At 63.9% G+C, this 53,185-nt stretch carries 61 protein-coding genes, 1 tRNA gene, 1 other RNA gene and 2 pseudogenes (1 of these 65 cut by a window edge); 31 read left to right on the forward strand and 34 right to left on the reverse strand.

Annotation, left to right across the window (positions count from 1 at the left end; genetic code table 11):
* The 10 genes and pseudogenes from OC446_RS07060 to OC446_RS07105 form a co-directional block, all read right to left on the reverse strand.
* Positions 1-175: pseudogene (locus OC446_RS07060) on the reverse strand (hypothetical protein); the annotation flags it as partial.
* A 259-nt stretch (positions 176-434) separates the two neighbouring features.
* Positions 435-1,655: a phosphopentomutase gene (locus tag OC446_RS07065; protein WP_262028346.1), complete on the reverse strand. Its 1,221-nt coding sequence runs from the start codon at positions 1,653-1,655 to the stop codon at positions 435-437.
* 153 nt (positions 1,656-1,808) lie between these two features.
* Positions 1,809-3,614: a hypothetical protein gene (locus OC446_RS07070; protein ID WP_262028347.1), complete on the reverse strand. Its 1,806-nt coding sequence runs from the start codon at positions 3,612-3,614 to the stop codon at positions 1,809-1,811.
* A gap of 516 nt (positions 3,615-4,130) precedes the next feature.
* Complete coding sequence (locus OC446_RS07075) at positions 4,131-5,759, reverse strand: ABC transporter ATP-binding protein (RefSeq protein ID WP_262028348.1); 1,629 nt, start codon at positions 5,757-5,759, stop codon at positions 4,131-4,133.
* On the reverse strand, positions 5,756-6,919 hold the full coding sequence (locus OC446_RS07080; protein WP_262028349.1) for an ABC transporter permease: 1,164 nt from the start codon (positions 6,917-6,919) through the stop codon (positions 5,756-5,758). Before OC446_RS07080 ends, OC446_RS07075 begins: the two co-directional genes overlap by 4 nt.
* A 1-nt stretch (position 6,920) precedes the next feature.
* On the reverse strand, positions 6,921-8,030 hold the full coding sequence (locus OC446_RS07085) for a microcin C ABC transporter permease YejB (RefSeq protein ID WP_262028350.1): 1,110 nt from the start codon (positions 8,028-8,030) through the stop codon (positions 6,921-6,923).
* Positions 8,030-8,434, reverse strand: coding sequence for a DUF4260 domain-containing protein (locus OC446_RS07090; protein ID WP_410055024.1), 405 nt, complete (start codon positions 8,432-8,434; stop codon positions 8,030-8,032). The genes OC446_RS07085 and OC446_RS07090 overlap by 1 nt, the downstream gene beginning before the upstream one ends.
* Positions 8,435-8,437: 3 nt before the next feature.
* Positions 8,438-10,300 (reverse strand): extracellular solute-binding protein, encoded by a 1,863-nt coding sequence (locus OC446_RS07095; protein ID WP_262028351.1) that lies wholly within the window; start codon positions 10,298-10,300, stop codon positions 8,438-8,440.
* On the reverse strand, positions 10,297-12,141 hold the full coding sequence (locus tag OC446_RS07100; protein ID WP_410055025.1) for an extracellular solute-binding protein: 1,845 nt from the start codon (positions 12,139-12,141) through the stop codon (positions 10,297-10,299). The genes OC446_RS07095 and OC446_RS07100 overlap by 4 nt, the downstream gene beginning before the upstream one ends.
* Before the next feature lie 154 nt (positions 12,142-12,295).
* The gene (locus OC446_RS07105) at positions 12,296-12,838 is read right to left on the reverse strand and encodes a c-type cytochrome (RefSeq protein ID WP_262028352.1); all 543 of its coding nucleotides are present in this window, start codon (positions 12,836-12,838) and stop codon (positions 12,296-12,298) included.
* A 257-nt stretch (positions 12,839-13,095) separates the two neighbouring features.
* Here OC446_RS07105 and OC446_RS07110 point away from each other — a divergent pair, with 257 nt between their 5' ends.
* Genes OC446_RS07110 through OC446_RS07120 form a run of 3 tightly spaced genes read left to right on the forward strand, consistent with a single transcriptional unit; the run spans position 13,096 to position 15,226 of the window.
* Positions 13,096-13,839 carry a 3-deoxy-manno-octulosonate cytidylyltransferase gene (locus tag OC446_RS07110; protein ID WP_262028353.1) on the forward strand — a complete coding sequence of 248 codons (744 nt, stop codon included), beginning with the start codon at positions 13,096-13,098 and terminating at the stop codon, positions 13,837-13,839.
* Positions 13,836-14,690 (forward strand): prephenate dehydratase, encoded by an 855-nt coding sequence (locus OC446_RS07115; RefSeq protein ID WP_262028354.1) that lies wholly within the window; start codon positions 13,836-13,838, stop codon positions 14,688-14,690. Before OC446_RS07110 ends, OC446_RS07115 begins: the two co-directional genes overlap by 4 nt.
* Positions 14,687-15,226, forward strand: coding sequence for a GNAT family N-acetyltransferase (locus OC446_RS07120; RefSeq protein ID WP_262028355.1), 540 nt, complete (start codon positions 14,687-14,689; stop codon positions 15,224-15,226). The genes OC446_RS07115 and OC446_RS07120 overlap by 4 nt, the downstream gene beginning before the upstream one ends.
* Here the strand turns inward: OC446_RS07120 and nudC are convergent.
* Both nudC and OC446_RS07130 read right to left on the reverse strand, forming a co-directional pair.
* Positions 15,223-16,125: an NAD(+) diphosphatase gene (nudC, locus tag OC446_RS07125; RefSeq protein WP_262028356.1), complete on the reverse strand. Its 903-nt coding sequence runs from the start codon at positions 16,123-16,125 to the stop codon at positions 15,223-15,225. The two genes, OC446_RS07120 and nudC, sit on opposite strands and share 4 nt — an antisense overlap.
* Before the next feature lie 4 nt (positions 16,126-16,129).
* The gene (locus OC446_RS07130; RefSeq protein ID WP_262028357.1) at positions 16,130-16,540 is read right to left on the reverse strand and encodes an HIT domain-containing protein; all 411 of its coding nucleotides are present in this window, start codon (positions 16,538-16,540) and stop codon (positions 16,130-16,132) included.
* A 142-nt stretch (positions 16,541-16,682) separates the two neighbouring features.
* Here OC446_RS07130 and ffs point away from each other — a divergent pair.
* From ffs to OC446_RS07170, 8 genes are all read left to right on the forward strand, one after another.
* Positions 16,683-16,781, forward strand: an RNA gene (ffs, locus tag OC446_RS07135) — signal recognition particle sRNA small type.
* Positions 16,782-16,809: 28 nt separating this feature from the next.
* Entirely contained in the window at positions 16,810-18,642 is a 1,833-nt protein-coding gene (locus tag OC446_RS07140; protein ID WP_262028358.1) for a DNA polymerase III subunit gamma/tau, read from the forward strand.
* Positions 18,643-18,670: 28 nt separating this feature from the next.
* Positions 18,671-18,991, forward strand: a complete 321-nt coding sequence (locus OC446_RS07145; protein WP_262028359.1) for a YbaB/EbfC family nucleoid-associated protein — start codon at positions 18,671-18,673, stop codon at positions 18,989-18,991.
* Positions 18,992-19,065: 74 nt separating this feature from the next.
* Positions 19,066-19,671, forward strand: coding sequence for a recombination mediator RecR (recR, locus tag OC446_RS07150; RefSeq protein WP_262028360.1), 606 nt, complete (start codon positions 19,066-19,068; stop codon positions 19,669-19,671).
* Positions 19,672-19,872: 201 nt separating this feature from the next.
* A complete protein-coding gene (gene dapD, locus OC446_RS07155) occupies positions 19,873-20,715 on the forward strand; it encodes a 2,3,4,5-tetrahydropyridine-2,6-dicarboxylate N-succinyltransferase (protein WP_262028361.1) in 843 nt (280 codons plus the stop codon).
* A gap of 56 nt (positions 20,716-20,771) precedes the next feature.
* Positions 20,772-21,236: a DUF805 domain-containing protein gene (locus OC446_RS07160; RefSeq protein ID WP_262028362.1), complete on the forward strand. Its 465-nt coding sequence runs from the start codon at positions 20,772-20,774 to the stop codon at positions 21,234-21,236.
* A gap of 70 nt (positions 21,237-21,306) precedes the next feature.
* Positions 21,307-22,476: a succinyl-diaminopimelate desuccinylase gene (dapE, locus tag OC446_RS07165; RefSeq protein ID WP_262028363.1), complete on the forward strand. Its 1,170-nt coding sequence runs from the start codon at positions 21,307-21,309 to the stop codon at positions 22,474-22,476.
* Between the two features lie 101 nt (positions 22,477-22,577).
* The gene (locus OC446_RS07170) at positions 22,578-23,168 is read left to right on the forward strand and encodes a hypothetical protein (RefSeq protein WP_262028364.1); all 591 of its coding nucleotides are present in this window, start codon (positions 22,578-22,580) and stop codon (positions 23,166-23,168) included.
* A gap of 58 nt (positions 23,169-23,226) precedes the next feature.
* Here OC446_RS07170 and truA read toward each other — a convergent pair whose 3' ends face one another.
* From truA to def, 4 genes are read right to left on the reverse strand one after another with little or no spacing between them, the layout of a single operon-like run.
* Positions 23,227-23,973 (reverse strand): tRNA pseudouridine(38-40) synthase TruA, encoded by a 747-nt coding sequence (gene truA / locus OC446_RS07175; RefSeq protein ID WP_262028365.1) that lies wholly within the window; start codon positions 23,971-23,973, stop codon positions 23,227-23,229.
* Position 23,974: 1 nt separating this feature from the next.
* A complete protein-coding gene (locus OC446_RS07180; protein WP_262028366.1) occupies positions 23,975-24,469 on the reverse strand; it encodes a GNAT family N-acetyltransferase in 495 nt (164 codons plus the stop codon).
* 8 nt (positions 24,470-24,477) lie between these two features.
* Positions 24,478-25,410, reverse strand: coding sequence for a methionyl-tRNA formyltransferase (gene fmt, locus OC446_RS07185; protein WP_262028367.1), 933 nt, complete (start codon positions 25,408-25,410; stop codon positions 24,478-24,480).
* Positions 25,407-25,925 carry a peptide deformylase gene (gene def / locus OC446_RS07190; RefSeq protein WP_262028368.1) on the reverse strand — a complete coding sequence of 173 codons (519 nt, stop codon included), beginning with the start codon at positions 25,923-25,925 and terminating at the stop codon, positions 25,407-25,409. Before def ends, fmt begins: the two co-directional genes overlap by 4 nt.
* A gap of 196 nt (positions 25,926-26,121) precedes the next feature.
* Here def and OC446_RS07195 point away from each other — a divergent pair, with 196 nt between their 5' ends.
* Together OC446_RS07195 and OC446_RS07200 are read left to right on the forward strand one after the other, a co-directional pair.
* On the forward strand, positions 26,122-27,309 hold the full coding sequence (locus tag OC446_RS07195) for a DNA recombination protein RmuC (RefSeq protein ID WP_262028369.1): 1,188 nt from the start codon (positions 26,122-26,124) through the stop codon (positions 27,307-27,309).
* 140 nt (positions 27,310-27,449) lie between these two features.
* Positions 27,450-27,953, forward strand: coding sequence for a ferritin-like domain-containing protein (locus OC446_RS07200; RefSeq protein ID WP_262028370.1), 504 nt, complete (start codon positions 27,450-27,452; stop codon positions 27,951-27,953).
* Positions 27,954-28,228: 275 nt separating this feature from the next.
* On the opposite strand, the gene OC446_RS07205 is transcribed toward OC446_RS07200, so the two are convergent.
* The 5 genes from OC446_RS07205 to OC446_RS07225 form a co-directional block, all read right to left on the reverse strand.
* The gene (locus OC446_RS07205; RefSeq protein WP_262028371.1) at positions 28,229-28,960 is read right to left on the reverse strand and encodes a pyrimidine 5'-nucleotidase; all 732 of its coding nucleotides are present in this window, start codon (positions 28,958-28,960) and stop codon (positions 28,229-28,231) included.
* A 214-nt stretch (positions 28,961-29,174) separates the two neighbouring features.
* A complete protein-coding gene (gene argB, locus OC446_RS07210; protein WP_262028372.1) occupies positions 29,175-30,080 on the reverse strand; it encodes an acetylglutamate kinase in 906 nt (301 codons plus the stop codon).
* A 163-nt stretch (positions 30,081-30,243) separates the two neighbouring features.
* Positions 30,244-30,612 carry a DUF423 domain-containing protein gene (locus tag OC446_RS07215; RefSeq protein WP_262028373.1) on the reverse strand — a complete coding sequence of 123 codons (369 nt, stop codon included), beginning with the start codon at positions 30,610-30,612 and terminating at the stop codon, positions 30,244-30,246.
* A complete protein-coding gene (yihA, locus tag OC446_RS07220) occupies positions 30,609-31,265 on the reverse strand; it encodes a ribosome biogenesis GTP-binding protein YihA/YsxC (RefSeq protein WP_262028374.1) in 657 nt (218 codons plus the stop codon). The genes OC446_RS07215 and yihA overlap by 4 nt, the downstream gene beginning before the upstream one ends.
* A gap of 62 nt (positions 31,266-31,327) precedes the next feature.
* Positions 31,328-32,878, reverse strand: coding sequence for a CYTH and CHAD domain-containing protein (locus tag OC446_RS07225; protein ID WP_262028375.1), 1,551 nt, complete (start codon positions 32,876-32,878; stop codon positions 31,328-31,330).
* A 192-nt stretch (positions 32,879-33,070) separates the two neighbouring features.
* On the opposite strand from OC446_RS07225, the gene OC446_RS07230 reads away from it, so the two are divergent.
* Entirely contained in the window at positions 33,071-33,655 is a 585-nt protein-coding gene (locus tag OC446_RS07230; RefSeq protein ID WP_262028376.1) for an NUDIX domain-containing protein, read from the forward strand.
* A 58-nt stretch (positions 33,656-33,713) separates the two neighbouring features.
* Here OC446_RS07230 and yidC read toward each other — a convergent pair whose 3' ends face one another.
* The 3 genes from yidC to rpmH are packed head-to-tail and all read right to left on the reverse strand — an operon-like array spanning position 33,714 to position 36,154.
* Positions 33,714-35,573: a membrane protein insertase YidC gene (gene yidC, locus OC446_RS07235; RefSeq protein ID WP_262028377.1), complete on the reverse strand. Its 1,860-nt coding sequence runs from the start codon at positions 35,571-35,573 to the stop codon at positions 33,714-33,716.
* On the reverse strand, positions 35,566-36,000 hold the full coding sequence (rnpA, locus tag OC446_RS07240) for a ribonuclease P protein component (protein WP_262028378.1): 435 nt from the start codon (positions 35,998-36,000) through the stop codon (positions 35,566-35,568). The genes yidC and rnpA overlap by 8 nt, the downstream gene beginning before the upstream one ends.
* A 19-nt stretch (positions 36,001-36,019) precedes the next feature.
* On the reverse strand, positions 36,020-36,154 hold the full coding sequence (gene rpmH / locus OC446_RS07245) for a 50S ribosomal protein L34 (RefSeq protein WP_027314822.1): 135 nt from the start codon (positions 36,152-36,154) through the stop codon (positions 36,020-36,022).
* Between the two features lie 268 nt (positions 36,155-36,422).
* On the opposite strand from rpmH, the gene OC446_RS07250 reads away from it, so the two are divergent.
* The 3 genes from OC446_RS07250 to OC446_RS07260 all read left to right on the forward strand — a co-directional run bounded on the left by OC446_RS07250 (position 36,423) and on the right by OC446_RS07260 (position 39,022).
* Positions 36,423-37,217: a TVP38/TMEM64 family protein gene (locus OC446_RS07250; protein ID WP_262028379.1), complete on the forward strand. Its 795-nt coding sequence runs from the start codon at positions 36,423-36,425 to the stop codon at positions 37,215-37,217.
* A gap of 186 nt (positions 37,218-37,403) precedes the next feature.
* Complete coding sequence (locus OC446_RS07255; protein WP_262028380.1) at positions 37,404-38,840, forward strand: sensor histidine kinase; 1,437 nt, start codon at positions 37,404-37,406, stop codon at positions 38,838-38,840.
* A 105-nt stretch (positions 38,841-38,945) separates the two neighbouring features.
* A tRNA-Arg gene (locus OC446_RS07260) sits at positions 38,946-39,022 on the forward strand.
* A 220-nt stretch (positions 39,023-39,242) separates the two neighbouring features.
* Here OC446_RS07260 and OC446_RS07265 read toward each other — a convergent pair.
* On the reverse strand, positions 39,243-39,410 hold the full coding sequence (locus OC446_RS07265; protein WP_262028381.1) for a hypothetical protein: 168 nt from the start codon (positions 39,408-39,410) through the stop codon (positions 39,243-39,245).
* Between the two features lie 146 nt (positions 39,411-39,556).
* Here OC446_RS07265 and OC446_RS07270 point away from each other — a divergent pair, with 146 nt between their 5' ends.
* A complete protein-coding gene (locus OC446_RS07270; RefSeq protein ID WP_181053973.1) occupies positions 39,557-39,823 on the forward strand; it encodes a GlsB/YeaQ/YmgE family stress response membrane protein in 267 nt (88 codons plus the stop codon).
* 88 nt (positions 39,824-39,911) lie between these two features.
* Here OC446_RS07270 and OC446_RS07275 read toward each other — a convergent pair whose 3' ends face one another.
* Positions 39,912-40,139 (reverse strand): YgaP-like transmembrane domain, encoded by a 228-nt coding sequence (locus OC446_RS07275; protein ID WP_262028423.1) that lies wholly within the window; start codon positions 40,137-40,139, stop codon positions 39,912-39,914.
* Positions 40,140-40,295: 156 nt separating this feature from the next.
* On the opposite strand from OC446_RS07275, the gene OC446_RS07280 reads away from it, so the two are divergent.
* The gene (locus tag OC446_RS07280; RefSeq protein WP_262028382.1) at positions 40,296-40,790 is read left to right on the forward strand and encodes a ferritin-like domain-containing protein; all 495 of its coding nucleotides are present in this window, start codon (positions 40,296-40,298) and stop codon (positions 40,788-40,790) included.
* 79 nt (positions 40,791-40,869) lie between these two features.
* Here the strand turns inward: OC446_RS07280 and OC446_RS07285 are convergent, their stop codons facing one another.
* The 3 genes from OC446_RS07285 to OC446_RS07295 form a co-directional block, all read right to left on the reverse strand.
* Complete coding sequence (locus tag OC446_RS07285) at positions 40,870-41,064, reverse strand: hypothetical protein (protein WP_262028383.1); 195 nt, start codon at positions 41,062-41,064, stop codon at positions 40,870-40,872.
* Positions 41,065-41,104: 40 nt separating this feature from the next.
* Positions 41,105-41,746, reverse strand: a complete 642-nt coding sequence (locus OC446_RS07290) for an acyl-homoserine-lactone synthase (protein ID WP_262028384.1) — start codon at positions 41,744-41,746, stop codon at positions 41,105-41,107.
* 88 nt (positions 41,747-41,834) lie between these two features.
* Positions 41,835-42,572, reverse strand: coding sequence for a LuxR family transcriptional regulator (locus OC446_RS07295; protein WP_262028385.1), 738 nt, complete (start codon positions 42,570-42,572; stop codon positions 41,835-41,837).
* Between the two features lie 121 nt (positions 42,573-42,693).
* On the opposite strand from OC446_RS07295, the gene OC446_RS07300 reads away from it, so the two are divergent.
* The 5 genes from OC446_RS07300 (at position 42,694) to OC446_RS07320 (ending at position 45,276) form a co-directional block, all read left to right on the forward strand.
* The gene (locus tag OC446_RS07300; RefSeq protein ID WP_410055026.1) at positions 42,694-43,095 is read left to right on the forward strand and encodes a helix-turn-helix domain-containing protein; all 402 of its coding nucleotides are present in this window, start codon (positions 42,694-42,696) and stop codon (positions 43,093-43,095) included.
* A 122-nt stretch (positions 43,096-43,217) separates the two neighbouring features.
* On the forward strand, positions 43,218-43,739 hold the full coding sequence (locus tag OC446_RS07305; protein ID WP_262028387.1) for a hypothetical protein: 522 nt from the start codon (positions 43,218-43,220) through the stop codon (positions 43,737-43,739).
* Between the two features lie 11 nt (positions 43,740-43,750).
* Positions 43,751-44,143 carry a phage holin family protein gene (locus tag OC446_RS07310; RefSeq protein ID WP_114944707.1) on the forward strand — a complete coding sequence of 131 codons (393 nt, stop codon included), beginning with the start codon at positions 43,751-43,753 and terminating at the stop codon, positions 44,141-44,143.
* On the forward strand, positions 44,140-44,559 hold the full coding sequence (locus OC446_RS07315; protein WP_262028388.1) for a DUF3618 domain-containing protein: 420 nt from the start codon (positions 44,140-44,142) through the stop codon (positions 44,557-44,559). The genes OC446_RS07310 and OC446_RS07315 overlap by 4 nt, the downstream gene beginning before the upstream one ends.
* Positions 44,560-44,580: 21 nt before the next feature.
* Complete coding sequence (locus tag OC446_RS07320) at positions 44,581-45,276, forward strand: hypothetical protein (RefSeq protein ID WP_262028389.1); 696 nt, start codon at positions 44,581-44,583, stop codon at positions 45,274-45,276.
* A gap of 207 nt (positions 45,277-45,483) precedes the next feature.
* Here the strand turns inward: OC446_RS07320 and OC446_RS07325 are convergent, their stop codons facing one another.
* The gene (locus OC446_RS07325; protein ID WP_262028390.1) at positions 45,484-45,795 is read right to left on the reverse strand and encodes a hypothetical protein; all 312 of its coding nucleotides are present in this window, start codon (positions 45,793-45,795) and stop codon (positions 45,484-45,486) included.
* Positions 45,796-45,910: 115 nt separating this feature from the next.
* Here OC446_RS07325 and OC446_RS07330 point away from each other — a divergent pair, with 115 nt between their 5' ends.
* The 4 genes from OC446_RS07330 to OC446_RS07345 all read left to right on the forward strand — a co-directional run bounded on the left by OC446_RS07330 (position 45,911) and on the right by OC446_RS07345 (position 48,378).
* A complete protein-coding gene (locus OC446_RS07330) occupies positions 45,911-46,264 on the forward strand; it encodes a response regulator (protein ID WP_262028391.1) in 354 nt (117 codons plus the stop codon).
* Positions 46,265-46,292: 28 nt separating this feature from the next.
* A complete protein-coding gene (locus OC446_RS07335) occupies positions 46,293-47,351 on the forward strand; it encodes a UV damage endonuclease UvsE (protein ID WP_262028392.1) in 1,059 nt (352 codons plus the stop codon).
* 81 nt (positions 47,352-47,432) lie between these two features.
* Positions 47,433-47,885, forward strand: a complete 453-nt coding sequence (locus OC446_RS07340) for a response regulator (RefSeq protein WP_262028393.1) — start codon at positions 47,433-47,435, stop codon at positions 47,883-47,885.
* Positions 47,886-48,069: 184 nt separating this feature from the next.
* Positions 48,070-48,378 (forward strand): SWIB/MDM2 domain-containing protein, encoded by a 309-nt coding sequence (locus OC446_RS07345; protein WP_262028394.1) that lies wholly within the window; start codon positions 48,070-48,072, stop codon positions 48,376-48,378.
* A gap of 21 nt (positions 48,379-48,399) precedes the next feature.
* Here the strand turns inward: OC446_RS07345 and OC446_RS07350 are convergent, their stop codons facing one another.
* Complete coding sequence (locus tag OC446_RS07350; protein WP_262028395.1) at positions 48,400-49,017, reverse strand: hypothetical protein; 618 nt, start codon at positions 49,015-49,017, stop codon at positions 48,400-48,402.
* Between the two features lie 108 nt (positions 49,018-49,125).
* On the opposite strand from OC446_RS07350, the gene OC446_RS07355 reads away from it, so the two are divergent.
* Both OC446_RS07355 and OC446_RS07360 read left to right on the forward strand, forming a co-directional pair.
* Positions 49,126-49,989 carry a D-amino-acid transaminase gene (locus tag OC446_RS07355; protein ID WP_262028396.1) on the forward strand — a complete coding sequence of 288 codons (864 nt, stop codon included), beginning with the start codon at positions 49,126-49,128 and terminating at the stop codon, positions 49,987-49,989.
* A gap of 53 nt (positions 49,990-50,042) precedes the next feature.
* A complete protein-coding gene (locus tag OC446_RS07360; RefSeq protein WP_262028397.1) occupies positions 50,043-50,399 on the forward strand; it encodes a hypothetical protein in 357 nt (118 codons plus the stop codon).
* A 23-nt stretch (positions 50,400-50,422) separates the two neighbouring features.
* Here the strand turns inward: OC446_RS07360 and OC446_RS07365 are convergent, their stop codons facing one another.
* The 3 genes and pseudogenes from OC446_RS07365 to OC446_RS07375 all read right to left on the reverse strand — a co-directional run bounded on the left by OC446_RS07365 (position 50,423) and on the right by OC446_RS07375 (position 52,727).
* Complete coding sequence (locus tag OC446_RS07365; RefSeq protein WP_262028398.1) at positions 50,423-51,430, reverse strand: hypothetical protein; 1,008 nt, start codon at positions 51,428-51,430, stop codon at positions 50,423-50,425.
* 225 nt (positions 51,431-51,655) lie between these two features.
* Positions 51,656-52,258: a DUF1134 domain-containing protein gene (locus tag OC446_RS07370; RefSeq protein WP_262028399.1), complete on the reverse strand. Its 603-nt coding sequence runs from the start codon at positions 52,256-52,258 to the stop codon at positions 51,656-51,658.
* Positions 52,259-52,391: 133 nt separating this feature from the next.
* Positions 52,392-52,727: pseudogene (locus OC446_RS07375) on the reverse strand (GIY-YIG nuclease family protein).
* A 121-nt stretch (positions 52,728-52,848) separates the two neighbouring features.
* On the opposite strand from OC446_RS07375, the gene OC446_RS07380 reads away from it, so the two are divergent.
* Positions 52,849-53,185, forward strand: partial view of a DUF2239 family protein gene (locus OC446_RS07380; RefSeq protein WP_262028400.1) — the 5' portion only. The gene runs 248 nt beyond the window's last position; the window shows 337 of its 585 coding nt (coding positions 1-337); the start codon lies at positions 52,849-52,851; its stop codon lies off the right edge, out of view.

Here is a 53,185-nt window from a genome sequence, read left to right on the forward strand (position 1 = left end):
AACCGCCATGGGCGCCGATCACGTTGCGGTCGGCCGGATTGGTGACGGTGCCGATGATCGGGCCACGCTCCTGGGGATCCTGCGCCCCCCATTTGATCGGATGCTTGATGGTGCCTGCGTTCGGCTCGGGATGGGAGGTGAGCCGGATATGGGTCGAGCGGTTAGGCGAGCTCATGAACGATCTTCCACACGAAAACGGGAAGACTCCCTCAACAGATCGTCGGAGAGCCTCCATACGATCCTTGGAAGACTGATCCAAAGTTTCGGGGCCGTCAATGCCACCCGCCGAGAGTGCGGCAGCTTGGTCTAAAGGAGCGAATGGTTCAGCTGTCATTCCGGACAGAGCGTAGCGATAATCGGGGATCGCTTTCACAATAACGTACTATTCTCCTCCAACGATCCCGGCTCGGCTCTGCCGTCCGAAACGACGGTCATTAAAACCACGACATTCCCTTGCCGCCATGGGCGACACCCAGATGCCGCAGCACACTTGCTCCTATATCGGCAAAGCTCTCCCGACGCCCAATGGCTTCCTGTGCAACACCCTGACCGAAGCTCAGGATTGGCACGTGTTCGCGGGTATGGTCGGAGCCGCGCCAGGAGGGGTCGTTGCCGTGATCTGCGGTGATGATGACGAGGTCGCCATCCTGGAGCGCCGCTTCGATTTCCGGGATGCGGCGGTCGAATGACTCCAGGGCGGCGGCATAGCCGGGGATATCGCGGCGATGGCCGAACTCGCTGTCGAAATCGACCAGATTGGCGAAGACGAAGCCGCCGTCAGGCAGGCCCTTCAACGCCTCGATGGCGGCGGACAGGCAGGCATCGTTGCCGTTCGGCTTGATCTCCCGGCCCGTCGCGCGATGGGCGAAGATGTCGGCGATCTTGCCGACGGTGACCACGGAGCGGCCCGCCTTCGCCAGCGTGTCGAGGATCGTGTCGGCGGGCGGCGGCGTGGCGAAATCCTTGCGGTTGCCGGTGCGCTTGAAGCCCGTCTCCGGCGAGCCCAGGAAGGGACGGGCGATCACACGGCCGATCTTGTACTCGTCGCAGAGTTTGCGCCCGATCCGACACAGGTCGTAGAGCCGTTCCAGCCCGAAGGTTTCCTCGTGGGCGGCGATCTGCAGCACACTGTCCACCGAGGTGTAGACGATGGGTTTGCCGCTCAGCATGTGCTCGGCGCCGAATTCGTCGATGACGACGGTGCCCGAGGCATGCTTGTTGCCGAGAATGCCGGGAAGGTTGCCGCGCTCGATGAGCGCCGCCGTGAGTTTCTCCGGAAAGGACGGAATCGTATCGGGGAAATAGCCCCAGTCGAACGTGACGGGAACGCCCGCGATCTCCCAATGGCCCGAGGGCGTGTCCTTGCCCTTGGAGGTCTCGACCCCATAGCCCCAGGCGCCTTTCAGCGCACCCCTTGGGGCAAGGTTCGGCGGCATGCGTCCCGTCGAGGCCTCGCAGGCGAGCCCGAGGCCGAGCGCCGTCATGTGCGGCAGGTCGAGCGGCCCCTGGCGCAGACCCGGCTGGTCGCCTCCCCCCGTCGCGCAGGCCTCCGCGATATGCCCGACCGTATCAGCTCCGGCATCCCCATAGGCCGGCGCATCCTCCGCCCCGCCGATACCGACGGAATCGAGCACGATGATGAGAGCGCGAGGCATGAATTCTCTCCGGGCATGATACCAGGGCAGTGTTTATAGGCGATCAATGCGGCGGAGGCGACAGATCCTTTGACGGGCCACACGTGGATTGTCCCTGAACGGAAAAGCCCCGGCGGGTTCCCGCCGGGGCTTGGATTGGGGCCTTCTTCGGGCTTAGACGATGAAGAAATGATCGACCGTCATCTTCAGCTTCTTGGAGAGCGTCGCGATCGTCTCCTGGCCGCCGGTTGCCGAACCGTTGGAGTCGTACCAGAGCACGCCCTTCTTCGAATCGTAGCCCACGTAGTCGTCCTTGTCCTTGGCCTTGTCGCCAAGGACGAAGTTCGCCTTCTTGAGCTTTACCGGGCTGGCCAAGGACCCGGCTTTGCCGAGCTTCTTGAAGATGGCGTTGTCGAGGTAGATCATGTCCTCGCCGACCTTGAAGTCGGTGATCTTATCGACATTCGACTTGCCGAGCTTCGTGCTGAACACGAACGCGTCCTTGCCGAAGCCGCCGGTCAGCGTATCCTTGCCGAGCTTGCCGTCCAGGATGTCGGCCCCAACGCCGCCGACGAGCTTGTCGTTCTTCTTGGCACCGTCCACGTTCTCCGCGACATCGGTAACGCCGACGACAAGCTCCTTCTCGAACGAGAGCCCACCGGCATCCGTGACCTTCACCTTGATCTTGTGCGAGGTGGCCGTCTCGTAATCGAGCTTCGAGGCATCTGCGACGACAAGCTTGCCGTTCTCGATCTTGAACGCGCCACCGGCATTGTCGGCGAGCGAGAAGGTGAAGCTGTCGACGAAGTCCTGATCCATAGTAGCCAGGATACCCACCTCGGTGCCGGCAACGGAGTTCTCCGCAATCGCGGCCTTCGACAGGGTGATGTCCGTCGGTGCTTCGTTGACGTTGCCGACACTCACGGTGAACGCCTGCGTGAAGCTGGCGCCGGCGCCATCGGTCACCTTGATGTGCAGGGTGAAGGTGCCGTTCGCGTAGGCTTCGCGGTCCAGAACCGTGTTCGCCTTCAGCTTCAGGCTGGTGATCCCGTCCTCATTGGTAAAAACTTCGAAGGGCGAGTTCTGATCGACGATCTCGAAGGTGGAGGAGTCATCGTCATCCCAATCGATGGGGGACAGTCTACCGATGAAGCGGCCTGCTTCGCCGAGCTCTTCCAGGGCGAAGGCGGTTGTCGGATTGTCCTCGTTGATAAGGATCTCTACGCCTGTCGGCGCATGGTTCTCGTGGGATGGCACAGCGACGTTGACCGTGACCTGGGTCCAGACCGATAGATGGCCGACGCCCGAATCCGTCGACTGGATCCAGAGGGTTTGAGGGCCGCTGAGCGCGGCCAGGAGACCGGCATGGCGAACCACGAGCTTGCCCGCATCGTCTCCGGTGCCGATCGCAAAGGCGCTGTTCAGGATGGGGGTGCTGCTGTTGTTGCCAATGACGATCGCATAGGTGTGGGTGTCGCCCGTATCCTGATCGATCGTGCGCAGGGACTGGAAAGCGGTGCCCGTGGGGGCGTTCCGCGAGACCGTGGTGGTGACATTCCCCGCCGTGCCGAAGTCGATGGCCGTTGGAGCTTCGTTGATGTTATGAACATCCACTCCGATGTTTAAGCTGGCAGTGTTATTATCCGTCTGATCGTTGTCGGTGATCTTGAGGGTGAAACTCAAACTCTCGTTTGTCTCATAATCGAGGCTTTGGTTCGCTTTAAGCTTGAAGAAGAATTTGCCGTCGTCGTCGCCTGTCCCAGGCACGATTTCGAACGGCACTTCAATTGTTTGGGTGGGATGCAGCCAGTCTAGGAACTCGAAGGTGAAGTTGTGCCCGGAATTATGTCCTGCGAAGACGAGTTCGCCAATCACTCGGCCCGGGGCGCCGTTTTCGGCAATCTGGACATCCGGGCTCGGAGCGGCCGTGCCGATCTGGATGCCTGCAATGGTTGGTGCCGCAAGGTTGGAGTAGGTCATAGCGTGCCTCTCTGGATCGGTCAGAATTTCCGGGGAATCTTAACGATATATTGTTATAGTAAATCCAGGTCAAGCCGCCTCTGCACAGCTCTCGTGAGCTGTGTCTTCCCTTGGGTAATACGAAGGGCAGCTACGCTCGGCGCGTTAGGAGCGCTGGCCTCCTGCGCAGAGCTGAACGGGGCGGTTGCAGGCCTTGAACCCAGCTGTGCGCGCACCTTGAGATATGGCTTCTGCAATTCGGGATTAGAGCCATATTCGGTGAAGTGGATCCGGTTCACCGTCAAAATGCGGCAAAGCAATCAAGAGAGCTTGGCTGTGGTGGCCTGTCATGTGTTTCTCAAGGCGTGCCCAGAACACAGGTTTACCTTACGTCACCAATAGGATGAGGCGGATGTCTGATCGCAGCGTCTAGAGCATCGGACGTGAACTCGAACTCACGTGCAATGCTCTAACTTTATGGTTTGACGCATCTTTCAACGCAAAACCGGTTCCCACTTTTGCGTTCGATGCTTTAGCCTATTCCCGAACCGCGTGCGATGCCGCCGTTTCGAGGTTGAAGGCGGCGGCGAAGAGTGCCTTGGTGTAGTCGGTCCGGGGCGCGGCGAAGATGCTCTCGGCGGAGCCTTCCTCGACGATTTTGCCGTTCTGCATCACCACCACGTGGTTCGCAAGTGCCCGCACCACCTTGAGATCATGGCTGATGAACATGTAGGCGAGGTTGCGCCGCTTCTGGAGGTCGCGGAGCAATTCGACGATCTGCGCCTGCACGGACATGTCGAGCGCCGAGGTCGGCTCGTCGAGCATGATGAATTGCGGCTCGAGCGCCATGGCGCGGGCGATGGCGATGCGCTGGCGCTGCCCGCCGGAGAACTCGTGCGGGTAGCGGTCCATGGTGGAGGGATCGAGGCCTACATCCTGCAGGGCTCGCGCGACGATGTCGCGACGCTGCGCGTAGGTCAGCCCCTTGTCCTGCACGAGCAACCCTTCCTCGACGATCTCGGCGATGGACATGCGCGGCGAGAGGGAGCCGTAGGGATCCTGGAACACTACCTGAAGATCCTTCCGCAACGGGCGGATCTCCTTCCCGCGCATGCCGTCGATGCGGTTGCCGAGAAACATCACGGGGCCTTCCGACTGCACGAGGCGCAGGATCGCGAGGCCGAGCGTGGTCTTGCCGGAACCGGATTCACCCACCACGCCGACGGTCTCGCCCCGGCGCACGCGCACCGACACACCGTCGACCGCCTTCACGTAGCCGACAGTCTTCTGGAAGAAGCCGCGCTTGATCGGGAACCACACCTTGATCGGTCCGGCATCGACGATCACGGGCGCGTCCTTCGCCACCGGGTTGGCGCGGCCCTTCGGTTCGGCGGCGAGGAGACGTTGCGTATAAGGGTGCTGCGGATTGCCGAACACCTCCGCGACCGTTCCCTGCTCGACGATCTTGCCCTTCAGCATCACGCAGACGCGGTCGGCGATCTTGCGCACTATGCCGAGATCGTGCGTGATGAAGAGCATCGACATGTTGAGCCTGCTCTTCAATTCGGCGAGCAGCTTCAGGATCTGCGCCTGCACGGTCACGTCGAGCGCGGTGGTGGGCTCGTCGGCGATGAAGAGATCGGGCTCGTTGGCGAGCGCCATGGCGATCATCACGCGCTGGCGCTGGCCGCCGGAGAGCTGGTGCGGGTAGGCGTCGAGCCGTGTCTCCGCATCCCGGATGCCCACGAGGGTAAGAAGCTCGATCGTGCGGGCGCGCGCCTGGCGGTCGGACAGGCCGCGATGCAGCTTCAGGATCTCGCCGACCTGCCGCTCGATGGTGTGGAGCGGATTGAGCGAGGTCATCGGCTCCTGGAACACCATGGTGATGTCGTCGCCGCGCACCTTGCGCATCTCGTCCTCGTCGGCGGCGATCAGGTCCTTGCCCTTGAACAGGATGCGGCCCGAGGGATGATGCGCGGACGGGTAGGGTAGGAGCTTGAGCGCCGACAGGGCGGTGACGGACTTGCCCGATCCGGATTCGCCCACCAGCGCCACCGTCTCGCCCGGCATGATGTCGAAGGACACGCGGTCGACCGCCAGCATGTCGCCGCCGCCCTGGCGGAAGGCGACGGAGAGGTCTTGGACGGAGAGGAGGGGCTCGGTCATCGGAACGTCTTCCGCGGATCGAAGGCGTCGCGCACGGCTTCGCCGACGAAGACAAGGAGGCTGAGCATGATGGCGATCACGAAGAAGCCCGCGAGGCCGAGCCATGGCGCCTGAAGGTTGGCCTTGCCCTGCGCCAGCAATTCGCCCAGCGACGGCGAGCCCGGCGGCAGGCCGAAGCCGAGGAAGTCGAGGGAGGTGAGCGTCGTGATCGAGCCGTTGATGATGAACGGCATGAAGGTCAGCGTCGCCACCATGGCGTTCGGCAGAAGATGCTTGAACATGATGGTGCCGTTCGACAGCCCGAGCGCCCGCGCGGCGCGCACATACTCGAAGTTTCGCGCGCGCAGGAACTCGGCGCGCACCACGCCCACGAGCGACACCCAGGAGAAGAGCAGCAGGATGCCGAGCAGCACGAAGAAGCTCGGCGTGATCACGGCCGAGATGATGATGAGGAGATAGAGCGAGGGGATCGCCGTCCAGACCTCGATGAAGCGCTGGAACAGGAGATCGGTCCAGCCTCCGTAATAACCCTGCACCGCGCCGGCGAGGATGCCGACCAGGGAGGAGATGCCGGCGAGCGTCAGGCCGAACAGCACCGAGATGCGGAAGCCGTAGATGAGGCGCGCCACCACGTCCCGGCCCTGGTCGTCGGTGCCGAGCCAGTTCCACTCGATGTCCTTGCAGCCGGTGCCGCCGGTGCGCTCCGCGATGGGGCGGCACTGCTCGTCGGTGAGCATCCAGGTGGGCGGCGCGGGCGCCGGGACGGGCAGGTCGAGGTTATGGGTGTTGTAGGAGAAGCGGACCGGTGCCCAGAGCAGCCAGCCGTTGTCCTGGATCTCCTTCGCGATGACCGGGTCGCGGTAATCGGTCTGCGCCAGGAAGCCGCCGAACTTCTCCTCCGGATAATCCACGAAGGCGGGATAGAGCAGCTCGCCCTTGTAGGAGGCGAGGATCGGCTTGTCGTTGGCGATGAGCTCGGCGAACAGGCTCAGGACGAACAGGACCATGAAGATCCAGAACGACCAGTAGCCGCGACGGTTGGCCTTGAAGTTCTGCAGGCGCCGCCGGTTGAGCGGCGAGAGCCTGATGAAGCCTTCCTTCGGCAGGGGAGGCGCCACGGGCGAGGAGGCCGGCGAGACGACGGGCACGTTCTCGTTCATCTCACGCCTCCCTGGTCTCGAAATCGATCCGCGGATCGATCCAGGTATAGGTGAGGTCGGACACCAGGTTCACCGCCAGCCCCACCAGCGAGAAGATGTAGAGATTGGCGAAGACCACCGGATAGTCGCGGTTCACGATGGACTCGAAGGACAGAAGCCCGAGCCCGTCGAGGGAGAAGATGGTTTCGATGAGAAGCGCTCCGGCGAAGAAGGCACCGATGAAGGCCCCCGGAAAGCCCGCGATGACGATGAGCATGGCATTGCGGAACACGTGGCCGTAGAGAACCTGCCGCTCGGACAATCCCTTCATGCGCGCCGTGAGCACGTATTGCTTGCGGATCTCGTCGAGGAACGAGTTCTTCGTCAGCAGGGTCGAGGTGGCGAAGGCGCCCAGTGCCATGGCGGTGATCGGCAGGACGAGATGCCAGAAGTAATCGGCGATCTGCCAGTACCAGGGCATCTGCGACCAGTTTTCCGACGTCAGGCCGCGCAACGGGAAGATCTGCCAGAACGATCCGCCGGCGAAGAGCACGATCAGGAGGATCGCGAAGAGAAAGCCCGGAATGGCATAGCCGATGATCACGATGGCGGAGGTCCAGATGTCGAAGGAGGAGCCGTCCTGCACGGCCTTCTTGATGCCGAGCGGGATCGAGATCGCATAGGACAGGAGCGTCATCCAGAGACCGAGACTGATGGAGACGGGCAGCTTCTCCTTGATCAGTTCGAGAACCGAGATGTCGCGAAAATAGCTCTTGCCGAAATCGAAGCGCGCATAATCCCACAGCATCTTCAGGAAGCGCTCGTAGGCCGGCTTGTCGAAGCCGAACTGCGCCTCGAGCTGTTTGATGAATTGCGGGTCGAGGCCCTGAGCGCCACGATAGCGGGAGGTGTCGCCCCCGCCTGCGCCCGCGCCGCCGGGGCTCTGGACCCCGAAATCGCCCCCGCCGCCGGAGATGCGGGAGGAGGCGCCGGAATCCTGCCCCTGCAACTGCGCGATGATGCGCTCGACGGGGCCGCCGGGAGCGAACTGCACCAGGGCGAAGGAGATGAGCATGATCCCGAGGATGGTGGGGATCATGAGGAGAATGCGGCGTGCGATATAGGCGAGCATCAAGCGCCTGCGGATTTGGGGCCGATGCGGCCGAGGTGAGTGTCGTTGAAGCCCGATGGATATTTCAAGCCGTAGCCCAGCATGCGGTCGAACCCGATATGCGCCGCCCAGATGGCCGCGAGACCAAGGCAGAGCGCGCTCTCCGACAGCCATCCGGATCCTGCCAGGATCGCCGGTCCGAGGGTGGAGTGGAGGGCGTTGTAGAAAACGGCTCCGGTTCTCGGTCCCGCCGTATAGGCCGCGAAGCTCAGGTCGGGCACGAAGAAGAGAACCGCATAGAGCCACCAGGAGAGACCCAGATGGGCGAAGGCGGCCGTGGCCAGGACGAAGAGGGCCAGCCCCTCGAGGCGCAGGAGCAGGCGGGGCATGTCCGCCTCCCTGCGGGTCGTCAGCGTCGTGTCCAAGCCTTATCCTCTTCCGATCCGCTTCGCCTTCTCGGCATCGTACCACCAGGTTCCCGGTGCGCCCGAGGTGAGACGGGGCTTGGTCTCGGGGCGCGAGAACTGGTCCCAATAGGCGAGCCATTCGCTGGCCCGGTACCACATGGGGACCCAATAATGGCCCGAACGGAGAACCCGGTCCAGGGCGCGGCAGGCGACGTTGAGCTCCTGGCGTGACTTGGCGTTGCCGATGGTCTCGATGAGGGCATCCACCGCCGGAATATCGATCCCGGCGATGTTCTGCGAGCCCGGCCTCTTGCCGGCGGCGGACCCATAGACGATGCGCAGGCTGTCGCCCGGCGTGGAGGAGCCGACGAGGTTTCGGCTCGCCATGTCGAAATCGTACTCCTCCATCCGGCGCTGGTACTGCGCCGCATCGACGATGCGCGACACGGCGTCGATGCCGAGCCGCTTCAGGTTCGCCTGAAAGGGCTGCGTGTGCGGCTGGAGCGAGGGTTGGAAATCGAGGAACTCGATCCGGAAGGGCTGTCCGTTGGGAAGCCTCAGCGCGCCGCCCTCGCGCTTGCACCCCGCTTCGCGCAGAAGCTCGTCGGCGCGGCGCAGAAGGCGCCTGTCCTGTCCGGACCCGTCGGAGACGGGCGGAAGGATGGCATCGCCGAAGACGCTGGCCGGCAGCTTGTCGCGGAACGGTTCGAGCAGCGCCAGCTCGTCCGGCGCAGGTTGGCCCTTCGCCTTCATGTCGCTGTTCTCGAAGAACGAGGTCGTGCGCCGATAGAGGCCGAACATGATGTTAGCGTTCGTCCATTCGAAGTCGAAGGCGAGGCCGATGGCTTCGCGGATGCGTGGATCCTTGAAGGCGTCCCGGCGCATGTTGAAGTACCAGCCCTGGATCGTCGAGGGCGCGTCGTTCGAAATCTCTTCCTTCTTCACCTTGCCTTCGCGCACGGCCGGGAAGTCGTAGCCCGTCGACCAGATGCGGGAGGTGAATTCCTCGTTGTAGTTGAGCGTGCCGTTCTTGAAGGCTTCAAAGGCCACGGTGCGGTCGCGGAAATATTCGTAGCGGACATGCTCGAAATTGTTCTGCCCCACATTCACGGGCAAGTCCTTGGCCCAGTAATCGGGAACGCGGTTGAACTCGATGAAGCGCCCGACCTCGAAGCGGCCGACCTTGTAGGGGCCGGAACCGAGCGGCGCTTCCAGGGTGGAGGCCTCGAAGTCCTTTCCCTGCCAATAGCGCTCGGAAAAGATCGGCATGCCGGCGACAATGAGGTGGAGGTCGCGGCTGCGCTGCGGCGTGAACCGGACGAGCAGGACATCGTCCGCTTCCGCCTCCGCGGAGGCCATCTGGGTCAGGAGCTGGTTGAAGACCGGATGGCCCTTGGTCTTCAGGGTGTTGAGCGAGAACGCCGCATCCTTCGCGGTCAGCTTCGAGCCGTCGTGAAAGCGCGCCTCGGGGCGCAGAATGAAGCGGTAGGTGAGCTTGTCGTTGGAGATGCGCACGTTCTTCGCCACGAGCCCATACATCGCATCGGGCTCATCGCCCGAGCCGGCCATCAGGCTGTCGAAGGTGCTCGTCATCCCGGCCGCGCCGTCGCCTCGCAGTACGAAGACGTTGAGCGTGTTGAAGGTATCGAAGTTCTGGTTGCCCGTGGTCTGCTTGATCTGGATCGCCAGCGTGCCGCCCTTTGGCGCTGCGGGATTCACATAGGCGAAATGCTTGAAGTCGGGCGCGTATTTCAACTCGCCGAAGCTCGACAGGCCGTGCGCCTCCGTTTCACCCGCCTGCGCGAGAACGCTGCGCGGCAGCAAGGAAAGAGCGGCCCCTGCCGCTCCCGTCATGAGGATGGTGCGGCGGCTGATGTCTCTCATCGCGGCGCTCCTGTCTTGGCCGCCTTGGCCTCATCGTACCACCAGATGGTGGGGAAGGCGGCTCCGCCGTAGCGCGGCATCGTGTCGGGATGGGAATAGCGGTTCCAGCGCGCCGTGCGCTGCTTCAGCGACGTCCATTGCGGAACGACATAGTCGTGGGCGAGCAGAACACGATCGAGCGCCTTCGTGGCGGCTACGAGATCCTCGCGGTCCTTGGCGAAGATCACCTTGTCGATCAGCGCATCGATGCCGGGATCGGCGATGCCGGCGAGGTTGCGCGAGCCTTCCCTGGCGGCTGCCTGCGATCCCCAGAATTCGCGCTGCTCATTGCCCGGCGACAGGGATTGCGGCCAGAGACCGGTGGCGATGTCGAAATCGAACGAGCGGGTGCGGTTGGTGTATTGCACGTCGTCGATGGTGCGCACGCTCGCGACGATGCCCAGACGGTCGAGCGATGCCTTGTAAGGCAGGAAAACGCGCTCCTCGTTGGGGCTGCTGCTGAGCAGCTCCACGCTCAGGACCTCGCCCTTGGCATTGACGCGGCGGCCGTTCTTCACCTCCCAGCCCGCTTCCTTGAGCAGGCGGTCCGCCTCGCGCAGGTTGTTGCGGATCGTTTCGGCTGAGTCGTTGACCGGGTTCTTGTAGGGCGTCGTGAAGACGGTCGCCGGGACCTTGTCGCGGACGCTTTCCAGGATCTCCAGCTCCTTGCCCTCGGGCAGGCCCGAGGAGGCGAGGTCGAGCCCGTAGAAATAGCTCGATGGGCGCTCGTAGAGGCCGTAGAAGATCGTCTTGTTCAGCTCCTCGAACGGAAAGGCCAGGTTGAAGGCCCGGCGGACGCGCTGGTCCTTGAACTTGTCGCGCCGCATGTTGAGCACGAAGGCCTGCATGACGCCCGTGGCGCGGAACGGAAATTCCTCGAGGACGACGCGGCCCTCCTGCCTGGCCGGGAAATCATAGCCCGTGGCCCAGTTGCGGGCGCTGTTCTCGGTGCGGAAATCGAGGCGGTCCGCCTTGAAGGCTTCGAGCAGCACCGTCGCGTCTCGGTAATACTCGTAGCGGATCTCGTCGAAGTTGTTCTGCCCGACATTCACGTTGGTCTTTTCGCCCCAGTAATCCTTCACGCGCTCGTAGGTGGCGTTGCGGCCCGCGTCGAAATTCTTGAGGCGGTAGGGACCGGAACCGAGCGGCGGTTCGAGCGTGGTCTGCGTCACGTCGCGCTTGCGCCCGTCCGGCGCGGTACCCTCCCACCAATGCTTGGGGAGGACCAGGAGTTGGCCCATGATCTGCGGCAGCTCGCGATTGCCCTTCTGGTTGAACGTGAACTTGACCTCGCGGTCGCCGGTCTTCTCGGCCTTCGTGACGTTGGCGTAATAGAACGCATAGGTGGGGCTGTTCGCCTTCAGGCTCTCGAACGAGAAGATCACGTCGTCCGCCGTCACCGGCTGGCCATCGTGCCACTTGGCTTCAGGACGCAGGCGAAAGCTCACGGAAGAATAATCCTCCGGATAGGAGAACGATTCCGCCAGCAGGCCGTAGGCGGCGTTCGCCTCGTCGAGGGCCGAGGTGGTCAGGGTTTCGTAGATCAGGCCGAGCCCCTGCTCGGGCGATCCCTTCACGCCGGCGACCACGATGTTGAAGCTGTCGAATGTGCCGAGCGCGCCCAGACGCACCATCCCGCCCTTGGGGGCGTTCGGGTTGACGTAGTCGAAATGCGGGAATCCTTCAGGATATTTCGGCTCGTCGAGGAGAGCCGCACCGTGCCGCCATGAGGCTTCCTGGGCTGCGAGGGGGGTGAAGGCGAGGCAGGCCGCGAGGAAGCTCGGCAGAAGGGTACGGATCACAAGGCGTCTCCTGAAAGGGCGAGGCGTCTGTCGTCAGCTTACATTTTGTGCGCGCTGAGGCGAGTGCAAGAGATAACGCGTCAGACGGACGGGAGCCCAAAAGAAAAGCCGGGCGTCGGGCCCGGCTTTCCGAAATGTGATCGATGTGAACGACTTACTGGGCCGCCGGCAGCGGAACCGGGTTGTCGGAGAGCGTCCGCAGGTAGACCAGCAGGTCCGCCCGGTCCTTGGCTCCGGCCAGGCCCGCGAAGGCCATGATGGTGCCGGGCGTCGCCTGCTTCGGGTTGTGGACGAAGGCGTCCAGGGCCTCGTAGGTCCAGTCGCCGCCATGGGCCTTCATGCCGGCCGAGTAGTTGAAGCCCTCATGCGAGGCGACCGGACGTCCGACGACGCCGTAGAGGTTCGGGCCGACCTTGTTCGGGCCACCCTTTTCGAGGGTGTGGCAGGCGGCGCACTTCTTGGACTGAGCCTGGCCCTTGGCCGGATCGGCGCTGGCCAGGAGGACCGGGAGCGGCTGGGCGGGCTCGGCCGGAGCGGCGGCAGCGCCGGCAGCGGCCGCTTCGGGGGCCGGGAGGTCGTATCCGGGAACAGCGGGCTTATGGGGAGCAAACAGGCCGCCGGCGATAACGTTCACGCCGACCACGAAGAGAAGCGAACCGAAAACGGCGCCCGCGATCTTATTGGTCTCGATATTCATCAGTTAGGCTCTCCTCGCCTTCGTACACCGGCGAAATCAGCGCAGCAGAACGGATCCGCGGGCGGACGCCCACGACAGGGCCGTTGCTTAGCCGTAGTGATGGGGTTTTGACAATGGGGTTTCCAGGAGTTTTCGCCGTTCTCGTGGTCGCAGCACCGGTCCCGAACGCGGTGAGCCGGCCGAAGATCCCGGTCGAGCCCATGACAAACGACCTCCGCCTTGCTAAGGACCGCGCACTTTTCTGAACAAGCAGCCCCATGTCCGACCCGATCGTCCTCATCCCCGCCCGCCTTGCCGCGACCCGGCTTCCGAACAAGCCTCTGGCCGAGATCGCCGGCGAACCCATGATCGTCCATGTGTGGCGCCGGGCCGTGGAGGCGGGAATCGGCCCCGTGGCCGTGGCGACCGACGCCCCCGAGATCGCCGAGGCGGTGACCCGGGCCGGCGGGCAGGCGGTCATGACCCGGGCGGACCATGCCTCCGGGTCCGACCGCATCTTCGAGGCTGTGGAAAAGCTCGACCCGGACGGGCGGCATGACGTGATCGTGAACGTCCAGGGCGACCTGCCGACCATCGATCCGGCGGCGATCGCCGCCTCCATCGTCCCGCTCTCGGACCCGGCGGTCGATATCGCCACCCTGGTGGCCGTGATCGCCCGGGAGGAGGAGAGGACCAATCCCAACGTGGTGAAGATGGTGGGCAGCCCGCTCTCGGCCGGGCATTTCCGCGCCCTCTACTTCACCCGCGCGACTGCGCCCTACGGCGAAGGTCCGCTCTATCATCACATCGGCCTCTATGCCTATCGCCGCAGGGCGTTGCAGCGTTTCGTCGGCCTCAAGCCGTCTCCCCTGGAGATGCGCGAGAGGCTGGAGCAGCTGCGGGCGCTCGAGGCCGGCATGCGGATCGACGCCGTCGTGGTCGACGACGTGCCGCTCGGCGTCGATACGCCCCACGATCTGGACAGGGCGCGCGAGATCCTCGCAGCGCGGAGGACATCATGAGCAAGCTTATTTCCTTTCAAGGCGAGCTGGGCGCCAATTCCCACACCGCCTGCTCGGAGGCGCGTCCCGATTGGGAGCCGCTGCCCTGTCCGACCTTCGAGGACGCCCTGGCGGCCGTGAACGAGGGAACGGCGGGCCTCGCCATGATTCCCATCGAGAACTCCATCGCCGGGCGCGTGGCCGACATCCACCACATGCTGCCGACCTCCGGCCTGCACATCCTCGGCGAGCATTTCCTGCCGATCCACTTCCACCTCATGGCGATCCCGGGTGCGGATCTCGGCACCGTCAAGGACGTCTACAGCCACGTCCATGCCCTGGGCCAATGCCGCAAGATCATCCGCAAGCTCGGGCTCAAGGCCCATGTGGCCGGTGACACGGCGGGTTCCGCCCGCGAGGTGTCCGAGTGGAAGGACCCGACCCGGGCCTCGCTGTCGCCCCGCATGGCGGCCGATATCTACGGCCTGAACATCCTGGCCGAGAACGTGGAGGACGAGACGCACAACACCACCCGTTTCGTGATCCTGTCCAAGACGCCGTACTGGGCGCCCGCCGGGCAGGGGCCGACTGTCACCTCCTTCGTGTTCCGCGTCCGCAACCTGCCGGCCGCGCTCTACAAGGCGCTGGGCGGGTTCGCGACCAACGGCATCAATATGACCAAGCTCGAGAGCTACATGCTCGAGGGCGAGTTCCTGGCGACGCAGTTCTACGCCGAGGTGGACGGCCACCCGGAGGACGCGAACCTCAAGCGGGCCCTGGAGGAGCTGGAATTCTTCTCCCGGGAACTGCGCATCCTCGGCGTCTATCCGGCCGACCCGTTCCGCGAGAAGATCAAGGACGCGGCTGCGTGAGCATCCTCGTCCGCGACGCGGCCGAGGCCGATGTCGGCGGGATCGCGCGCGTTCACGTCCAGGGCTGGCGCGAATCCTACAAGGATTTCCTCCGCCCGGAGGCGCTCGAAGGCCTCTCCGTCGAGGAGCGGCAACGGCTATGGCAGGACGTCTTCACGCAGCTCGACCCAAGGGCCAGACTCCTCGTCGCGGAAACGGAGGACGGCGAGATCGTCGGCTTCGCCCATGGCGGGCCGATCCGCCGCGAAAATGCCGAGCCCCTCGGCACCGAGACCGAAATCTTCGCCATCTATTTGCTCGACAGGGTCAAGCGCCAGGGCATCGGCCTGAGGCTGATGCGCGGCGTGTTCGATCATCTGGCCCGGCACGGCTTCCGCTCCGTGGGCCTCTGGGTGCTCAAGGACAACCTGTCCGCCCGCCGCTTCTACGAGATCCTCGGCGGGCAGCCGGGCGCCGAACAATCCTTCGACCTGCGCGGCCAGATCGTTGTCGAGGTCGCCTACCAGTTCGAGGTGGGGTTTTCTAAGGATCCTTAATTCTTCACCCACTCCCGGACCAGATGGTGGGCGATCGCGATAGGCGAGGGGGCGTTGAACTGTTCGTGGGTGCCCTCTAGCATCCGCCGGACATCGTCCTTGGTGAACCAGCGGGCGTCCTCCAGCTCCTCGCCGTCGAAGGCGATCTCGTCGGTGAGCGCCTCGCCGATGCAGCCGATCATGACGTTGGATGGGAAGGGCCAGGGCTGGGAGGTCATGTAGCGTACCGCGCCGACCCTGATGCCGGCCTCCTCGAAGGTCTCCCGGCGCACTGCATCCTCGATGGTCTCGCCCGGCTCCAGGAAGCCGGCGAGGCAGGAATACATCTTCTCGGCGAAGCGCGGCTGGCGGCCCATGAGGCATTTTTCGCCCTGCGTGATCAGCATGATCACCACCGGGTCGGTGCGGGGGAAGTGCTGGGCCCCGCAGGAGGCGCAGTCGCGCCGGAAACCGGCCTGCGCCAATCGCGTCGGCGCGCCGCAATTGGCGCAGAAGCGATGCCGCCGGTGCCAGTCGAGCAGGGATTTCGCCATGGCGAGCAGCCCGAGCTCCTCCGCCGGAACCAGGCTGCGCACCGCGATGGAGCGCAGGTCCACGACCGCGAAGGACGGATCGTCCTGAAACGACTCCGCCGCCTCGGGCACCGCTAGGGTCGCCACCACGGGGCGGTCGCCGAGCGTGCCGAGAAAGACCTGCTCCTGATGGCCGGGGAGGCGGTCGAGGATCGAGGCGGGCAGGAGGCTCGTCCCCGGTTCGCCCACCTGGAGGACGGGCAGGTCGCCGGTCAGGACCACCATGGCGGTGCGCGGATCCCGCACTGCGTTGGCAAGGGCCTCCGGGTCCCGCTCGGCACTGTGGCGGACGAGCGGGTTCGAGATATAGGCGATGGGTCGGGTCATGGGGTCAGGCCGCTGCGAAAAGGGCTGCGGCGCGCTCGATCAGGGCCGTCGCCGCGTGGTCGGGATAGGGGGTGCGGGTGCCGTGCCCCCAGACGGGGCCGGGCCAGGCCGGATCGGAGCGGAAGCGCCCGATCACATGCACATGAAGCTGCGTCACGATGTTGCCCAGCGCCCCCACATTCACCTTGTCGGGCTTCGAGAGCTCCAGCATCACCTTGGTGGCGATGCGGATCTCTTGAGCGAGCTGGGCGTAATCGGCCTCCGAGAGGTCAGTAAACTCGCTCACCCCCTCAATCCGCGGCACCAGCACGAACCAGGGAAAGCGTGCGTCGTTCAGAAGCAGGACGGACGAGAGGGCGAGGTCACCGACCGGGATCGTGTCGGCTTCGAGCCGGGAATCGAGCGTGAATGTCATGGCGCCATGTAAGCGCGCCTTAGGCGTCGTGTCAGCCTGTGTTCCGCTTCGTTCCTCGAAGAGCCCGGTGGAGAGCGGGGATGACCGCCCGGGCGCTTCGTTTCCAACTTGCGTTTCTCGGGCGATACGCCCATATAGCCGGTGGGAGGTTGGCGAGGGACGTCTCACTCGCCAACCGGGTCAGGTCCGGAAGGAAGCAGCCCTAACGAGACCGAACGGGTCTTCGTCCAGCCTCCCACCTTTCGCGATTCTCCAAAGCCTTGCAGTCGATGGACGATACCACAGCCGGCACGCCCCCGAACGACGAGCCGGCCCTGCCGGGCTTCCCCGCCGCGCCCGCTCCAGCGGCTGCTTCCGCAGCGCAGGCCTCCCCCTATCGCGTCCTTGCCCGAAAATACCGCCCTCGAACCTTCGATGACCTGATCGGTCAGGAGGCGATGGTGCGCACCCTCTCGAACGCCTTCGAGACCGGGCGCATCCCGCAGGCCTGGATGCTCACCGGCGTCCGCGGCGTCGGCAAGACCACCACGGCCCGCATCCTGGCCCGTGGCCTCAATTATCAGAAGGCCGATGGCTCGGGTCAGCCGACCATCCACATGCCGGAACTTGGCGTCCATTGCCAGGCGATCATGGAATCGCGGCACGTGGACGTGCTGGAGATGGACGCGGCCTCTCACACGGGCATCGACGACGTCCGCCAGATCATCGACGGCATCCGCTATTCGCCGGTCTCAGCCCGATACAAGGTCTACATCATCGACGAGGTCCACATGCTCTCGGAGAAGGCGTTCAATGCCTTCCTGAAGACGCTTGAGGAGCCGCCGCCGCACGCGAAGTTCATCTTCGCCACCACCGAAATCCGGAAAGTCCCCGTCACGATCCTGTCCCGCTGCCAGCGCTTCGACCTGCGCCGCATCGAGGCGGACAAGCTCGTGGCCCATTTGGGCCGCATCTGCAATGCCGAGGGCGTGCAGGCCGATGCGGAAGCGCTCGCCGCCATTGCCCGCGCGGCGGAAGGCTCAGCGCGCGATTCCCTGTCGCTGATGGACCAGGCCATCGCCCACGGCGCCGGTGTCGTGACGCCCGACACCGTGCGCGACATGCTGGGGCTTGCCGACCGCACGCAGGTGATCGACCTCTTCGAGGCCGTGATGCGCGGCGACGTGCCTGCGGCCTTCGCGGGCCTGCGCTCGCAATACGATGCCGGTGCGGACCCGGCCGTGATCCTGTCCGATCTCGCGGCCTTCTCGCATGTGGTCACGCGCCTCAAGCTGATTCCGGAGGCCGCCAGGGATCCTGCTCTCTCCGAGATCGAGCGGACGCGCGGCACCGATTACGCCCAGAAGCTCTCGGTCAGGACCCTGTCGCGCGCCTGGCAGATCCTCCTCAAGGGCATTCCCGAGGTGCAATCCTCGAACCGCCCCATCGCGGCGGCCGAAATGGTGATCGTGCGCCTCGCCTATGCGGCCGATCTGCCGACCCCGGACGAGGCCCTGCGCGCCCTGAAGGACGGCGCGCCGGTTCCCGCCGGCGGCGCCTCGGCGCCTTCGCCCCGGCCGTCCGGTCCCGCCACGTCCGGCAACATGGCGCTCGCGACGTCGCAGCCCTATCCCCAGCCGCGCCCGCAAGCCGCGCAGCCCGAGCCGACCATGCGGCTTCGCCGCTTCGAGGACGTGGTGGCGCTCGCCGGCGAGAAGCGCGAGATCGTCCTTAAGGCGCAGCTCGAACGGGACGTGCGCCTCGTGCGCTTCGAGGAGGGCCGCATCGAGCTCAGCCTCACCGACACCGGCAGCCGCACCATCGCCAATGACCTGACCCGCGCCCTGCAGCAATGGACGGGCGAGCGCTGGATGGTGGCCCTGTCCTCGGAGGAGGGCCAGGCGACCCTGCACGAGAAGGCGGTCGAGGCCGAGCGCGAGCGCAAGGAAGGCGCCGCCAACCATCCGCTCGTGCAGGCGGTGCTGACCAAGTTTCCCGGCGCGCAGATCGTGAACGTGATCGAGCGGGCGGAGAAGCCCGGCGAGGATGCGGAAACCGAGATCCTCGGCGAGGCCGATGCGCTGGCCGCGCACGAGGCCGAAGACGACGACGATCTTTTCTGATTTTCTTTTCGAGATTGAGGACACCGTCATGAAGGACATCATGGGATTGATGAAGCAGGCTCAGGCCATGCAGCAGAAGCTGCAGGACGCCCAGGCCGAGCTCGACACCCTCGAAGTCGACGGCAGTGCCGGCGGCGGCGTCGTGACCGTGAAGGTGACCGGCAAGGGCAGCCTGAAATCCATCAACATCGATCCCTCGCTCATGAATCCGGACGAGAAGGAGATCCTTGAGGATCTCATCGTGGCGGCCATGAACGATGCCCGCGGCAAAGCCGAGCGCGTCACCCAGGAGCGCATGGAAAGCATCACCAAGGGCCTGCCGCTTCCTCCGGGCCTGAAGCTGTTCTGAGCGAAGCATCGCGCGAAGAAGTCGATACGGGTTCTTCGCACCGAGCGATGCGACAAAAGCAAAAGAGAACTTGAATGGCTCAGCACGTTGCCGGCCCTGAGATCGAGCGCCTGATCCAGCTCCTCGCCCGCCTGCCGGGCCTGGGGCCGCGCTCCGCGCGGCGCGCGGCGCTCCATCTCATCAAGAAGCGCGAGACGCTGCTCAACCCGTTGAGCGATGCCATGCGCATCGCCAACGAGCGCATCGTCGTGTGCTCGACCTGTGGCAATGTCGATACGTCGGATCCCTGCACGGTCTGCCGGGATGCCAAGCGCGATCCGTCCATCCTCGTGATCGTGGAGGATGTGTCCGATCTTTGGGCTCTGGAGCGATCCGGCGCCGTCAACGCCAAGTATCACGTGCTCGGCGGCGTGCTCTCGCCGCTCGACGGCGTGCGGCCCGAGCACCTGAACCTGGAACGCCTCGTCGCCCGCGCGTCGGAGCCCGGCGTGAACGAGGTGATCCTGGCGCTCAACGCCACGGTCGACGGCCAGACCACGGCCCATTACATCACCGAGCTTCTCGCCCACCTTCCCGTGAAGGTGACCAAGCTCGCTCACGGCGTCCCGGTCGGCGGCGAGCTCGACTATCTCGACGAGGGCACGCTCTCGGCGGCGATCCGGCAGCGCACGGCGTTCTAAAACACATCTCTCCGTCGTCATCCCCGGGCTTGTCCCGGGGACCCACGTCTTACTCGGAGCGTGGGTCAAGGCGTGGATGGCCGGGACAAGCCCGGCCATGACGTGGGAGGGTTTCACATCGCATATTGGGCACATGATGACGTGACAGGCTTGAGCGCCGTTGCTAATCAGGCGGCAACGAAACCCTGACCCGAGTTGCCCATGTCCACCGCCGATCTCGCCCGCACCATCGACGCCGCCTGGGACGACCGGGCCAATGTGAGCCCCTCGACGACGGGTGCCATCCGCGAAGCCGTCGAGGAGGCGATGAGCCTTCTCGATTCCGGCAAGGCGCGCGTGGCCGAGAAGACCGGCGGCGAGTGGCAGGTGCATCAATGGCTGAAGAAGGCCGTGCTGCTGTCCTTCCGGCTCAACGACATGAGCGTCATCAAGGGCGGTCCGGGCCATGCCGTCTGGTGGGACAAGGTGCCGTCCAAGTTCGACAACTGGTCCGACGCAGAGTTCAAAACCGCAGGCTTCCGCGCCGTCCCGAACTGCACCGTGCGGCGCGGCGCCTATATCGCGCCCGGCGTGGTGCTGATGCCGTCCTTCGTCAATCTCGGCGCCTATGTGGACGAGAACACCATGGTCGACACCTGGGCGACGGTGGGTTCCTGCGCCCAGATCGGCAAGAACGTTCACCTCTCCGGCGGCGTCGGCATCGGCGGCGTGCTGGAGCCGCTCCAGGCCAATCCCACCATCATCGAGGACAATTGCTTCATCGGCGCCCGCTCCGAGGTGGTGGAAGGCGTGGTCGTGGGCGAAGGCTCGGTGCTCTCCATGGGCGTGTTCATCTCGGCCTCGACCAAGATCATCGACCGCAACACCGGCGAGGTCTTCATCGGTCGCGTGCCGCCCTATTCCGTGGTCGTCCCCGGCTCTCTCCCCGGCAAGCCGCTTCCGGACGGCACCCCCGGCCCGTCGCTCTACTGCGCCGTCATCGTGAAGCGCGTCGACGCCCAGACCCGCGCGAAGACAGGGATCAACGAGCTGTTGCGGGATTAGAGATCAGGCTTTATACCCGTCTTAATGATATGACGTATCATTAAGACGGGTGCTTTATGAACTTCCTGCGACTGTTCTTCAGCTTCTATGGTCGAATTGGGCGTACTGTTTATTGCGGTGGAATAGTCGTCAATTTGTTTGCTGCAGTAACGGTTTTCTTCATTGCTGACTCAATTTTTTTGAAGTCTAGCGAAAGTGATGCCGCCCTGCTCGTCAAGCAGGCATTGCTTGCCATGGCTGCATCTGGATTCGTCGTTTCCGTCTCCTCGTTGCACATCAGACGGATGCATGACCGTGGGCAGACCGGCTGGCTAGGGTTGGCGGGGTTCGCTGCGATCAGCTTATGTCTCTTTTGGATCCGCCGACTTCTACCCAATATTCTTCTTGCCGAAGGACCCCGCATCTATAGCATTTTGCTTGCTGCGCCGGGATTGGTGGTACTGATCTCTACGCTATACCTTTTTGGTGTGATGCGCGGACAAAGCGGCCCCAACCGCTTTGGGCCTGAGCCTCTCGATTAAGAGGTAAAAACTCGTTCCTTAGTACTAAGCAAAGGCTTGGATTTTGTTTTGCGTCATGTTTGATGAAAGCATGACGCACGACACCTCACCCCTTGCTCTCGCCCAATCCCTCCTGCGCTGCCCATCGGTGACGCCCGATGAGGGCGGGGCGCTTGCCTTCATCGAGGGAGTGCTGAAGGAGGCGGGGTTCGAGGTACATCGGCCGGTCTTCTCCGAGCCCGGCACGCCCGATGTCGAGAACCTTTATGCCCGCTACGGCTCAGGCGAGCCTTACCTGCTCTTCGCCGGACATACGGACGTGGTTCCGCCGGGCGATGCGGCTCGATGGACCTACGATCCGTTCGGCGGCGAGATCCATGGCGGCGAGCTTTATGGGCGCGGCGCGGTCGACATGAAGGGCGGCATCGCCTGCATGATGGCGGCGGCGCTCGCCTTCATCCGCGACAATCCCGACTTCAAGGGCTCCATCGGCTTCCTGATCACCGGGGACGAGGAGGGGCCGGCCGTCAATGGCACGGTGAAGCTCCTCGAATGGGCCAAGGGGCGCGGCGAGCGGTTCGACCATTGCATTCTGGGCGAGCCGACTAACCCGAACCAGCTTGGCGACATGATCAAGATCGGGCGGCGCGGGTCGCTCACCGGTCGGATCGTGGTCGAGGGCAAGCAGGGGCACGTGGCTTATCCGCATCTCGCGGACAATCCCATTCCGGGCCTGATGCGCCTGCTGGATGGGCTCCTGAAGGAGCCGCTCGACGGGGGAACGGATCATTTCGACGCCTCGAACCTGGAGGTGACCACCGTCGACGTGGGCAATCCGGCATCCAACGTGATCCCGGCCGAGGCGAGGGCCACCTTCAACATCCGCTTCAACGACCTCTGGACGCCCCACAGCCTGGAGGCGAAGATCGAACGCCGCCTGCGGGAGGCTGCCGGCAACAATGTGCGTTATGCCCTGACGACGGAGCCGACCAACGCGGTCGCCTTCCTCACGCCGCCGAACGAATTCGTGGGCTTCATCGCCGATGCCATCAGGGCCGAGACCGGCTCGCAGCCGAAGCTCTCCACCACGGGCGGCACCTCGGATGCTCGCTTCATCGTGAAGGACTGCCCCGTGGTCGAGTTCGGTCTCGTGGGACAGACCATGCACCAGGTCGACGAGCGGGTGGCCGTCGCCGATTTGGATCGCCTCGCAACGATTTACCGCAAGGTGCTGGAGGCCTATTTCGCCCGGCGAGGCTGAGCTCCGACCTTGGCTGTTTAAACTAAAGTCGAAGAAAGGCCGGAACGTTTTGCAGGCGCCATCCATTTTCGAGGGCAATCGTCTTCGAAAAGAGGCCGCCGATGATCGTTACGGCTGATGAGGTCAACCGCTCGTTCCGGGGAACCCTCGACCTGCTCAACAGCAGGTCCGAGGGCCTGAAATCCTTCGACATGAGTGAGCGGGGCTTCTGGCGCTCCTTCACGGCGATCTGGCTGACGCTTCCGGCCTATGTGGTCTCCCTCGCCTTCGAGCGCCTCCGCCTCGGCCTCCTCCAGCCGGACCGTCCGCTTCTCGACAGCTTCTGGATCGACCTCGTCGTGGCGCTCGGCCATGTGGCGGGCTTCATCGCCCTGCCGGTCGCCATGATCGGGATCGCCCGGTGGTTCCGGCTCGAGAAGTCCTATGTGCCCTTCGTCATCGTGACGAACTGGATCTCCGTCATCGGCATGCTGGTCCTCTCCGTGCCGGCCATGCTCATGCTGCTCGGATGGGCGCCTCCGGGGCTCGCCAGCCTGTTCGGCCTCGCCTTCGCGATCATCATCGTGCGGATGCAGTGGTTCGCCACCAAGGAGACGCTAAAGATCGCGAGCCTGCCGGCACTCGGCATCGTGGTGCTCGGCATCATGCTCAACTCCGTCATCGGAACGGCGATGCGGGGGCTGTTAGGCTGAAGCATAGAGCGCAAAAGTGGGAACCGGTTTTGCGTGGAAAGATGCGACAGACAAGACTTTACAGCTCGGGATAATCGACGCCGATCAGGTAGAGGCCCGTCGAAGGGGCCATCGGACCGCAGCGCCTGCGGTCTCGGGCATCGAGCGCGGCACGCACATCCTCCACCGACCAGCGCCCGGCGCCGGCCCGCTCCAGGGTTCCCGTCATGGACCGCACCTGATGGTGCAGGAAGGACCGGGCGGAGGCATAGATGCGGATCTCGTCGCCGATCCGCTCCACGTCGAGCCGGTCGAGGGTCCGCACGGGGCTGTTGGCCTGGCATTCGGCGGCCCGGAACGTGGTGAAGTCATGCCGCCCGATCAGCGTCTGGGCGGCTTCGTGCATCACGTCGGCATCGAGCTTCCAGGCCACGTGCCAGACCCGGTTCGCCTCCAGCGCCGGGGGAGCGCGGCGGTTGAGGATGCGATAGACGTAGTGGCGCTTCACGGCGGACAGGCGGGCGTGGAAGGTCTCCGGCACGGCTTCCGCCGAGAGGATGGCTACGGGGGCTGGCTTCAGATGAGCGTTCGTGGCATCGCGCACCGTGTCCGGCCGCCATTCCTTCTCCAGGTCCACATGAACCACCTGATGGGTGGCGTGAACGCCTGAATCCGTCCGTCCGGCGCAGTGGATGCGGACCGTCGTACCGGTGAAGCGCGCGATGGCATCCTCCACCGCCTGCTGTACGGAGAGCCCGTTCGTCTGATGCTGCCAACCGGTGAAGGGCGTGCCGTCGTATTCGACGACAAGCTTGTAGCGAGGCATGTTATTCCAGTTCTGCGAAGGCCTTGGCGTAGGTTACCGAGCCATGGGCGGCTTTGCCTTTGTCGGAAAGCGCGAGGGCCTGGAGATAAGGCCCGTCATAGGGCGTTTTCACCTGTTCCGCCAGCCGCGGGGTGAAGCCGAAGCGGCCGTAATACTGCGGTTCGCCGAGCACCAGGACGAGATCGTAGCCGTCGTCCGCGAGGCGCACCAGGCCGTCCCGGACGAGAGCCGCTCCGATGCCCCGCTTCTGGTAGGCGGGAGCGACGGCGAGCGGGGCCAGGACCGCACCTTTGACGGACGGGCTCTCGTGAAGGATCAGGCGGGAATAGGCGACATGGCCGGCCGGCTCATCGGCATGGGCGACCAGGGAGAGGATGAGATCGCCGTCCCGGTGCATGTTCCGCACGAGGTCCGCCTCCGCCAATTGTCCGAACGAGGCGGAGTAGATGGCATAGAGGATGGACCAGTCGGCAGTTTCCTCCAGGCGAACCTCCATGCCGGACCTCACGCAAATTGGGCGCCCGGACCAAGCCTCACACCCCGCAGGAATTCCTCGAAAGCCACGGGGCCTTTTCCGGCACGCTGAACCTGAATCAGGCGGATCGCACCCTCGCCACAGGATATTGTACCATCGTTGTCGAGCAGAGTCGCGGGCGAAGCTGAACCTTTTCCCAGGATAGCCCTAAGAACCTTCACCCGCTCCGGCCCCTTGCCGAAATCGGCCGTAAAATAAGCACCCGGGAAGGGCGAGAGACCACGAATGTGGTCGTGAACGGCCTGAGCCGGTTTCGACCAGTCGATCCGCGCGTCCTCGTTCTTGAGCTTGTGGGCATAGGTCACGCCTTCCTCGGGCTGGGGCGTGAAGCCCAGGCCCCCGCGGGAGAGGGCAGCGAGCGCCCGCACCATAAGGTCGGCGCCCAGGACCATGAGCCGGTCGTGGAGCTCACCCGCGTTCATGTCGGGCGCGATCGCCACCCGCTCGACCATAGCGACCGGGCCGGTATCCAGGCCTTCCTCCATCTTCATGACGGCGACGCCGGTCTCCCGGTCGCCGGCCATGATCGCCCGCTGGATCGGAGCAGCGCCGCGCCAGCGCGGGAGCAGGGAGGCGTGAAGGTTGAGGCAGCCGAGCTCCGGCGCCTCCAGGATGGCCTTCGGCAGCAACATGCCATAGGCCACCACCACGGCCACGTCGGCGTTGTGGCTGCGGAAGATCTCGGCGGCTTCGTCCGTCCGCAGGGTTTTCGGCGTCAGCACCGGAAAGCCGAAGCGATCCGCCATCTGGTGGACGGGGGAGGGCCTCAGCTCCATGCCGCGGCCGGCCGCCGCGGGGGCGCGGGTATAGACGGCCACCACATCGTGGCCCTGGCCGACGATCTCGGACAGGGTCGGCACGGCGAAATCCGGCGTGCCCATGAAGACGACGCGCAGGCTCATGCGCCGGCCTCGCGCTTGGCCACCTTCTTGAACTTGGTCATCACCCGGTCGCGCTTGAGCTTCGACAGGTAATCGATGAACAGGACGCCGTTCAGGTGGTCGATCTCATGCTGCACGCAGGTCGCGAGCAGGCCGTCCGCATCCTGTTCGATGGTCTCACCCTGTAGGTTCATGAAGCGGAACCGCACCCGGTCGGGACGCTCGACCTCCTCGTAATATTCGGGGATCGACAGGCAGCCCTCCTCGTAGACCCGCTTCTCCTCCGACGCCCAGGTGATCTCCGGATTGATGAGCACCATCGGCTGGCGCTCGTCGTCGGACTTGGACACGTCCATGGTCACCATGCGGACCGGCACGCCGATCTGGATGGCAGCCAAGCCGACCCCGGGGGCGTCGTACATGGTTTCCAGCATGTCGTCGGCCAGCTGGCGGATCTCGCTCGAGATGTCCGTGATGGGTTCGGACACCAGGCGGAGCTTGGAATCGGGGATGATGACGAGGGGTCTGATGCTCATGATCGCGGGAGATAAGCGCTCGAGGAAGGATGGTCAAATCGTTCATCTAGAGCATCGGCGCCAAAAGCGGATCCACTTCCGGGCCTCGTCCGATGCTTGCCATTCATAAGTGCATCGTTTCCGCGGAAAAGGGGATTCCGCTTTGCCCCACGAGGCACTTGTGTTCGGATGCGCCGTCCACCGGAACCATAATCCCATGAACGATGTCGTCCTGATCCTCGGCCAGACTCCCTTGACCTGGGGGCAGATCGTCATGGGCATGGCCGGCTTAAGCCTCGTCCTTCTCCTCATCGTGACGATGCTGCTCCTGCGGACCCGCCGGGAACGGGCCCTGGAGGCCGCCATCGCGGACGAGCGAGCCAGGGAGATGGACGACAAGGTGGCCGAGCTCACCCGCATCCAGTCGGAAATGACCGGCCGGATGCGGACCATGGCCGAGGTCTTCGGCTCCCGCCAGAGCGATTTCGTCCGCATGATCTCGGAGCGGATCGACGGGTTGCAGCACCGGGTCGGGCAGGGGCTCGAGGCCTCCACGCGCCATCAGACGGAGAACCTCTCGAAGCTCAACGAGCGCCTCGCCGTGATCGACGCGGCGCAGCAGAACCTGACGAGCCTCACCGGGGAGATCGTGGGGCTGAAGGACATCCTCTCCAACAAGCAGACCCGGGGCGCCTACGGGCAGGGGCGGATGGAGGCCATCGTCCGCGATGGGCTGCCCGCCAATGCCTTCGAGTTCCAGGCGACCCTGTCGAACCGCACGCGGCCCGACTGCCTCGTGCGCCTGCCCGGCGACGGGCGCGGCCTCGTGATCGACGCCAAGTTCCCGCTGGAGGGCTTCACCCTCTTCCGCGAGGCCAAGGGCGACGAGGCGCGCAGCCGCGCGGCCACGAAGGTGCGCAACGACATGCTCGTGCATGTGAAGGACATCGCCGAGAAATACCTGATCCCCGGCGAGACCCAGGACATCGCCATGCTCTTCGTCCCGGCGGAATCGATCTATGCCGATCTGGCCGAGCATTTCGACGACGTCGTCCAGAAGGCGCATCGCGCCCGCATCGTCATCGTGTCGCCCTCGCTCCTGACGCTCGCCATCCAGGTGATGCAGGCCCTGGTCCGCGATGCCCGCATCCGCGAGGAGGCAAGGGTGATCCAGGTCGAGGTGCAGAAGCTCCTGGAGGACGTGGTGCGCCTGGATGCCCGGGTGGCGAAGCTCGACACTCACTTCCGGCAGGCCCAGGAGGACGTGTCGCAGATCCGGGTCTCGGCCGACAAGATCGTCAAGCGCGGTCAGAAGATCGAGACCCTCGAATTCGACGAGAATGAAACCGAGGCTCGGGCCGAGTGGCTGCGCCTCCAGGGCCGGAATCTCCGGGCCGTGGAATAAAAGCACCCGACGGTGCGTTCATGAAGGTTGGCGCCGGGAACCGCCCTTCGCCCGCAACGTTCTTCCCACGCTGCACGACACGCCATCGAGATGATGGCGTTTGACGATCAGACATCACGGATTTTGGGAAGGATTGCGCTATGGGCCTTTTCTCGAAGGACATCAAGTCGTTGGATGACCTCTTCATCCACACCCTGCAGGACATCTACTACGCCGAGCAGCAGATCACGAAAGCGCTGCCGGAGATGATCGAGAAGGCGAGCGACCCGCAGCTGAAGCAGGCGTTCCAGACCCACCTCGGCGAAACCCAGCAGCAGATCCAGATGGTCGAGCAGGTGTTCCGCATGCACGGCCACGACCCGAAGGGCGTGACCTGCCCGGCGATCGACGGCATCATCGACGAAGCCCAGGAGATCGCAGGCGACATCGACGACCCGCAGGTTCTCGATGCGGCGCTCCTGGCCGCCGCTCAGGCGGTCGAACACTACGAGATCACCCGCTACGGCACGCTCGTCGCCTGGGCCAAGCAGCTCGGCCGCGAAGACTGCGCCGGTGTGCTGCACCAGATCCTGGATCAGGAAAAGTCCACCGATCAGAAGCTCAACCGGATCGCCGAGAGCAAGATCAACACGAAGGCCGCGTAAGGTCTTTGTCAGATGAAACGGAAATGGCCTCCGAAAGGGTGCCATTTTTGTTTTGGCGTGACGATTTCTCTGAAGCCGTCATGGCCGGATCAACCCGTAGACCCTCATCCTGAGGAGGTCGCGAAGCGACCGTCTCGAAGGAGGATCCAGTGCACGCTTGAAGCTCCTTCGAGACGCCGCTTTCAGCGGCTCCTCAGGATGAGGTCGGAGTGTGAGAAGAAGCCAGGATCATCGGCACAAGGCCGGCCAGGACGTGGCGGATGTCGCTCCCGTCTCTACTTCACCGGCAACGCATAGGCGCGCAAAAAATCCGCTAGGTCGTTGGTGATGTAGTCGATCTCCGGCGTCCGGACGGCTTCCTGCTCGAAGCTCTCGCGGAACGGGTCGAAGGTCTTGGGCACGATGAGAGTGGTCGTCATGCCGAGTTCGTGCGGCACCGTAAGGTTCTTGGCGATGTCCTCGAACATGGCCGCGCGGGCCGGCTCCACCCCATGCTTGTCGAGGAACGTCTCGTAGGCGCGCCGGTCGGGCTTGGGCACGAAGTTCGAGGCGGCGATATCGAACACGTCCTCGAAATGGTCGAGGATGCCGATCTTCCGCGCCACGTTCTCCGCGTGCTTGCGCGAGCCGTTGGTGAGGATGAGCTTGCGGCCGGGCAGCTTCTCGATGGCCTCGCCCAGGCTGTGGTTCAGCTCGATATCCGTGTGGTCGATGTCGTGGGCGAAATCGAGGAAGTCGGTCGGGTCGACGTCATGCTCCTCGATGAGCGCCCGCAGGGTCGTGCCGTGCTTGTGATAGAAGTACTTCTGCAGCGCCTTGGCAGACAGGCCGTCGATGCCGAACAGGTTGGCGACATAAAGCGTGATCCGCTCGTCGACCTGTGGCCAGATCCGGGACGTGTGCGGATAGAGCGTGTTGTCCAGGTCGAAGACCCACGTCTCCACATGGGCGAAGGGGCGGGAGTCGGGCGAGGACAGGTGATTTTCGATAGACGGCTTAGCGTTCATGGATCCCAAAGACGACAGTGGGGCCGTGCGGCCCCACTGACAGATATATAGGCTCTTTCGGCCGATCCGTGAAGGGTGACGCTCTACAGCATCGGACCCAAAAGTGGACTTGCACTTTTGGGTCCGATGCTTCGTCTATAGATGAGAGCATCGTTCGGGCCGGACCCGGAGGGCCGCGTCAGCGAAAACCGGGCCCACTTTTCCAGACGATGCCCTACCCCCTGCGGATCAGCGTGCCCGCGCCGTGATCGGTGAACAGCTCCAGCAGCACCGCGTGCGGCACCTTGCCGTCGAGGATGACAACCGCCTCCACGCCCTTTTCCAGGGCATAGATGCAGGTCTCGATCTTGGGGATCATGCCATCCGTGATGGTGCCGTCGGCGATGAGGCGGCGGCAATCCTCGATGGTCATTTCCGGGATCAGGTTCTTGTTCTTGTCGAGAACGCCCGGAACGTCCGTGAGCAACAGGAGGCGCTTGGCCGTCATGGCGCCCGCGATGGCGCCCGCGAAGGTGTCGGCATTGACGTTGTAGGTCTGGCCGTCATGCCCGGTTGCCACCGGGGCGAGGACGGGGATCAGCTCGGCCTGGAGAACCTGGTCCAGGACGGCCCGGTTCACGTGCTCGGGCTCGCCCACGAAGCCGAGATCCACCACCTTCTCGATGTTGGAATCCGGGTCGACCGCCGTGCGGGTGACCTTTCGGGCCGTGACCATGTTGCCGTCCTTGCCGGACAGGCCGACGGCCTTGCCGCCCTCGGCGCCGATCCAGCCGACGATCTGCTTGTTGATGGAGCCCGCGAGCACCATCTCGACGACCTCGACCGTGGCCTCGTCCGTGACGCGTAGGCCACCTTTGAACTCGGACTTGATGCCGAGCTTCTCCAGCATCTTGCCGATCTGCGGTCCGCCGCCATGGACGATGATCGGCTTGATTCCCGATTGCTCGAGCAGCACCACGTCCTCGGCGAAGTCCTCGGCCGCCGCACGGTCGCCCATGGCATGGCCGCCATACTTGATCACCACCACCTGCTGGTCATAGCGCTGCATGTGCGGCAGGGCTTGGACAAGCACCTCGGCCTGCACATGAACGTCGGGAAGGGGGATGGACGGATCGGACATGAACGGCTCCGCTCGGGGATCGGTATCAAACGGCCTGCCTTCTAGAGCATCGGACCCAAAAGTGGAATGCACTTTCGGGATCCATCCGATGCTTCACCTTAACCAACGGGCGCATTATGCATACGATGCGCCCGCTCGAGGGAAGGCGGCTGCAAACAGGACTTCAGGCCCTCAGGCGCAGAAGGGCGGAGATTCCGACGAGCAGCCAGCCCAGCATGAGGAGGACGCCGCCCGTGGGCGCGGCCCTGGGGAAGAGCGCCACACCCGAGAAGGCCCGGCGGGAAAGGTCACCGCAGAACAGGATCAGGCCGAGCACCAGCACGTAGCCGGCGATCTGGGCCAGCATGGGGTTCACGGCTCCGGCCGCCATCAGGGCCACGAGGGCCAGCAGGGCAGGGGCATGGAAGAGCAGGAACTGCGCCGCCGTGGCGAGATTCCCGCCCGCGATGTGGGCCGCAGCCGCCGACAGGCCGACGCCGAGGAGGCCCGAGAGCGAAGCCAGGACGATCAGGACCCGGGCGGCGAGGTTCATCCCGCGCCTCTTTCGCTCAGGAGCCTGGCGATCCCGGCGCGCAGCTCGGGGATGCCGAAGCCCGTGCGGCTCGACGTGGGCAGGATCTCGGGGAACGCGGCGGCACGCTTCTCGATCTTCTGGAGGGTGTCGGCCATGCGCTTGTCGAGTTCGTCCTTCTTCAGCTCATCGGCTTTCGTCAGGACGATCTGGTAGGAGACGGCGGCCGTGCCGAGGGTCTCGAGAACCGCCTCGTCCACCGGCTTGATGCCGTGGCGGGCGTCGATCAGCACGTAGACGCGGGCGAGGCTCGCGCGGCCACGGAGATAATCATGGATCAGCTGCGTCCAGGCAGCGACCTTCTGCTTGTCGACGGCCGCGTAGCCGTAGCCGGGCATGTCGACCAGGTGGAAGCGGTCGTTGACGTTGAAGAAGTTGAGCTGCTGGGTGCGGCCTGGCGTATGCGAGGTGCGGGCCAGTGTGTTGCGCCCGGTCAGGGCGTTCACGAGGCTCGACTTGCCGACGTTGGAGCGCCCTGCGAAGGCGATCTCCACTTTGCTCATGGGCGGCAGGTTCTTCAGGGAGTTCGCGGCCCAGATGAAATCCGCTTCGCCGGCAAAGAGCTTGCGGCCGATCTCGAGAAAGGGGTCGGTATCAGGTTCCATATCGGTCATGAGGCTCTTATCGACGCTTGGTGGCCGGAGTTCAAGGCATCCCGCTCAAGCTTTTCGGACCGTCAGGGAGACGGAGCCCAAAACGGTTCGGCCTTCGCGAGCTTCCTGGAGGCCTTTTTCGCCTGGGTCATGAGCTTGCGCTCGCGCCTTTTCGTGTCGCCGGCGGCCTTCCGGACCAATTTTCGGAATGGGGGCTCGAGCAAGGTCTTGCCCACCTCCATGTCGTTCAGCTTGCCCAGCATGTCCTGCAGGCCCTCGAGAAGGTCGAGCATCGCCTTGCGGCTCTTCCTCGCCGGAACGCCCGGGAACAGGGTGGCGAAGAACTCCACGCCGTAGCGCAGCTTCTTGATGCGGATGCGGAGCTTGTGGCGGTTTTCCGCGTCCAGGTCGGCCATCCGCCGCGCACCCTGCCGGATCCGCTGCCAGCGGCGCGAGAATTCCTCGACGGCCAGCGCCTGGGCGGGCAGCTCCCGCGCGGCCCTGACGGATGGCTTGCGTCGCGTGAGCCAGCGGCCGGATTCGATCCATGTCGCGGCCTTCAGGACCGCGCGCATGAAGCGGGGCTTGGACAGGGTCTTCAGAAGGATCTCGAAGGCTTTCGCCCGTAGCCTTTCGGCCTCTTCCAGCACCTGCGGGCCTTTTTCATGGTCGTCGGCCTTCCGCAGCCGCGCGATCAGGACGTCGAGGTCGCGGACCCGGCCGAGCTTCTTGCCCGCCCATCGGATCTCGGCCCGGATGACCTTGCTGTCCCGGTCCCGCAGCATCGGCTCGAACAGCGAGATTGCCGCGTTGAGCCGGCGGAAGCCGACCCGGGTCTGGTGCACCAGCTCGGGATCGCTGCTTCGGCGCAGGAGAGCCTCGTTGCGGATGATCTGGGACAGGCAGGACCGGGCGATGGTCTGGAACGCCTCCGCGCATAAGGCCTGGCTCGGGATGACGACCCGACCGGCCTTGACCGGCGCGTCGTCGCCTTGGCCGAGAAGCCGGTAGCCTCGCTCGGATTTCGTCACGGGCGAGAGTCGGAACGGGAGGCTGTCCGCAAGGTCGTCGGCGAGGGAGAACAGGGCAGACGGATGGCCGTCCTTCAACTCCAGCTCGACCTCGCAGAAATGCTCCGCGCCGCTCTCGGTGGAGGTTCTGGCCTCGTCCAGGGCGAGTTCGATCGTGGCGCCGTCGTGCTTGATCTCGAAGGCCCGGCGGTCCGTGTCGACCGTGAAAACAGGCTTGAGGTCCTGGCGGATGGCCTCTTTGGCGACGAGCGGAGCCAAGGGGGTGCCGGCGGCAGCCGCGAGATCGGGCCCACCCTCGACCGGGGTTTCCCATTCGCCCCTGTCGAGAGCCAAGCCTCGCGCCTTGCGTTCCGCCTTGATGGTCTGGATCCCGCGACCGTTCCGCTCCCGGACCCGGAGGGTCAGCCCCGCCCGGTGCAGGGCGCCGTCCGGGGAATCGTAATAGACGGCGTGGAGGGCTCCGCCCTGGTCGGGAAGCGCCCGGGCCTCTGACATCACCGGATGGCGGAGGAGTTCCCATGCGGCATCTGCGGCGAGTTCCAGCTTCAGCTCGATCTCGCTCGCCCTCTCGGGCCTCTGCTTCTCATGCCGCCCGGTATCCATGGCCAGCCCGTCTCCGGTTTCCGATCGGCGATCATGTAGAGCGATTCCCGTTGAAAGCCACGTGATCGATCGCCGACCATCCTGTCTGACAGCTCCTGCCAGAAATCTATCACTCTTGCACTAAACCGGAGGAGTGCATTCGGCCGGGCAGTCGCCATGCTGTGTCGCCTTGGACATGACGGAAATGCGCACATGACGGACAACCCCATTCTCATCCGCTCGGTCGAGGTCCTCTCCGACGATTGGGCCATCCTCAGAAAATTCACCTTCGATTACCGCCGCCGGGACGGCAGCCTGGAGCGGCAGGTTCGGCAGACCTATGACCGCGGCCACGGGGCGGTGATCCTGCCCTACGACCCGGAGCGCGGCACGGTCCTGCTCGTCCGGCAGTTTCGGTTGCCGGCCTATGTGAGCGGCCATCCCGAGCCCCTGATCGAGGCCTGTGCGGGACTTCTCGACAGGGACGACCCGGAGACCTGCATTCGCCGGGAGGCGGAGGAGGAGCTCGGCTACCGGCTCCGCGACACCGAGCCCGTTTTCCACGTTTTCATGAGCCCAGGCAGCGTGACCGAGCGGCTGATGTTCTTCGTCGCCCGGTATGCTCCGGAGGATCGGATCGGCGACGGAGGCGGCGACAGGCATGAGGGAGAGGATATCGAGGTGCTGGAAATGGCCCTCGATCAAGCCCTCGCGATGGTGGAGCAGGGCCGGATCATCGACGGCAAGACCATCATGCTGCTCCAGCACCTGAAGCTCAAAGGCCTTGTGAGACCCTGACAAAGAAAAACCCCGGGTTTGAGCCCGGGGTTCTTTACTGGTCTCGGCCGGTCGCCGCTCAGCCCTTGGCCGGGCTCGCTTTGCGGCTGAAGGTCTTGCGCAGGTTGTCCCAGAGCTCGATCTTCACGCCGTTGCGCTTCATGATGAAGGCCTGCTGGCTCACCGAGAGAAGGTTGTTCCAGGCCCAGTAGATCACGAGACCGGCCGGGAACGAGCCGAGCATGAAGGTGAAGATCACCGGCATCCAAGAGAAGACCTGCTTCTGCACCGGGTCTGGCGGCTCCGGGTTCATCTTCATCTGCAGCCACATGGTGATGCCCATGATGATCGGCCAGACGCCCAGCATCAGGAAGTGGCCGATCACCGGCACCGCGCCCGGGTTGTAGGGCAGGAGTCCGAACAGGTTGAAGATCGAGGTCGGATCGGGGGCCGCGAGGTCGCGGATCCAGCCGAAGAACGGCGCATGGCGCATTTCGATAGTGACGAAGAGCACCTTGTAGAGCGCGAAGAACACCGGGATCTGGATCAGCACCGGCCAGCAGCCGGCGACCGGGTTGATCTTCTCCTTGCGGTAGAGCTCCATCAGCGCCTGCTGCTGCTTCATCTTGTCGTCAGCATAGCGCTCGCGGATCGAGGCCATTTCCGGCTGCACAGCCTTCATCTTCGCCATGGAGCGATAGGACTTGCTGGCGAGCGGGAAGAATAGCCCCTTCAGGATCACGGTCACGAGGAGGATCGCGATGCCGAAATTGCCGAACAGGCGGAAGAAGAAATCCAGGACCTTAAAGAGCGGCTTGGTGATGAAGTAGAACCAGCCCCAGTCGATCAGGAGATCGAAGTTCTTGATGTTCAGGGCGCTGTGATAGGCGTCGACGGTCGCGACTTCCTTGGCGCCGGCGAACAGGCGCTGGGTCACTTCCGTGGTGGCGCCGGGCTGGAGCGTCTGCGACGCACCGGCCACGGTGGCCTGATAGGTGCGGTCCGCCGTCTGGCCCTGCTGCGACGTGAACGAGCCCTGGAAGGGTTGTGACTGGTCGGGAATGACCGCCGCCGCCCAGTACTTGTCGGTGATGCCGAGGAAGCCGCCGGTGACCGAGTTCCAGATCTGGCCGACCGTGCTGCCGCCCGAGATCGGCTCTTTCTTGTCGAGGTTCGCGTAGGTGACCTCCTGGAGCCCGTTGTCGCCGAGCACGCCGATCATGCCTTCGTGCAGGACGTAATAGCCGAGGGTCACGGGCTTTCCGTGGCGAGAAACCAGGCTGTAGGATTGCAGCGTCACGGGAGCCGTGCCCCGGTTCTCGACCGCGTCCTTGACCGTGAAAATGTACTTGTCGTCCACCGAAATCGTGCGGCGGAAGACCAGGCCCTGGTCATTCTGCCAGGTCAGGGTCACGGGGCTGCCGGGGGTCAGGGAGGTCTTGTCCGCAGTCCAGACCGTATTCTGGTTCGGCAGGCTGCCAGCTTCGGCGCCGACCCAGCCGAACTCGGCGTAGTACGGGTTCTGGGTGCCGGTGGGCGAGAGGAGCACGATGATCGGGCTCTTGGGATCCACCGTCTCGCGATAATGCTTGAGGGACACGTCGTCGACGCGGCCGCCGCGCAGATTGATCGAGCCGGAGATCGCGGGCGTGTCGATGGTGACGCGCGGCGAGGCGGCGAGCGCCGCCTCACGGGATTGGGTGGTCGGAGCCGCCGGCGTGCTCGGGACGGTTCCCGGCACCGTCGGGGACGCGCCACCGGCCTGGCTCGGGCTCGCCGGAGGATTCGGTGCCGTGGGGTTCACCTGCGTGGACTGCGCCTGCTGGGCGGCCTGCCGCTGCTTTTCGGCCTGGGGAGCCGCATAGAAGTATTGCCAGCCTAGCAAGATCGCCAGCGATAGCGCGATGGCGACGATGAGGTTCTTGTTGTCTTCACGCATGGGAATGTCCGCGACGCTCGCCGTTGGGGGGAGGTGAGGAAGGGGGCCGACGCTCTGCCGACGGCGCGCTCTTCGGCTTGGTGACCGTCCGCAGCGCGCGTCTGAGATCGTCGATGAGCAGATCGAAATCGGCGGAGAGGATATCGCGTCGTCCGATGATGACGACGTCCGCATCGATATTCGCGTAATCCTGGCCCGCCGCAGGAAGGGCGGCCCGGAGCCGGCGCTTGATCCGGTTGCGCTCGGTGGCGTGGCCCACACGCTTCGTCACCGTGAGGCCGAAGCGCAGGCCGAGGCCCGAGCCCTCGCGCAGCCGAGCCTGAACCGACATCCGCTCGGTATGAAAGCGGCGGCCAGAGGCCGCCGCGACGAAGTCAGGTCTTTTCGTCAGACGCCCGAGGCTTTGCTCTGCGCGAGGTTCGCGCATCGGGCGATCCTTAAGCTGCTTACGCCGAAAGGCGCTTGCGGCCATGGGCGCGGCGAGCGGCAATGACCTTACGGCCACCCTTGGTCGCCATGCGCGCACGGAAGCCGTGGCGGCGCTTGCGAACCAGCTTGCTCGGTTGATACGTCCTCTTCACGGCACATCTCCGGTCGAATGGGGCAGCGGTGCTCGATGGCTCGCGCCCGTCTGGTTGAGTTGGGGTTGCCCCCGAAACTGTCTCGAAAAAACGATCAGCGCCCCAGAAGAGCGCTGTCAGCTTGCGGGCTTATGAAGGAAGGGAGGGGCAAAGTCAACGCCGCTCTGGCCTTTATGCGGCAATCGGCCCGGCGGCTTCGCCTGAGGTGCCCGGTCCATAGGCCCGCCGGCGCCAAGCCCTACATTGGGCCTGAAACCAAGGAGAAGTCGTGGTCGATCCGCAGCAAAGCCCTCATAGCCCAAAGGGAACGGTCCGTCTCCTGCGAATCCTGCCTCTCGGGGTTCTCGTCCTGGCTGTGGGAGCCTTCTTCGCCTCGGGCCTGCATCGCTCTCTGAGCTTCGAAACCTTCATCCAATACGAAGCATGGCTGCAGGAGCACGTGGCCGCCCATCGCCTGGCCATGCTTGGCCTGTTCGGCGTGGTCTACGTGGCGGGAGTCACCCTGTCCCTGCCGGTTTCCGCTCTCCTGACGACCATCGGCGGCTATCTGTTCGGCTGGGTGCTTGGCGGCCTTGCGGCCTCCGTGGCGGCCACCCTCGGGGCGACCGGCCTCTTCCTGATCGCCCGCACGTCGCTGGGGGAATCTCTGCTGCAGAAGGCGGGTGGAAGGATCCAGGCCTTGGCGGCGGGCTTCCGGAAGCAGGCCTTCTTCTATCTTCTTTCGCTGCGGCTGATTCCCGCCGTTCCCTTCTGGCTGACGAATCTCGCCGCAGCCTTCTTCGGCATGCCGGCCAGGACCTTCGTTCTCGCGACCCAATTGGGCATCCTGCCGGTATCCTTCGCCTTCGCCTTCGCCGGTTCGGGCCTGGACGAAGCTCTGTCCCGGCACGAGGCGCTCCTGGCCGCGTGCCGAGCGGCCGGGAGAAGCGATTGTGTGGACGCTTTCGACCCACGGACCCTGATGACACCTGAACTCCTCATCGCCCTCGCCATCCTGGGCGTGCTGGCGCTGGCGCCGGTTGCGCTGAAGCACTGGCGCAGGCGAGACTCCGGCCATGGGTGAAGGCCAAGTACGGTAGGGTAGGGCATCGGAGCCGGGAGGGAGCTCCGCTTTCGGGATTGATTCCTTCCCAGCTCCCTTTATCCCAGCCCATGTTGGGCGCGGCGGTGGCGTTTCTCGAATCGCCGGCCCACAATTCATGAACGCGGCGACCGGCCTTTGGGCTCCGCCGCCTGGAATGAAACGGGAATGAGCCGCGAGTCGACCACTCTCACAGGACGCATCCTGAGCCAGTTCGGGCTTTCAGCCCGTCTGCTCCTTCTGACCGTGCTCTTCGTGATGATCGCGGAGGTGCTCATCTATGTGCCGTCCGTGGCCAATTTCCGGCTGACGTGGCTGAACGACCGTCTGGCGGCGGCACAGATCGCCGCCATGGTCCTCGATGCGGCGCCGGAGGAAAGCCTGACCGAGGACCTGGAGCTGCGCCTTCTACACGGAGTCGGCGCCAAAGCCATCGCCCTGAAAGGCGGCGGGCGCCGGAGCCTGCTGGCCTCGGGCGACATGCCGAATGAGGTGAGCAAGACGGTCGATCTGCGCGACGCCAATTGGGCGATCCTGGTGCAGGACGCCTTCTCGGTGCTGTTCACCCCCGCCGACAAGCCTATTCGCGTCATCGGCGCCGGCATGGGGGTAGAGTTCGTCGAGATGATCCTCGATCAGGCGCCGCTCCGGCAAGCGATGATCCGGTTCTCGCGCAACATCCTGTTCCTGTCCCTGTTCATCTCCGGCATCACGGCGTTTCTCGTCTATCTCACCCTGCAATGGGTGATCGTGCGTCCCGTACGGCGGTTGACCGGCAACATCGCGGAATTCTCCAGCAATCCGGAGGATGCGTCGCGGGTCATTCAGCCGACGGACCGCGTCGACGAGATCGGCCTCGCCGAGCAGGCGCTTGCCCGCATGGAGACGACGCTCGCCGACGAGCTGCGCCAGAAGCGCCGCCTTGCGCAGCTGGGGCTCGCTGTCAGCAAGATCAATCACGAGCTGCGCAACATGCTCACCACGGCCCAGCTCCTGACGGATCGCCTGGACAACGTGAGCGACGAGAGCGTCCAGCGCATTGCCCCCAGGCTCGTCAATACCCTCGATCGGGCCATTGCCTTCTGCGAGACCACCCTGGCCTATGGCCGGGCCACGGAGCCCCTGCCGCAGCGGCGGCTGATTCCGCTGGCACCCCTGATCGAGGAACTGTCGAACCTCACGGACCTCGCGCCGGAAGTCGGCATCGCCTTCGAGGCCCGCGTACCCGAGGGCCTGATGGTCGATGCCGATCCTGACCAGCTCTCCCGGGTTTTGGTCAACGTGGTCCGCAACGCCGTTCAGGCCCTGAGCCAGACCGGGTCGCCCGGGGGGCGCCCTCGAATCGATGTATCGGCTTCTCGGGAGGGCGGCGCGGTGTGCATCCTGATCAAGGACAATGGCCCTGGCATTCCCGAGCGGGCGAAGGCGACCCTGTTCACGCCCTTCCAGGGCTCGGCCCAGAAGGGGGGCACCGGCCTGGGCCTTCCGATCGCCGCGGAGCTCGTTCAGCTGCACGGCGGCACGATCGCCCTCGACGAGAGCCATGGCACGACCTGCTTCAAGATCTCGATTCCGGACCGGCCCTCCGCGTCGGGATCAAACTGACGCTTTCCGCATATCTTCTGCACGAAGAGGCTTGCCAAGCGGATCAGATGCCTCTATGTCAGCGGCCTCGGCGAACGTTGCTCCCCGCAACGACTGGCCGACAAGGCGCCCGTAGCTCAGCTGGATAGAGCACCAGACTACGAATCTGGGGGTCAGAGGTTCGAATCCTTTCGGGCGCGCCATTTTCCTTTCGAAAATCGATGAAAATGAGAGTTCGAGGCTCAGTTCCTGAGCGTCCTGGCTCCGAATGTGCTTCGCGCGCTACGGCTGAGGCTGGGCCCGGCGTACCACGTGCGGGAAGAGTTTCCACGATCAAGCGAGATCACCAGCATGAGGCCGGTGACGACGTCGGGAGGTCGGTTTTCGGCAGCCCGTTGAACGGGCGTAAGGGTCTTGAGGGTTCTACACCTCGGCCGCCGGGGTGATTCCGAGGTCGGTGAGCTTGGCTCGAACCTCCGTGATCGGCCGTTTCAGCTTCAGGCTGATCACCGAGACCGGCGCTCCCTCGCGGGCGAGGGACAGAAGAGCCTGGACTGCCTCGTAACTCCAATGATCTCCGGCCGGGTTCATGGCGTGCTTCTCCCTGTGAACGAAGCGCAAGCGTCCGTCGCAAGTGCGGCGAGATGATGAAATGACGGTTTGGGAAATGGTTCCGCCGCAACCTTAGCCGAGGATGCGCGTTCCTTGAGGAGGCAACGCAGACCAAGGACCACAACATGAGCATTCTCTGGACCATCATCATCGGCTTCGTGGCAGGTGTGATCGCTAAATGGATCATGCCCGGACGGAACGAACCCTCCGGCTTCATCATGACGACCATCCTGGGCATCGTGGGTGCCGTGGTCGCCACCTATCTCGGTCAGGCTCTGGGCTGGTACCGGGCCGACGAAGGGGCAGGTTTCATCGGCGCCATCGTCGGCGCTATCGTCGTGCTCTTCATCTATGGCCTGATCGTCGGACGCCGCTCGACGTCGTCGTACTGATTGATTCCAGGATCGAGCCGAAACACCAAGGGCCACAGCGAGACTGTGGCCCTTCTTGCATTTGCGTCCGCCTGCTCTCCGTTGATGCTTACCCGTGATGGGCGAGCCGGTCCTGGTCGTGCGAGCCCATGAGGGCCGCCTTCACTGGGCAATTGCCTACATAGCCGCGCCAGGCAAGATAGGAGCCACCTGCGAGCGCGAGAATGTTCAAGAGGGGGTTGGGACGCGGTTTGGCCGCCGCCGCCGCCAGGCCGAGCCCGGCCAGCATGTAGGCTCCGCGCTCGACCGTGCTGAGGTTGGGCTCTCCGTCGATCATATTCGTCAAGTCTGCTCTCCTTCATGGACTTTGCATGGACCTTGGCCGAACGCGACGCGAAGCCGTGTTGTTCCTCGTAAACCATGAGCTGCAGAACGGCAGGAACCCCGAAGCTTGACCCTCGTTGAGTCCACGCCCAACGAAGGAGTTGTTACGATGGCAGCCAAGGAAAAGACCCTGAACGACCTGTTCCTTCACACGCTGAAGGACGTCTATTACGCCGAGAAGCAGATCCTGAAGGCCCTGCCGCGGATGGCCAAGAACGCCGACTCCGAGGAGCTGAAGCAGGCCTTCGAGACCCACCGCGAAGAAACGGAAGGCCAGATCGAGCGTCTGGAGAAGGTTTTCGAGATGCTCGGCAAGCCGGCACGCGGTGTGCAGTGCGAAGCCATCAACGGCATCATCGAGGAAGGCAAGGAAGTCATGGAAGACTTCGCCGACAGCGAGGCTCTTGATGCGGGCATCCTCGCCGCCGCGCAGGCCGTCGAGCATTACGAGATCACCCGCTACGGCTCCCTGAAGACCTGGGCCGGGGAACTCGGACTGAACGATGCCGTGAAGCTTCTCGAGCAGACCCTCGAGGAGGAGAAGAAGACCGACAAGCTGCTGACCCAGCTTGCCGAGGCGCGTGTGAATACCAAGGCCGCCTGAACGACGTCCACGAATAAACGGCCTCGCGCTCCCGCAGCGCGGGGCCTTCTTGCTTTCACGGCTGCCCGATCAGTCGGGATCAATGCCGATGTGCCTGATCCGGCGCGACCTTCGTGTCCAGGGTCAGGCGCATGGATCCCGACGGGGTGACCTCAAGAGTGGCCTTCGTGGTGTCGGGGTATTCCACCAGATGCATGAAGGCTAAAAGCCTCAGCCTCGCAATCGGAGGAAAGTGAGCGAGGCATTGCGCCATGTTCTGGAACGCATGTTCCATCAGCTCTTCCTGGCTGGCATGAAACGGGGGAGAGATTTCCTCAGGCAGCGACATGGGGCACCCTTTCCAGGACGGGAGACATCTGGTCATCACGGACGAGCATGGAATCGCGCAGTCCGGCAAGGCGGCGAACTTGATCCAGGCTTTCTCGGGAAATCGTGATCGCCGCCGCAATGCAGGGCTGACCTTCGATCACGGTCGGTAGGCCCAGAGGCTTCACCTTGAAGCCGGTCTGCTGCCAGCGGGGTAACCACCACATCTCGACCACAGCCGTGAGTTCCGTGATGCCTTCCTGAAGGCAGAACTCCTGCACGGCGGCGAGAAGGCGACAATCCGTCCGCCCCATGCGCCTTTCCTTGATTACGAAGTACCGCGTCCATTCGAAGATATGTTCGGCCCGAGGGATGCCCCGTTGTGCCATGTGGCCGAAGACCTCGCTCAGCATGTGGGGCATAACGGTCGGATAAAGCCGCTGACCTCCCACAACGTGATCTTGGTCGAGGGCCAGCAGGTATACCGCGTTGCCGTTGTCGTAAGCATCGATCTCCCGTCCGTCGGGGCGATGCAGGTCGCGCCATCCGCGCTCCTTGACGAAGACCTCATGCCGAAGGCGGAAGTATTCTTCCAACGGGTCTTCGTATAAATGTCGATTGTCCCTGGTGATCACGTGAACTTTCGTCATCAGATGCCGCTCCCCTATGCGTATTAAGCGGGGAAGTCTTCTCGCGTCCGACGGAAGAAAGATATTGTAGGAAATTACAGGTGGGGCGTCATAACTGGATCAACTTGTATTGCAGCGCCCGTGCAACGGCCTGGGTCTTGTTGACTGCCTCGAGCTTCTGGCACGCACTGACGATATGGGCCGTGACCGTGCGCTCCGTAATCCCGAGGATTTCGCCCGTATCCGCCGCCGATTTCCCTGCTGCGGCCCAGATCAGGGCCTCTCGCTCGCGAGGCGTGAGCAAACTGGGAGCAACCGGGGACTGGGTCTCGAGCAGCCTTCGAGCGCGCTCGAAGGCATACATGGCCATCAGGTGGAGCGCGGGCTTCGTCCGAGGGGAGAGGTCCAGGTCCACACCGCTCATAGAGAAACAGGCCTCGTAACCGTTGACCCCATGAATGGGCAGGCAGAAGCCGTCCCGCATCCGGAAATCCGTGGCCCGGTCCATGACCTCGGCGGCTTTCCGCTCCGTCATCCGATCATAGGGAGCCTCCGACCACTCGAAGGGCTGGGTGGTGTTCTTGCATAGGCGGATAATCGGATCGGACCTTACGTAATCATGCTTGGCATAGATGTCGAACCAGCCCATAGGCCACTTTTTGAGAAGGACAACCTGTTCGAACCGTTCCTTCGGGTTCGGCAGTCCCGTCATGATGAAATTCTCGAAGCCGAACAGGGAAAAGGTGCGTGCGACCGCCTCCACCACGTCGTCCGGGCTGATCAGGTCATCGAGGCTGTCGATGAAGGCGAAGGCTTCCGTCGCATGGTCGAAGGCGCGATCGCTCAAGGGCATCTCCGAAAGATCTACAACCTATGTGTTATATTGTTATATTATGCAACTCATAGTTTGCTAATGGCTTTGCGCTACCAAAGGTTATATAATTCACGTAAGTTGCGCAAGAAGCCGGATGCAGGAGTGCCCTTTGCAGAAGAAGTCCCCCAACGAGATTGATCGGCATATCGGAAGCCGGGTCAGGGCCAGGCGGATCATGCTCAGGATGAGCCAGGAGAAGCTCGCGGATGCCCTGGGGCTCACATTTCAGCAGGTCCAGAAATACGAGAAGGGCGCCAACCGCATCGGCGCGAGCCGCCTGCTCCACATCGCGGGCATTCTGGACGTGAGCTTCGAGTTCTTCTTCGAAGGGCTTCCCGGTCTGCGGGCGGGCGGGTTCTCCGACGACAGCTTGATGGCCGAGTTCCTGACGCGTTCGGACAGTGATCGCCTCGTGCGAGGCTTCTTGAAGCTGAAGGATGACGAGGCCCGCCGGAAGGTCGCCGATCTCGTCGACTGGCTCGCATCCGCCGGGTAGGGCACCCAGGCGGCGATAGGCCCGCCAAGCATACTTCACCTCCTAAAGCATTGAGCATCGGAGACCTTCGGAACCCGCCGCGCTTCTAATGGTTACTCACTCACGATTGAAAGAGGTTGACCATGGGCGTGGGACAGCAGAACACAAACAAGCAGCAGGACGACGGCAACGAGGATTGGGATGCGCTCAAGGGCGATGTCGGCGACATCGCAGGCGCTGCCGTGGAGCGCAGCCGCTACTTCATCGATTCCGCGCGGGAACAGGCGACGGACTACGTCGACCGCCGCAAGGACGACATCGCGCAATCGGTCGAAGATTTCGCCAACTCCCTGCGCGAATCCACCCATTCATTCGATGAGCGGCCCAATATCCGTGCCGTCGTTGACACCGCAGCGGAAGGCCTGGAGCAGCTTGCCGGCTCCATCCGCGAGCGCACCTTCGCGGATTTCTTCAACGACTTCGAGGATGTGGTCCGCCGCCGCCCGGCCACCGTCGCGGCCGCGTCCGTGGCCATCGGCTTCCTGGCCGCGCGCTTCATCAAGAGCACGGCGGAGGATCTTCGCTATGACGACGTGCGCGCAAGCCAGGCTCAGCAGGCACGGTCCCGTGCGCGGCAGGCCCAGCGCACGCGCTCCGGCGCCTGACGGAGGCTGCCATGCAGGGCAACGGAAACCAAACGATCCAGGGTCTCGTGGGTGAGGCTCTGCGGGAATCCACCGATCTCGCGCAGAAGGAATTCACCCTCTTCAAGACCGAGGTGTCCCAGAACATCCGCACGCTTTTCATGGGTCTCGCCATGGTTGTCGTAGCGGCGATCTTCGCCATCGCGGCCGTTATGCTGCTGACCGACTCCCTGGTGAAATGGCTGGCGACCGTCGTCCATTCGGAAGCGCTCGCCGCGCTCATCGTCGGCGGCGTGCTAGCCGTGATCGCCATCGGCCTCGGGCTGTGGGGACGTAGCGCCATGTCGTCGTCCACGCTCACGCCGAAGCGGACGATGCATTCGCTCAAGCGCGATGCGGAAGTCCTGTCGGAAAGAGGTGCATGATGACGTCACAGAGTCTGCAGGAGCTGGAGAGCGACATTGAGCGCAGTCGCGCTCAGCTCGACCAGACGATCGATCGTCTCCAGAACAAGATGACAGTGTCCGGTGTGGTCGACGATATGCTCGGCACCGCCCGAAGCGGCCAGTACGGGCCGCTCTACGACAAGGTTCTGGATACAGTCAGGCGTAACCCCGTGCCGGTTATGCTGATCGCCATGGGCATCGGGCTTCTCGCCTACCGTCTCGGACGGTCAGGTGCACCCCGGAGGACACGCCTCATCGCGGCCGACGAGGATCTGATCACGGAGGAACATCTCCTGATGGAAGCGGAGGATCCTCGTCTTTACGGGGCGGAGGCCGCGCCGCTGAGCACGTCCGATCCGATGTTCGAGCGACCGGGCACACCTTCTCGATTTTAATCAATGAAACAGGAGTTTTCCATGGCCAACAACAAGAGCGAACCCGGCAAGCCGAGCGGTGCTCAATCCGGCACGACAGGGAACGTCTCCGCCGGAACGTCGGTGGGCAATATCGGCGAGCCGCCCATGCCGCATGCCCATGAGCAGCGGTCGACGCAGGGCTCCGGCGCGACCGGCAGCCAGCAGGCATCCGGCCAGCAGAAGGGCCAGTCCTCCCAGCAGAACGCGCAGGGCCAGGGAGGATCGATCTCCGACAAGGCTCAGCAGGCTGCCGAACAGGCCCGCCAGAAGGCGGAAGAGGCCTACGAAGGTGCTTCCGACTGGGCGCGCGACACTTATGACCGCGCCTCGCATTGGGCCTCTGACACCTATGAGGGCCAGCGTCGCCGCGTGAATCAAATGGGCGGCCGTTCCGCCCGCGCCTTCGGCAATGCTCGCGGCGGCGTCCAAAGCTACGTGTCCGAGAACCCGATGGTCGTGGGCCTCGTGGGACTGGCCGCGGGCCTTCTCCTCGGCGCCCTGCTGCCGCGCACCCGTCGCGAGAACGAGATGTTCGGCGAATGGGCGGACGAGGTCCGCAACCAGGGCCTGCGCTATGCCCGCGATGCTGCCAATCGCGGCCGCGAATATGTCGAGGATACCTTCAGCGGCGACGAAGCGCGCTTCAGCCGCCATGAGAGCGAGTTCAATGGCCAGCGCGATTCCAACCGCCACTAAGGCTTGAAGCGCAGCATCGATATGAAAAGCGCCGGCGAAAGCTGGCGCTTTTTGTTGAGTACGTGAATGCCGTCAAGCTGCGAAGAGCGCGCTCAAGCATCGGACGCAAAAGTGGCTACCCGCATTGCATGTAAAGATGTTCTTGCCGAAACGCATGGCGCAAAAAACAACGGCCACGGCGAGACGATGCGCGTACATCCGGCGTCATCATCTCGGCATCGTGACCGCTTCTGGCAAGCGTTGATGCCGCCAGGTTGACGATAAGATAGGAATGATGCCTCCGCCTTCAAGGGGCTCGCGGGCCTCATCTCCGCGCAGCATCCATTTTTTAACCGTAATGCCGAAAAAATTCAGTCCGGCGAAACTCGCGCTGGAACGAGCCACCTTCGAACTTGTTGCTCCTGCACAAGAAAAGGATTTCCTATCCTCCAGCGCATCGTGCGGAGAAATGGGCCGGTTTTCGCTGGCGCAGCCCTCCGGGGCCGTAGCTTGCGATGCGCCACTTAAGGGATCGAGCATCGGATGAGGTCTCAAGGTGCAAATGCGCCTTCGGGCATGTCCGCATTCGGGTCCGATGATCGAGACGTTTGGGAGAGTGGCGATCCCGTCGAAGGGTCGGGTGTTGGAGTTGGGTATGCGTATTCTGATCCTGGAAGACGATCCGTGGATTGCCACTGACCTGCAGGCGATCCTCGAGTCGGACGGGCATGAGATCGTCGACTCATTGAGTTCTCTCGACGAAGCCTACCTGCATCTCGACGATGAGTTTGATTGCGCGCTGCTTGACATCGATGTGATCGGCGGCAAGTCATTCGGTGTGGCGGAGGCTCTCGCCGCGCGGCGGATTCCCTTCGTCTTCGTGTCGGCATCGCAGCCCTCCGACCTGCCTCGGACCCTCCGGCAGGCGGCTTTCGTGGCGAAGCCCTTCGAGGAGCAAACGATTCTTCAATCCGTCGATCATCTCTCCCTCGGCCGCTTGCCTTGCTGACCGCATTGCAGGAACCTGTCGCGACCTGATGGCTTCATCTTTCGCAATGCAAAATTCGCGCTTCGGCTTCTGCTGCAAATACATTCCCGAGGACGGCGACGCTCAGACCGCGCGTGCGATGAACACAAGCACGGTCACGATGACCTATCTCGGCCGGCTCGATCCGGCGAGCGCCTACGACAAGATAAGCGCGGTCGTGTCCCACAATCTCGAAGCGTTCCGGCTGCAGATCGCCCATGTGGCGACGCGGCCGAAGATCGAGCGTCTGCATCGCCTGTCGAGCGATCTTCTCCCCGGCTACACCCATGCCAGCTGCCGGGAGATCTACCGCGATCCGGACCTGCGCCGCCTGATCGAAACCCGGCTCGCGGCCATGGGGGAATTCGCGCGCGAGAAGGATGTGCGGCTCAGCATGCATCCGGGGCAGTTCTGCGTGATCGCCTCCGCCAACCCGTCTGCGGCCGCCAATGGATTGGCGGAGTTCGAATACCATGCCGAGGTCATGGCGCTCATGGGCTACGGGGAAGGGTGGCATCCCCACGGTGCGCATATCAACATTCACGGCGGCGCGAAGGCACTCGGCGCAGAGGGAATCCGGGGCGGTCTCGCGCATCTGTCGCGCACGGCCCGCAACCTGATCACCCTCGAGAACGATGAGGTCAGCTTTGGTCTCGACGACCTCCTGCCCCTCGCGGACGATGTGCCGCTCGTCCTCGATCTCCATCATCACTGGATTATGAGCCGGGGCGAGTACATCGAGCCGGACGATACCCGAATCGCGCAGATCATCGCTTCCTGGCGCGGCGTACGTCCGGTGAGCCACGTGAGCGTCTCCCGCGAGGACCTGCTGCCCGATCCGGACATGGATACGCTTCCCGACTTCGAAGCCCTGGTCGCGGCCGGGATCAAGCCGAAGGACCTGCGGGCCCATTCGGACCTCATGTGGAACAGGGCCATCAACGATCTCGTGATGCGCCACCTATCGTGGTCAGATTTCGAAATCGAGGCCAAGCTCAAGAACATCGCCTCGGAGGGCCTGGCCCATCACCTCACGTTGCGGCAGGGCGTAGATCATGACTTTGAATGATATTTCATTTTTTATGAGGAGCTCTGGAACCAAACCGATTTGGTGGCGTTGTTGAGCATTGTGCAGTGAATCAAGAAGTCGATGACCGCCGATCCCTCCACGGTTCTCCTCGTCGAAGACGAACCTCTCATCCGACTGTTCATCTCAGATCTGCTTGAAGATGCCGGCTTCAGGGTGGTGGAGGCTGCCAACGCCACGGAGGCGATGGTGCTTCTGGAGGCCGGGCTGCCGGTCAACGTTCTCCTGACGGATGTGGACATGCCTTTGGGGTGCAGCGGCTTTGAGCTGGCGCACAGGGTCCACCGGGCTTGGCCCGAGACCGAGATCCTCATCATGTCGGGCCGGCAATGGCCCTCGGAAGGGGACCTGCCGCCCGGTGCGGCCTTCCTTGCCAAGCCATGCCCCAACGAGGCGATCGTGTCCCATGTGGCCTCCGCTGCAGAGCGGACCCGCCGCTTCGGCCATGTTGCCAAAAGTCCACGACCTGCGGTCGATCATGCAGGGAAGATCCTTCCCTTTCCGAAAACCGCCTAAATTCCTGAACTGCGGCTTGCTGCTTGCGCTGACCGGACATAAGCTCTGCCGGAATTGACCTTCTGTCAGGGGGCCGGGCTCCGGCAATGGAGCCGAGAGGTCCGACCGAAGGCTGGTCAATGAGCTTTTCGGGCCTGGTTCAGGGCTGTCGACGAGCTTTCCCATCCCATTCCCGGAGGAATAAATGCCGACCAAGACTACAGACGGAAAAGCCGGTGCGAAGAAGGCTGCCCCGAAGGCCGAAGGCTCGAAGCCCAACGCTCTTCAGAAGCCCCTGCAGCCGTCCAAGGAACTGGCTGCCATCGTAGGCTCTGATCCGCTGCCGCGCGGTGAGGTCGTGAGCAAAATCTGGGATTACATCAAGAAGAACAACCTTCAGAATCCCGAGAACAAGCGTGAGATCCTGGCTGACGACAAGCTGCAGCCGATCTTCGGCAAGCCGAAGGTGACGATGTTCGAGATGAACAAGCACCTCGCCCAGCACCTGAAATAAGCTTACGGATTGTAAGCTCGCCTATGAATCCTGCCGCCACTGCGTGAGCGGCAGGATATCCGGCCGCTGGCCGGGAGCCTTCTTCCAGGGATCCACGGCCCAAGCCGTACCCGTCCGCCGCTCAGTGATCACGGCGGTGAAATGCGGGTAGCGCCCGTCGAGGAAGAAGCCGCGCGATTCCGGGTATTGCACCGCATGATGGGCCAGCAGCCCCTGTTCCTGCAGCACCAGGAGCACGCTCGTGGTGTTCGCGGTCTCGTCCAGACAATCCATCTGTCCGTAGACCCCCGACATCTGAGGCGGCGAACCTGGGGCGTCGGGCTTTCCCCCGAGTGACGTGGCCAGATAGGCCGTATAGGACCGGATCACCTCGGCGAGAGCCCGGCGTTCCGCGTCGGGCGAGCCCTGGCCGGCCCTGAGAATCTCCCGGGCCCTGCTCAGCCATGCCCCATCGACCGAAATCGCCATCCGCCTCACGCAACCATAGCCGTGGCAGGCGATGATCCGGCTTCCCGACGGCCCCACATAGCCCTGCTGCTTGAACCAGCTCTGGGCGGGCAGGGATGCGGCGGCGGCTGGCGCCGCCATGAACACCAGGAAGGGCAGGGCCTTCAAAATGAGAAGTGGCGTCGCTCTCATGATGAGTTTACCTATCGGCGAGGTTGCAGCGATCCTTGGCCATATAGATCGGGCCGTTCATCTGCCCATAGGTTAAGCTTGCGCGCCCGTTACGACTTTGGAGTTCTCATGTCCCGCATCGTCTTCCTGAACGGATCCTTCCTGCCGATCGAAGAGGCCAAGGTGCCCTTCATGGACCGTGGCTTCATGTTCGGGGACGGCGTCTATGAGGGCATCGGCATGCTCGACGGGCGCCTGATCGACAACGAGGCCCATCTGGAACGCCTGGAGCGTTCGCTCGCCGAGATCCGCATTCCCAATCCTTATAGCCGGGCCGAGTGGACCCGCCTTCAGGAAGAACTCGCGCACCGCAACGGCATGACCGAGGGCTTCATCTATTTCCAGGTCACCCGTGGAGTGGCCGAGCGGGACTTCTTCTTCCCCGAGGATCCCAAGCCGACGGTCGCGATGTTCACCCAAGCCAAGGCTATCGCCGATGCTCCGGCGGCCAGAACCGGCATCGCCGTCGTGACCGTGCCGGACCTGCGCTGGCAGCGGCGGGACATCAAGTCGATCAACCTGCTCGCCCAGGTGCTCGCCAAGCAGGCGGCCAAGGAGGCGGGCGCCCAGGAGGCTTGGCTGGTCGAGGACGGTTTTGTAACGGAGGGCGGCTCGTCGAGCGCCTTCATCGTGACAAGGCAGGGCAGCATCGTGGTGCGTCCGCTCTCCAACGCCATCCTGCCCGGCATCACCCGCAAGTCCCTGCTCAGGCTTTCGCAGGAAGACGGAATCGTCCTGGAGGAGCGCCGTTTCACGGTCGAGGAGGCCTACGATGCGGCGGAGGCCTTCCTGACCAGCGCCTCGAACTTCGTTCTTCCCATCGTGTCCATCGACGGACGCCCAGTCGGCGACGGCAAGCCCGGCCCGGTCACGAAGCGGCTGCGCGCGCTTTACCTTCAGATGGCAGCCGCGCCGGCCCTGGCAGCCGAATAGCGTTGCCGGAACCCGCTCTCGGGTCGCCCGTTGCCTTTTCAAAGGAGCGACCCATGAAGCGTGTGCTGGTCCTATCCACGATCCTGGCCGCCGGCCTCGGCACGGCGGCCCTGGCTCAAAATCCCGAGGTTCTGAAGCAGCAGGCCCCGAACATGCCTGCGCCGAGCCAGATGCCGGCCGAGAAGGTCGAGCCCGACAGCAACCTCTCCGGCCCGAACAACGGCCCGGCCGAGACCGGTTCGACCAAGACCCTGAGCGACAAGCTGGAGCAGAGCGACGGGGTGATCCGCCCGCCGGCGAACATCTCTCCCGACAACACCGTGCGTCCGCCGGTGCCGAATCCCGGCACGATGCCGGTGATCCCTCCGCCGGGTAGCCCCGGCGGCAATCCTCTGGTTGAACCCAAATAATCCATGAACCTGACGGGGAGGATCTACTTCCCCGCCGAACGGCGGCGCTTGCCCTCGCGAGAGCGATGGTTCTCTCGCGCCTTCTCGTTGCTTGAGTTGCTGTTGTCGCTCTTCATGATCTGGGCGGCGACTTCCGTGATCTGGCGACGCAATTCGTCGGTCTGAGGCCCGGAGCTTTCCAGTCCCGCGAGACGGGTCTGGGCCTCGTCCCGCTCGCTCTCTATCTCACGGATACGCTGCTCCAGGATCAGGCCGCGCTCCTGCTCGGCGGCCAGACTCTTGGCCAACTCGGCAAGGCGCAGGCGCTCGTCGGAGAGCTCGCTGTGGCGCTCGCCCAGCGCCCGCTCGAAGTCGTTGCCCCGCGCCGTCTGGGTCATCAGGCGGGTTTCCAGGTCCGAGATGGTGATGCGCTTGGTGTCGAGCTCGCTCAAGGAGGTCGTGAGGCGTCGTTGGGCGTCGGTGAAGTCCGTCTCCAGCTGTGCGAGCTTATCTTCCCGGTGGAGGAGCTCGTTCTTGAGCTTCGCGCCCTCGCTCCGGGCGATGTCGAGTTCCATGCGGGTGTTGGACAATTCGTCCAGGGTCGACCGATGGGCGTTCTCGAGAGCTGTGAGCGTCTCTCGGGTGCCCGAGAGATGGGCCTGCGTCTGCGCCTGGTCGGCTTCGGTAGAGGCGAGCCGCGTCAGGGTTTCCGCGAGACGTGTCTCCAGTTCGGAGACCGTGCGGTCGCGTTCCGCCAGGGTGGCCTCCAGGGCCTCGATCCGGATGGCCCGCCTGCCGAGCTCTTCCATGCTCTCGTGCTTGACCGCCAAGGCCTCCTCGGCCTTGCGCTCAATCCGCCGCTGGAGAACCGCGAATTCGGCACGCAGATGGTCCTTCTCGGCTGTCAGTTCCGAGATCGACATGGGAAACAGCGCCTCCGCCCTGCGGCGGGCCAGACGCTCCGCGCGGGCATTCACGGCTGGGATGATGAGAAGTGCGATGAGGGATGCTGCGACGAACCCCAGCGCAAAGATCATGATGCTTTCGATCACGCGGACGCCCACTCCAAAATGCTTGACCGTTAACGCTCAAGCACCCTGTCTTGTGCCTGCGCAGCTCTCTGGAACTGTCATGCTCCAGACCGCCCGTTGTAGCGCATTCGGGGACGGTTTCCACTGGCGGTGCGGCGTTTCACCTGATCGGGATGGCCGGCACAAGGCCGGCCATGATATCGGAGCGGCTGTCGAAGGCCGTAAGACCGGTGTTCCTCGAACAGGCTAGAACGGATTCCAGGTCGGTTCCGGGGTGAACTTCAGGTAGCCGACATTGACGCCCAGGCGGGCGCCGACGCCGGCCCGAATCGGGACCACGATCATCTCGTCCGCCGCGACGGCCGTAACGCCGAAGCCACCGATGAAATAGGCCGAGCCGTCGAGGCCCACGAAGCGCTTATAGAGCGCATCCGTGAATGGCATATTGTAGACCAGCATCATGGTGCGGGCGCCATCGCCGCCCACGTCGAAACCGAGAGAGGGGCCCTGCCAGAACACCTTGCGGTCGCCAGCATTGCGAGTGAAAAGCTTGCCCTCGCCATAGCGCAACCCACCGAAGAACGCTCCAGAGGCCTCCTGGCCGAGGATGTAGCCGTTGGGTTCGCCCCAGCGTCGGATCGCTTCCTGCAGGGCGAGCGCAAGGCCGCGCGAGGCGGAGCCGAAGAACTGATGGCCCGACTCGACCAACTCGTTGGAATTGAACGAGTTGGGACCTCCGGGATTGCTCGCATAGGCGCGTTGGAGGGTTTGGGCGGACGCCTGCAGGGGCAGGGCGCCGATGAGGGCGGCGAAAGCCGCTGCCGCAACAATCGTGGATCGGGAGCGCATGGGCCATCTCCTCGCATGAAGCGTTCGACAATCCGGCAACAGAGCCGGGCAATCTTCGTGGAGACCTAGTTTTAAGGCCATCAACCCTAACAAAACCTGTACGCCTGCCGTCAGGTGACGGTCCGAGGCCGGATCATAGGGCATCGGCGCCCAGTTTTTCGACCCAATGCGCCAGACGTTCCTTAAGGAGGCGGTCCCGAAGTTAGGCGCTGCTCTCATCGTCGAGGCGTTCGACCTCTTCCAGGATGAAGGCGTCCGGGCCGTGCACACGCCATTCGGCCTGAAGCGAGCGGCAGGTATGGCTGCCCTGGCGAAGCGTAAACCAGATCCGGTTCTGAATCTTGGACAGGTTTGGCGACCGGCCCACCCAGCGCATGCCGGTCGGTCGGCATCGGACGACATAGATGCCCGCCGCCACCTTCACTTCCTTATAGGCTGCAATCGCTGCCTTCCTTTCGTTCCCCTGCATCGGAGCCTCCATTAAGCCTGCCGGCGACCGGCATGTAGCGATGGATGAATATTGCATGGGTAATAAAAATTTGACAGGATAAATTTTACCCAGGTAAAATTTTACTGAAATGGAGACGCACATGTCGGAATTCCTGTCCAAGCCCTGTACCCTCTTTGCCGGAACGCGGATGATGGCCGCAGGGTCGCTCGTCGACGTCGCGCTAGCCGCAAAGGCTCTAGAGGGAGTGCAAGTGGACCCGGCGATCATCTTCGAGGACGCGACCGGCCGTGTCGTCGATGTGGACCTGCGCGGCAGCTCCGCCGAGATCGTGTCCCGCCTCGTTGCGAGGGACCAGGAGGCGGCCGCATCTTCGAAGGCTTCCGCTCCCGCGCAAGGGCGCGGCCGTCCCAGGCTGGGCGTCGTCTCGCGCGAGGTCACCCTGCTGCCGCGCCATTGGGAATGGCTGTCGGCACAGC

This window comes from Microvirga sp. Mcv34 (genome assembly GCF_024519725.1).
Classification (GTDB): Bacteria; Pseudomonadota; Alphaproteobacteria; order Rhizobiales; family Beijerinckiaceae; genus Microvirga.

Excerpts from the sequence above, each read along its gene's own strand:
- OC446_RS07065 (WP_262028346.1), bottom strand. The coding sequence starts at position 1,655 with ATGCCTCGCGCTCTCATCATCGTGCTCGATTCCGTCGGTATCGGCGGG.
- OC446_RS07070 (WP_262028347.1), bottom strand. The coding sequence starts at position 3,614 with ATGACCTACTCCAACCTTGCGGCACCAACCATTGCAGGCATCCAGATC.
- OC446_RS07075 (WP_262028348.1), bottom strand. The coding sequence starts at position 5,759 with ATGACCGAGCCCCTCCTCTCCGTCCAAGACCTCTCCGTCGCCTTCCGC.
- OC446_RS07080 (WP_262028349.1), bottom strand. The coding sequence starts at position 6,919 with ATGAACGAGAACGTGCCCGTCGTCTCGCCGGCCTCCTCGCCCGTGGCG.
- OC446_RS07085 (WP_262028350.1), bottom strand. The coding sequence starts at position 8,030 with ATGCTCGCCTATATCGCACGCCGCATTCTCCTCATGATCCCCACCATC.
- OC446_RS07095 (WP_262028351.1), bottom strand. The coding sequence starts at position 10,300 with ATGAGAGACATCAGCCGCCGCACCATCCTCATGACGGGAGCGGCAGGG.
- OC446_RS07105 (WP_262028352.1), bottom strand. The coding sequence starts at position 12,838 with ATGAATATCGAGACCAATAAGATCGCGGGCGCCGTTTTCGGTTCGCTT.
- OC446_RS07110 (WP_262028353.1), top strand. The coding sequence starts at position 13,096 with ATGTCCGACCCGATCGTCCTCATCCCCGCCCGCCTTGCCGCGACCCGG.
- OC446_RS07115 (WP_262028354.1), top strand. The coding sequence starts at position 13,836 with ATGAGCAAGCTTATTTCCTTTCAAGGCGAGCTGGGCGCCAATTCCCAC.
- nudC (WP_262028356.1), bottom strand. The coding sequence starts at position 16,125 with ATGACCCGACCCATCGCCTATATCTCGAACCCGCTCGTCCGCCACAGT.
- OC446_RS07130 (WP_262028357.1), bottom strand. The coding sequence starts at position 16,540 with ATGACATTCACGCTCGATTCCCGGCTCGAAGCCGACACGATCCCGGTC.
- OC446_RS07140 (WP_262028358.1), top strand. The coding sequence starts at position 16,810 with ATGGACGATACCACAGCCGGCACGCCCCCGAACGACGAGCCGGCCCTG.
- OC446_RS07145 (WP_262028359.1), top strand. The coding sequence starts at position 18,671 with ATGAAGGACATCATGGGATTGATGAAGCAGGCTCAGGCCATGCAGCAG.
- recR (WP_262028360.1), top strand. The coding sequence starts at position 19,066 with ATGGCTCAGCACGTTGCCGGCCCTGAGATCGAGCGCCTGATCCAGCTC.
- dapD (WP_262028361.1), top strand. The coding sequence starts at position 19,873 with ATGTCCACCGCCGATCTCGCCCGCACCATCGACGCCGCCTGGGACGAC.
- OC446_RS07160 (WP_262028362.1), top strand. The coding sequence starts at position 20,772 with ATGAACTTCCTGCGACTGTTCTTCAGCTTCTATGGTCGAATTGGGCGT.
- dapE (WP_262028363.1), top strand. The coding sequence starts at position 21,307 with ATGACGCACGACACCTCACCCCTTGCTCTCGCCCAATCCCTCCTGCGC.
- OC446_RS07170 (WP_262028364.1), top strand. The coding sequence starts at position 22,578 with ATGATCGTTACGGCTGATGAGGTCAACCGCTCGTTCCGGGGAACCCTC.
- truA (WP_262028365.1), bottom strand. The coding sequence starts at position 23,973 with ATGCCTCGCTACAAGCTTGTCGTCGAATACGACGGCACGCCCTTCACC.
- OC446_RS07180 (WP_262028366.1), bottom strand. The coding sequence starts at position 24,469 with ATGGAGGTTCGCCTGGAGGAAACTGCCGACTGGTCCATCCTCTATGCC.
- fmt (WP_262028367.1), bottom strand. The coding sequence starts at position 25,410 with ATGAGCCTGCGCGTCGTCTTCATGGGCACGCCGGATTTCGCCGTGCCG.
- def (WP_262028368.1), bottom strand. The coding sequence starts at position 25,925 with ATGAGCATCAGACCCCTCGTCATCATCCCCGATTCCAAGCTCCGCCTG.
- OC446_RS07195 (WP_262028369.1), top strand. The coding sequence starts at position 26,122 with ATGAACGATGTCGTCCTGATCCTCGGCCAGACTCCCTTGACCTGGGGG.
- OC446_RS07200 (WP_262028370.1), top strand. The coding sequence starts at position 27,450 with ATGGGCCTTTTCTCGAAGGACATCAAGTCGTTGGATGACCTCTTCATC.
- OC446_RS07205 (WP_262028371.1), bottom strand. The coding sequence starts at position 28,960 with ATGAACGCTAAGCCGTCTATCGAAAATCACCTGTCCTCGCCCGACTCC.
- argB (WP_262028372.1), bottom strand. The coding sequence starts at position 30,080 with ATGTCCGATCCGTCCATCCCCCTTCCCGACGTTCATGTGCAGGCCGAG.
- OC446_RS07215 (WP_262028373.1), bottom strand. The coding sequence starts at position 30,612 with ATGAACCTCGCCGCCCGGGTCCTGATCGTCCTGGCTTCGCTCTCGGGC.
- yihA (WP_262028374.1), bottom strand. The coding sequence starts at position 31,265 with ATGACCGATATGGAACCTGATACCGACCCCTTTCTCGAGATCGGCCGC.
- OC446_RS07225 (WP_262028375.1), bottom strand. The coding sequence starts at position 32,878 with ATGGATACCGGGCGGCATGAGAAGCAGAGGCCCGAGAGGGCGAGCGAG.
- OC446_RS07230 (WP_262028376.1), top strand. The coding sequence starts at position 33,071 with ATGACGGACAACCCCATTCTCATCCGCTCGGTCGAGGTCCTCTCCGAC.
- yidC (WP_262028377.1), bottom strand. The coding sequence starts at position 35,573 with ATGCGTGAAGACAACAAGAACCTCATCGTCGCCATCGCGCTATCGCTG.
- rnpA (WP_262028378.1), bottom strand. The coding sequence starts at position 36,000 with ATGCGCGAACCTCGCGCAGAGCAAAGCCTCGGGCGTCTGACGAAAAGA.
- OC446_RS07255 (WP_262028380.1), top strand. The coding sequence starts at position 37,404 with ATGAGCCGCGAGTCGACCACTCTCACAGGACGCATCCTGAGCCAGTTC.
- OC446_RS07265 (WP_262028381.1), bottom strand. The coding sequence starts at position 39,410 with ATGAACCCGGCCGGAGATCATTGGAGTTACGAGGCAGTCCAGGCTCTT.
- OC446_RS07270 (WP_181053973.1), top strand. The coding sequence starts at position 39,557 with ATGAGCATTCTCTGGACCATCATCATCGGCTTCGTGGCAGGTGTGATC.
- OC446_RS07275 (WP_262028423.1), bottom strand. The coding sequence starts at position 40,139 with ATGATCGACGGAGAGCCCAACCTCAGCACGGTCGAGCGCGGAGCCTAC.
- OC446_RS07280 (WP_262028382.1), top strand. The coding sequence starts at position 40,296 with ATGGCAGCCAAGGAAAAGACCCTGAACGACCTGTTCCTTCACACGCTG.
- OC446_RS07285 (WP_262028383.1), bottom strand. The coding sequence starts at position 41,064 with ATGGAACATGCGTTCCAGAACATGGCGCAATGCCTCGCTCACTTTCCT.
- OC446_RS07290 (WP_262028384.1), bottom strand. The coding sequence starts at position 41,746 with ATGACGAAAGTTCACGTGATCACCAGGGACAATCGACATTTATACGAA.
- OC446_RS07300 (WP_410055026.1), top strand. The coding sequence starts at position 42,694 with ATGCAGGAGTGCCCTTTGCAGAAGAAGTCCCCCAACGAGATTGATCGG.
- OC446_RS07305 (WP_262028387.1), top strand. The coding sequence starts at position 43,218 with ATGGGCGTGGGACAGCAGAACACAAACAAGCAGCAGGACGACGGCAAC.
- OC446_RS07310 (WP_114944707.1), top strand. The coding sequence starts at position 43,751 with ATGCAGGGCAACGGAAACCAAACGATCCAGGGTCTCGTGGGTGAGGCT.
- OC446_RS07315 (WP_262028388.1), top strand. The coding sequence starts at position 44,140 with ATGATGACGTCACAGAGTCTGCAGGAGCTGGAGAGCGACATTGAGCGC.
- OC446_RS07320 (WP_262028389.1), top strand. The coding sequence starts at position 44,581 with ATGGCCAACAACAAGAGCGAACCCGGCAAGCCGAGCGGTGCTCAATCC.
- OC446_RS07325 (WP_262028390.1), bottom strand. The coding sequence starts at position 45,795 with ATGCTCGATCCCTTAAGTGGCGCATCGCAAGCTACGGCCCCGGAGGGC.
- OC446_RS07330 (WP_262028391.1), top strand. The coding sequence starts at position 45,911 with ATGCGTATTCTGATCCTGGAAGACGATCCGTGGATTGCCACTGACCTG.
- OC446_RS07335 (WP_262028392.1), top strand. The coding sequence starts at position 46,293 with ATGGCTTCATCTTTCGCAATGCAAAATTCGCGCTTCGGCTTCTGCTGC.
- OC446_RS07340 (WP_262028393.1), top strand. The coding sequence starts at position 47,433 with ATGACCGCCGATCCCTCCACGGTTCTCCTCGTCGAAGACGAACCTCTC.
- OC446_RS07345 (WP_262028394.1), top strand. The coding sequence starts at position 48,070 with ATGCCGACCAAGACTACAGACGGAAAAGCCGGTGCGAAGAAGGCTGCC.
- OC446_RS07350 (WP_262028395.1), bottom strand. The coding sequence starts at position 49,017 with ATGAGAGCGACGCCACTTCTCATTTTGAAGGCCCTGCCCTTCCTGGTG.
- OC446_RS07355 (WP_262028396.1), top strand. The coding sequence starts at position 49,126 with ATGTCCCGCATCGTCTTCCTGAACGGATCCTTCCTGCCGATCGAAGAG.
- OC446_RS07360 (WP_262028397.1), top strand. The coding sequence starts at position 50,043 with ATGAAGCGTGTGCTGGTCCTATCCACGATCCTGGCCGCCGGCCTCGGC.
- OC446_RS07370 (WP_262028399.1), bottom strand. The coding sequence starts at position 52,258 with ATGCGCTCCCGATCCACGATTGTTGCGGCAGCGGCTTTCGCCGCCCTC.